Raw genomic sequence first — 53,550 nt, forward strand, 5'->3', positions numbered from 1 at the left:
GGTGAGGGGCCGGCCCCTCACGGGTCGGCACCGCCGGCCCTCCCCCACCTCCCGACCGCGACATGCTGACTTGTAAACATGCCTACAAGTCAGCACGCGCGGCCGGTGTGGGTCACAGGCACCAGTCCTCGGACCAACCGGAGGGCGGGACTACAGCGTGCGCCTCGCCGGTCCAGTGGAGGTAGTAGAGCGTGCTGCCGTAGTCGTGATCCCCCGCGGTGACGTCCATCTGGCGGTTCTCCACGTCCGGCTCCGCGCTGTTCCACCGGGTCGAGACGTCCACCGCGCGGAGTTCCCCGGAGTCGGTCACGAGCGTCTGGCAGACGGGGCACCGGAGCGCTTCGTACGTCTCGCCGTCGTCGGTCACCGTCTCGATCAGCAGCTCGGGGGCCGCTGCCCACACCTGCTGGTGCAGCTCCTCGATCGTGGCGAGCAGCGCCTCCGCGCGGCTCCCCGGCGTCTCCTGCGTGGTGGTGGCGTCGAGTTCGGTATCGACAGTCATCGGCGTGGACTGCATGATGTGGCGCTCCCTTGTCTGATCGTTTTTTTGTGCCTCTCCGGCGGGAAGAACCGTTTGAGTGGAGGCGTCGCAGTGACGCCTATTCCGGGCGAGATAAGGGAGCCTGCGACCGCGCCCGGAATAGGTTGCACGGAGACGACGGAGCGAAATAGGTTTGTACCGCGGAGAGGAACAAAAAACCTCGAAGCAGTGCCGCGCAGCGGCTCCCGGTCGCCGCAGGCGATGTGCGCGAAGCGCACCCCGCGCCTCGAGCGGAACACCGGGGAGGGTGAGGGGCCGGCCCCTCACGGGACGGCACCGCCGGCCCTCCCCCGCCGAGAGCTGAGAGCCGCTGTCGGCGCCGGATGGGACGATGGAGGCATGTGGGAGCTGGCACACCGGACGCGCGCGGAATCGGCATCAACGGTGGTGCGCAGTAGCGCGGCGACGAGCGCCGCGGCGATCGTGGAAGTGCGCGCAGCGATCCCGGAGGATCACGTCATCCTCTACGTGCTCCGCGTCAAGAACTGAGCGGGCGCTCTACTCCGCGGCGCTGCGGCGGGGTGCGCGTTGGGCGGTTGTGGTGACGACGGCGGTCGCGCGGGTGAGGTTGGGGCCGATGGCGTCGGCTTCGAGGACGCGGCCGGTGCGGCGGTTCTCTCCTTCGCCCCAGGCGACGGTGCGCTCGTAGCCGACGACGATCACGGCGTCTCCCTTGTGGAGGGAGGCGAGGACGTGCTCGCCGAGTTCGAACTTCGCTTCCACGTAGTGCGTGGTCGGGGCGTCGTGCGGGGTCCACTCCCCCGCGCGGTATTCGCCGGTGTTCTCGATGACGCGCAGCTTCACGATCTGGACGCGGCCCGCCTGCACGGCCTCGGGGTCGGCGGCGAGGTTGCCGGTGATCGTCCTGGTGCTCATCTGTCGTCTCCTGCTCGTTCGGTTCGTGGGTCGTCCCGTCGACGTCGACGGGGATGCGCTTGGGGTGTTCTGCTCTGGTGCTTCGGTCTCGATACCCCAGGACGTGAGAGCGTCGCGTCGGGTGACCTCGACGGACGGCTCGGACAGCGCCCTGCGCTGTTCGAGCTCGGCGCGCGTCACGGCGTAGGCCGGGAGACGCCGCTCGTCGCCGTAGGCGAGGCGGTAGTACCGATCGGCCTCGTTCTCCGCCCAGTCGACCTCGCCCTGCCGGTCCGCGCGCCCGGCGAGATACCCTGCCCGGTACTCGTCGCTCTCGACGTTCGGGCCGGTCACGCTGCGTGCTTCTCGATGAGGTCCGGGCGGAAGCCCGACCAGTGGTCCTCGTCGCTCGCGACGACCACCGGGGCGGCGGAGTAGCCCAGCTCCTCCGTGACGTAGGCGAGCGCTGCGGGGTTCGTCGTGACGTCGACAGTCGTGTACTCGATGCCCTTCGCGTCGAGGGCTCGGTAGGTCGCGGTGCACTGCACGCACGAGGGCTTCGAGTAGACGGTCAGAGCCATGAGGAATCTTCCAGATAGAACTCCATGTGCGCTTCGAACTCCTCGCGCTTCTCCTCGGCGCAGTGCGCGTGGATCCACCACCCGGCCGCGTCGCGGTCACCGGCCTTGTCGAGCATCTGCGCGATCACGTTGACCTTCTCGCAGGAGAGAGTGGGCGAGACGGTCATCGCCACGCGGAAATTCGCGAGGGCCGCGGTGTAGGTAGCGCCCGCGGTGAGGAACGCGGTCACCGCCTCGTCGTAGGCGGCCGCAGCCGCGAGATAGATTGTCACGGCGTCGGCCTTCGGCTGCTCGGTCATCGCTTCGCTCCTTCCGGGGTGTGCGCGTCGCCCTCGTCGTCGTCGGTCGCGTGCTCCGCGATCCACAGGTCGGCGGCCTCGTCTCGTCCGAATGCTCGCAGGAGTCCGGCCAACGCGTCGACCTCGCAGCAGCTCATCCGGACGGCCAGATCGTCGGCGGTGTCCCCGTGGGAGAACACGGACACGAACTCGGCCACCGCCTCCGGGAGGGTCGGTGTCTGCGGTTCGGTGGTGGCGGTGTCGGTCATGGTGAAGTCCTCTCGTCGTCGGGTCCCGGGCGGTGGTCCTGCCCTGCCCCTCCCCCTCGTTTTTTTGCCGTGATTCTCAATCAGATTTGTCAAGCCAGCGGGGGTGGTCTGGCCGGATCGTTCTTCCTTCTCTCCCAGCGTTTTTTTGCCTGGAAGGCACGTAGTGCCGAGCAGGGTCGGAGGTGGGAGCGCAACCCGGAGGGCGGCGGAGGAGAGGTTGTCGGCGCGATGGGAGGGAGCGCAGCGACCGCGTGCCGAGAACCTCGGAGGAGCCGGCCGCGCAGCGGCTTGCGTGGACGCCGGAGGCCCGTACGCTGCCGAAGGCTTCCAGGCAAAAATTCGCGCAGCGCACGACACCGCGCCGGCCTGAGGTCGGCGTCCGCTTGTTCGCGATCTGATGCGCGGAATTGCGGCCGCTCGAAACGGTCCCGACGCTGGACGTCCTAGCGACCGCTCTGCAAGGCAGAGTACAGTTGCTCTACACCACAGAGTGATCGGAGCATCATGTCGCTGACTCGCACGCCCTTAGAAGAACGGGTCCGAGACGCGCGGCACGTGTCATCACTTCCGCTGATCGTCTCCGGCGTCGGAGTGGTAACAGCCGGACTGCTGCCCCTGGCCGGTTCGACGCTGTTCACCGTCGGCTTCCTGATTCCTGCCTTCACGAGCATCGCTCTCTGGATCGTGCTGAGGGCTACTGCTGCTCACGCAGGTGTGGGAATGGGGCGCGAGCGCATGGGGCCGATCGCGGCCGTCATCGCCGCAATCTCGATCTTGACGTTTCTGCCCACGATGTTCGCCGGTCCGGCCTTTCTTGTTGAGTTCGTCGGTCCGGCGTTTCTTGTCGGGGTGCTCCTGTTCGCGATCGGTTGGCGACTCGAAAATCGCAGCCAGTGGCTTGCTGGCCTCGGGGTGGCAGTAGTTTCCCCCTTCCTCTTCAACAGCTTCTTGCAGGACGCTGCCCCCGAGAGCGGGTTGATCCTGGGTGCTTCCTACGGTTCCACGCCTTTGTCAATCGATGGCGTCGTTCTCACGATCGCCGGCATCACCCTCGTCGTTCTGGGTATTACTGCTTTCCGGCAGGAGACGGGACGTGCCCGTGGCACCAGGCGCTGAGGAGTCGACCGACGACGAGTTCGCGTCCTTGGACGATGCCGTCCACCAACGAACGCGTCTTGCGATTTTGACCATCCTTCACGAGGCCGGCGAAGCCGACTTCCGGTTCCTGCGCACCACCCTCGACCTCACCGACGGCAACCTTGGACGACACCTCGAAGTCCTACTCAGGGCCGGTCACATCACCACACGACGGGGCTACGACGGCCGCCGAGCCAAGAACTGGGTCGCTCTCACTCCTCAGGGCACCGCCGCCCTCAGCATCGAAGTCGAAGCACTGCGCGCGATTGTCGCGCGCGTCGATCGCGCGCAGAATCCCTGACCAGGATTACCCCGCAGCGAGGTGGTTCACCACGAGTGACGGTTGCCGATGCCCTCCCACGGATTCCCGCCAGCACCGAGACCACGAGCCGCCGACCCATCTGCGATCGTCCCTGACGCGAACGCGGCGGGCTCTGCGCCTGTGGGGTGATAGCTGGTCTGGTCGCGGAAAATTGCCCAGATGACGTTGATGCGGCGTCGGGCGAGTGCGATCAGTGCCTGCTTGTGCGACTTGCCCTCGCCACGTTTTCGCTCGTAAAACGAGCGAGAGACCGGGCAGTTCCTCGACGCGATGAACGCCGCTTGGAAGCAGGCGTTCAACAGCCGCCGGTCGTAGCGCCGTGGCCGGTGGTGGTTGCCGGAGATCTTCCCGGAGTCGCGCGGCACGGGAGCGAGGCCCGCGAAGCTGGCCAGCCGGTCGGGCGTCTCGAATGCGGCGAGGTCAGTACCGGTTGCGGCGAGGAAGTCCGCGGCGAGCCTGCGCCCGAATCCGGGGAGCGACACGAGCAGATCCGCAGAACTGCTGTCCTGTAGAACGGCGTCGATCTCGGCCTCGAGCTCGGCGAGTTCGTCGCGGATGCGGAGCAGATCGCGGGCGGACCGGCTCACCAGCCGGGCCGCGGCATCCTCCCCCGCGACGACCGAGGTCTGCTCGCGCGCGGCTTCCACCGCCGTCTTAGCGACGGCCGCGGACTTCCAACAGCCCTGCCCCTTCAACCACGACGCCAGACGGCTCTCCCCCGTCCGCCTGATCGCGGACGGCGTCGCGTACCGGGTGAGCAGCACCAGAGGTCCCCTGGTCGTCGCGTAGTTGAACGCTCCCTCGAGTGACGGGAAGTAGTGGACCAGGATGGCGCGTAGCCGATTTACGGCGCGGGTGCGGTCGTGCACCAGGTCCTCGCGCCGGGCTGAGAGCAGGCGCAGCTCCGCGGTGACGTCGTCGGCCTGCCGCATCAGCGTCACGTCTCGTCGGGTCCGGGCCTGGTCGGCGATGATGACCGCGTCCTTCGCGTCCGTCTTTGCCTCGCCTCGGTAGGCGCCCGAGGCGTGATGAACGACCCGGCCCGAGATGTAGAACAGCGGCTGCGCGTGGGAGCTGAGCAGCGTCTGCAGCAGCCCCGTTCCGCCGTGGTTGAGGTCCGTCGCCCACGCGACGTCGGTGCCACCCGGCAAGGAGGCGACGTCGCCCATCAGGGTCAGGATCGCTGACTCTCGGTTCTTGAAGCGCTGCGAGAGCAGCTTGGTTCCGTTGCCGTCGATGACGACGCAGTGGTGTTCGGTCTTGCCGGCGTCGATACCGGCCCAGAGTTGGGGCACGCAGGGTCCTTCCGTTGAGGGGTGCGGTGCGCCGTGAACGACCGTGCCGGCATGTCCTTACGGGGCGATCTGGTCGCGTTTCTCAATGAGCGGTCCTGCCGTTGCGGGGTCCCGGGCGGCCAATCACGGCATGCCATCAGGCGGCTGAAGGCGGTCAGCCATACCCAGGACCCCTGGCGCGTTCCGGAGCCTACAACTGCCCCGCATCCACGGAAATAACGGTAAGGAAGGCGGTTCTCCGCCTTAGCAACCGGAGGGCGCAGTGCAACCCGGAGGGCGGCGGTGGAGAGAGTTTCGGCGCGATGTGAGGGAGCGCAGCGACCGCGTGCCGAAAGTCTCGGAGGAGCCGGTGGCGCAGCCACTTGAACGGAGCCCGTAGGTAGCTACGACCGCAGCGAAGCGGAGGGAGCCGCCGAAGGCTTCACGGCAAAGAAACGTGAGCCCAACGGGCGAACATCAGCGGCCGGCACAGCCGGCCGAACCTCTGGGCGGCGCTCCGTCGCTGCTGCGCGAGTGCAGCTCGCGCCCCGGAACGGGATACCGGGGAGCGTGAGGGGTTATCCCTCACGGGGCGGCAACGCCGACCCTCCCCCACCGTCGACCGCGACATGCTGACTTGTAAACATGCCTACAAGTCAGCACGTGCTGTGGGGACTCGAACCTCCGTCACCAGAGTTGCCGAGCCGTGGGTTCGAACAGCGCCGCCGCCACCGCGCAGGTCCCCCGGAAGATAGCGGCGCCGACGCGCAGTAGCTCGTGGGTCATCCGATCCCGCGTCTGCCGGCTGCTCCCAATCACGGGGTCACCGCGGATGGCGAGTGACGGCCTGGGAGGGCCGGACGGCCCGGTATGCATGTAGGGAAGTTGACTTGATTACATGCTTACTTGTCATCAGCTTTGCGTCCCTCGTACTGGGCGAGGAGGAGTTGAAAGGCTTCCGCAGCGAGCACCTGTACGGGGACGCCCTGCTCGGCCGCCAGGATCTTCACCGCTCGGATCGACTCCTGGGGGAGTCGAACGGAGAACACGGCGAGCTGGGTCGGCGGCACGAAGGTGCCTTCGCCCACCTGGGCTCTCTTCGGTCGAGCTGCGCGGCCCGCGGCCGCAAAGCGGTTCTCGCTCACTTGACGATTCCCTTCAACTCCGCGAGCACGTTTCGGTACTGGCCAGGATCGGTGATCGGCAGGCCGTACGCCATCGCGAGAGCCTGCGCCTGCGGGATCTCGCTCGTCAGGACGGGGACGCCGAACGGTTCGAGCGCGTCGCGGATCTGCCCAGCGGCGACCGTGCGCTTGACCACTCGGGTGAGGAGGGTGAAGGCCGGCGCGTCCGTGAGAGCTTGAACCTGCTCGATGAGGTTGACCGTCTCCGCGTACTGGGAGAAGTCGCCGCTGGTGGGTTGGATCGGGATCAGGATCAGGTCAGCGGCTCGAGCTGCTGACGTCGTGATACCCAGATCGCCCGGGGGAGTGTCGATGAGCACGTTCTGGTGGCTGCTGCTCAACCAGGGCTGCTTGTGGATCGTGTTGCGAGGCAGCCCGGTCGCGTCCCAACCGAGGGTGTTGGCCCAGTCGAGCGCGCTGCCCTGCGGGTCGCCGTCGACAATGAGCACGCTCTCCCCGGTTTCGCGAAGCGCTGCTGCGAGATGGATGACGGTCGAGGTCTTGCCCGACCCGCCTTTCAGGTTCACTACCGCTGTAATCATGTTGACAAGACTACCAGTCTGCATGCTGACATGTAAACATGCTGACGTACTGACTTGGGGGATGTGCGGTTACTGGGGCCGTCGCTCGACGGCGGACGCCCAGACCCACAGTCGGCGGCTGGCGTCGCGGTCCTGCCACTCGACCATGACGGCTCGGGCGGTCCAGGCGATGGCGTAACCCTCGACGCGAACGGGGTTGCCGGGGTAGCGGACCCAAGCCCAGACGGGCAGGGGAGTGGCGGCCCAGGTGGGCCGCTGCCGGGTCTTGTCTAGCTCGTCGTCGGTCAGGCCGATGGGGTGGCCGCGGCCGGCCGTCTCTTCGATGCGTCGATCGATCTGGGCGCCGACATGGCGCTCGTAGCGTCGGTTCGTTCCCACGCCGCCAGTAGAACATATGTTCGAACGCGCGTGCGGTCGACGTCATGCGGCGGTCGAGGACCACCAGAGCGAGCCGGGGGCGAGCATGCCGGTGCGTCCCCAGTGCAGCGCCTCGCGGTGATCGCCGCGGCCGGCGGCGTCGCGGGGGTAGAGCGGCCAGACGCGCTCGCCAGCGGTGCTGTCCTCGAACAGGGGTCGGCTCGACACGTGTCGGCGTCGCGGTCGTTGCCTGGGGGAGGAGGACCGGTGAGCGAGCTCGGCTTGCCACCAGGCCCAGACTTCGCGCTCGACGTCGTAGCGGTGCGCTCGATCCGTCAAGACTCCGTCGACACCGATCGCGCGAGCGGCGGCGGTTCGGAGGTCGCGCTTGGCCTGGGTCCAGCCGTTGGTGTGCTTGACGATCAGGCGGTGGGTGCGCAGGCGGGAGAGGGCTGTGGCGGCGGTGCGGGTGGTCACTCCCAGCAGTGTGGCGGCGGCGTCGACGGCGAGGGTTCCTTCTCGGCGCAGCAGCGCGTACGCCTTCCCTGCCAGGTGTCCGAGGCCGGCGCGGGTGAAGAGGTCGTGCCGAGTGTCCGTGAGGTCCGCCTCGAGCGTGGTGAGCAGCATGGTTCGTTCAGTGAAAAGCGGCCCGGGGGGGCGGGGGTTATTAGTGGTTGTGACCGGACCTTGCAGTGAGCCTGTGGAAAAGTGCTCGGACAGTCGCCATTCGCTGGCGTTCGATCCGTCAGCGCGGACGACGAGCTGCACGTAGCCGTCCTCGCGCAGGCTCCGCAGGGCGCTGGCGGCCGTGGTGCGTCCCAGGCCCGCCAGGAGGGCCAGGTCGCGGATGGACGCGGCGACGGTGCGCTTGCCGGTGTGCAGGGTGAGGTAGGCCAGGGCGGTGAGGATCGTCTTCTCCGACGTCGCTCGCTCGGTCCTGCCCCACCGGCCCGGGCTCACCCGGAACCGGTCGAGGAGGCCGCTGACGGCGCCGACGATGCTGCCCAGCTCCGCCAGGTCGCTCATTTCGCGCTCGGGCGGGAGAACGGCGTGCAGCGCCGCGTACTGGCGGGCCTTCTCCCACTGCCGCGCCAGTCGCTCCGCGGCCTCGTCGCGGGCGCGGGGCCGGCGGTGGCCGCGGCCGGTGTTCTTGGTCCGGTAGTGCTCCATCCCGGGCGCGCTTCGGGCGGCGTGCTCGACGTCGGTCAGGGACCAGCCGGCGTGAGCAGCGGAGAGCAGGCACATGAACGCGGTCCACGATGGATTCGCGCCGCCGCCGGCCGTGGCCATGTGGGCGGCGCCGGCAGCGCTCAGCGTCCGGTGCGTGTGGTGTGCGGTGGCGGTGGGTACTGGGGGAGTGGCGTCGACGCGCTGCGGCGGACGGGACGCTTCCAGCGCGACCGTGACGGCATCGATGGCGGCCGCGGTGACGTTCGTGTCCAGCAGCTCCTCTGCGCGGCCGCGGAGGACCCTCGAGAAGCTGCCGTCGCGGTGCGGGGAGAGCGGCGGCCGGGCGGCGCCGGTGCGCGGGTTGCGGAGCATCCCGTGGTCGAGGGTGCGGAAGTTTGCTCGAGCGGCGATCGCCAATCGGGCCACCTGCTCGGCTGGGGCGGCTTCCGCGAGAGCGACCCACAGGTGGCGACCTCCGGTGCCGGAGGACTGGCAGACGACGTGAGCGACCTGGTGCGCGTCGAGGACGGCGGAAAGCGCGTCGCAGTCGTCCGCGGCCTGCTCCATGAGGTCGGCGTCGACGCCGCGGGAGTCCTTGCCGTCGAAGTCGAAGCACAGCAGCCGGAACGCTCCGGCGTCGTCGGTGAGGTAGATCGCCCACGGGGCGGCCGGCGCGACGGGGGAGACGGGGAACGCGGCCGGATAGGCGTTCTCGTCCAGGCGCCCGTAGGCATCCGGGCGCATCGTGCGCACCGCGGCACGGGGGCTCAGTCGGCGCGTCAGTGCCCAGGGCGCCGAGAAGGAGTCAACTTCGGCATTTTGGGCGTGCGCAGACACAGCAATGTGGCTTACGATGAGGTCACTTCTCCTCCCTCGGGGGGGATGGATGAGGCCCGGCCTGAGAAACCGGTCCTGATCAACTGCTTCACACCTGTCGCCCTGGTAAGCCTTTGGTGTGAAGCGAGAGCTTCTAGGCCCGTCGCGTGAGCGGCGGGCCTAATGCGTTAAGTGGTGGTGATCGGCGGCTCCGATCGGGACGCGGTGACCCGCGGGAGCGCGCCGTACTTCGCGAGCAGCTCGCTGTAGAGCATGTCGACGTAGAGCGAGACGGTCACGCCGCTGGCGGCGGCAGCCTCGGAGACGGCATCACGGTTGGTGGGCAGCACGCGGGCGTTGAGTTGCACCGCCGCCGCTCCATCGTTCCGTCGTCTTCTTCCCATGCGGCTCATCATGGTGTGAGTGCTAGCAGTATTCGGGGAGTGGTGCGGCGTGTCGAGTGTCATGGTCGTGGTCGCTGTCCCCTCTGCCTGCATCCAACGTGGGTGAGGCTGCCCGCTGGTCTGCGGCACTCTCGACCTCTGACTAACGTAATCGATACTTCACCGTAGCCGTTAACACCTGTCAGCCGGCCGCGGGGCGAGCGATGCTGGCGATTGCGTTGGAGACGGCCGTCATGTGGCGGGCGCCATCCGAAGCGACCGTGTTGGTTAGGTAGGCCACGACGAGCTGCGTGTCCGGGTCGGCCCAGGCGACGCAGACGTTGGACCCGTTGTGTCCGAACGTTCGCGGGCCGGCTATCGATCCGAGCGGCGGGTAGAGGTTGGGGGTGCGACCGCCGAGCTGGAATCCATGCGCCCAGAGGATCGGCGTGTGGGCGAAGCCGTCGACGTCGGCCTCGGTGGAGCTGGCGATCGTCGCCTGGGACAGGATCTCCGGTGAGACAACCTGCGTGTCATCGCGGCCCCGGCCATCGTTGAGCAGCATTTCGTAGAACCTGGCGACGTCGCGAGCGGTCGTTGAGATTCCGGCGCTCGGGATCACGGCCATGCGGACGGCACGGCTGTTCAAGGCCCCCATGGCGAGAGGTACGGAGCTGCGGATGGAGACGCATCGGGAGAGGTCGTGTTCAGCGACGCCCAGCATGGTGTTGGTGGCGCCGAGCGGAGTGAGCAGCACGTCGTTCATGACGTCGCGGAGAGGACGCCTGGTCACTCGTTGAATCACCTCGCCCAGGATGAAGCCGTAGGTGAACACCTGGTAGGAGGGAACGGTGCCCGGCACCGTCCTGAGGCGAGCGCTCTCGAGGTTACGGATCGAGCTGCGCCAGTCGGTCATCGCCAGGGCGTCCCCGATCAGTCCGCGCGAGGTCGAGAACCCCGCACGATGGTGGAGGACCTGGCGGAGAGTGATCGATCCTTTCCCGTGACGAGCGAACTCCGGCCAGTAGTAAGAGACTGCGGCGTCGATGTCGAGGAGCCCGTCTGCGGCCAACTGGTGCACGAGGATGCTCAGGTAGGGCTTGCTGACTGACCAGGACCAGAAGAGTCCATCGGGTGCGTACCCCTGGGAGTGGTCGAGAAGGACGTCACCGCCCCTGAGGACGACGAGCTGCGCGGACCCTCCTCGCTGACGAACGAGGTTGACCACGGGGGACAGCGACTGATTCACCCACACCCCCGGTTCTCGTGCCCGGAACTGGTCGGGGCCTGCTGAAACTAACAGTGCTCTCTACGAGCGGCTACCGTGGTCAGCATGGCTGCGAGAACAGGTAACGGCGCGTCCGAGTATTCGATGCGCGTTCACGCAGCGATCAAGACCTTGATGGCCAGAGCCGGTCTTTCGAACGTCGACTTCGCGACGCGCACGGGAATGACGCTGACCTACTTCTACGCGCGGATGCGCGGCGACGCGATGTTCGACACGAACGATCTGGAGCGCTTCGCGCAGGTTTTGGGAGTCAAGGTCGCCACCATCTTCACGATGGCGGAGGAGTTCGGCGAGCCCACCGCGGACGTTGACGAGGTGGTCGTGCTCACGAACGGTGTCGAGTTCGCCCGACGACTGAGCGTCCTCCTCCCGGCCGGCACGAGTGCGAGTGATGACGTCGCGGGGATCCCGGCGGCACGGCTGTCCGAGATGCTCGGCGCCACCGCGCGGTTCGGCGTGACTCGGAGCGAGCTCACTCGCCTCACCACTCACTTCCAGGTCCCTGAGGCGTTCTTGACGGAGCTGACGACCTCGGAGGACACCGCAATGATCGAAGCTGACCTCGAGCTGCGCCGAGCGCTCGCATCCAAGGGTGTCGAGCCGCTGGCGGCCCGGTCCCTCGGGGGAAACCTTTCCCCTGCTGCCATCCGCGGCATCGCCGCGTCGATCCGCGAGCTACGCGAATAGTGGCTGTATCTGGGAGGGGGAACTGTGGACGATCCGTGGCTCGTAACTGAGCAGATTCGCCAGACCGCCGAACGCGCCTTCAAGGAAATTTTCACTGAGAATTACCCCGGTGAACTGTCGACCGAAGAAGCCATCATCCGTCGCGCTCAAGAAGTGCTTGGTGCTGATATTGAGGTGTATCAGGGCGGAGACGAGTCGTGGGAGAACTATCTCGCCCTGACTCTTACCGAGACAATCGCCGCGCTGCTTCCTACCAAGTACATGATCCTCATCCGCAGCGACAAGAAAGCCTACTATCGGCTGTTCAATGTGTTCCACGAACTGGCTCACATCCTGTTGGGGCATCCTCCGAGTGAAGTCGAGCTCCCTCACGGTCTTAGCCTCGACAGCATGGGGCTGACGAGCGCAACGAACGCGGTACGTCACGCTAAGCAGTTTGTTTTCGATGGCGACGATTCCTCTCGGACGCATCGGATCCGCGAAGGCGAAGCTGAAGAATTCGCGCGTCTCATGGTGTCGCTCGTCATGTACCCGCGATACCGGTCGGGTGAGAGGAAGTTCGGCTAAGTGAGTCCGATCGAGAGCTTCTTCTTCACCGCCTCCTTCCTCGCCGTCACCGCCTACTTCTTGGGCTGGTTCATCGCCATCCTCGCCCGCCGACGTCCGCCGACGCGCCCATGGGTGGCAGCAGGCTTCGGGTCGGTGGGGCTGCTCGCACTGGGCGGCTTCCCGTGGCTGACGCTCGATGAGGCAGACAGCCTGTTCGGAGGAACGAACGTCTACTACTGCGTGATGCTCGTCGCCGCCTGCACGGCGATGTGGCTTCTCGTGGAGGCCGTGATCGACGTCGGCCGAGTGCGCCTCTGGTCGGTCGTCCTGCTCGTGGCGTGGATCGCGGCGTACGTGGCCGCGTTCATCGCGATCGACCGCCCGGCCACCTCGCCCAAGTTCTCGCATGAAGAAGTCGATCAGCTCCCGATGATTCTGTGCAGCGGGATCTACTTCCTCGGGCTGATGGTGCTGTTCGTGCGACTGATCGTGAAAGTCGCGAGGTTCCCCCGTCGCGCGTACTGGCCGTTCACTGTCGGCGGCGCGCTCATCATCGCCGGAGCCGCGGGCGAACTGGCCGGAATGCTGGTAGCGCGATACGTGCCCGACTCTGCCGCGACGACGAATGTCCTCTATCTCGCCTTCACCCCGGGATTCTTCGGTGGGATCCTGCTCTTCACCGCCGGCCTGTGCAGCTTCCCCGCTCGGCGTACGATTAGGGACGTCGCCGTCGACCTGAGCTCCCGAAAGCTCGTCACGATGCTGGCAGAGCGAGAAATCGCCGCCCCGCCCGTCTCATATGTGAGAGAAGGAACCGCGAGCGAGAAGAAGCTCGTGCGACTGATGACGCTACAGGTGCGCGTCACCGACGCGGTGATGGTCGGCGCAATGAAATTGAGCAACAACGAGAACGGTGTCGTTCGTCGCGCAGAGCGACTGATCGACGGTGAATTGCTAGCAGCAGGTATGGGATGGAACGAATGAACAAGTTGATCGTTGGAGCAGCAGCAGCAGGAGGCGTCGCCGTGGCCGGCGCTATCGGCTCGATCTTCGCCGCTCGCCAGGTCGTGCTTCCCGTCGATCCGCCTCAGATCCCGATCCTGCGCCAGGACGGGAAGACGATGACGCTGGCCGTTGACGGCAAGACCATCGCCCCCGGCATCCTCGGAATCTTCCGCACCGACCGCACGGGTCACGCGACACTCAGCCGCCCGATCCACACCGACCCGGTGACCGGTGCGACCACCCGGCGCATCGAATCGACCTGGGGCGCAAGCTTCGCCGGAGAGAAGGCCGTCATCTGCGAGGGCGACGTCTTCGCCGGACCGGAGGCGGTCGACCCTGACTTCGTGGAGGTCCTGGTCCCCGGGCCTCTAGGTGACTGCCCCGCCTGGCAGTTCGGGCCGGACGAGAACCCGGAGGGCACGTGGGCGATCCACGTGCACGGCATCCGCACCAAGCGGATCCACGCGCTGCGCAGCGTGCCGGCGATGACCGCGCTCGGCTACACGTCCCTCGTCGTCTCCTTCCGCGGCGACGGCGACGGCCCCGCGGTGCCTCACAGCGCGTCCATGCTCGGTCAGCGCGAGTGGGCCGACGTCGCCGCGGCGATCGACTACGCAGCCGCCCACGGCGCGCGGAAGATCGTCCTCATCGGCTGGTCCCTCGGTGGCGGTGTGGCGCTGCTCGCAGCGGAGCGCACGAGCCGCCGGGATCTGCTCTCCGGCCTCGTGCTCGTCGGGCCGGCGCTGAACTGGAAGACGGCGATCGAGCAAGGCGCCGTCGAGATGGGATTGCCTCGTCAGGTCGCGATCCTCGGCCTCGTGGGCCTGCGCAGCAAGCTCGCGAGCCGTCTCGTCGGTCTTCCGGAGCCGGTGGACTTCGACGCGCTGGACTGGGTGCGCGAGCCGCGAGCCGCCGCGCTGGGCTGCCCGATCCTCCTGTTCCACTCGGCCGGCGACACGACCTTGCCGATGGATGTCTCCCAGCGGTTCGCGAAGCTGAATGCGCCGGCCGTGGAAGTGGTCGAGACCGCAGCGACCGCCCACAACACGGAGTACAACGTCGACCCGGAGGTCTTCGACTCGACCATCGCTCGGTGGATTTCCGAGCACCAGTAACGAAACCGCTAGCACTGACATAGTGTTAACGCCATGGAAGCCCTTCCTGGCGTATCGCGAGCGGACCGTGCACTCACTGACGATGGCCGCACCGCTGATCGACGGTGGTCGGCCGTTGTCCACTTCTTCCACCTGGGCAACAGCCACCCCGTCGACTGCGCGTGCCAGCGGTGCGTGGCGACTCGCGAGCCGTCCATGGCCGATGAGGAGCTGGACGCGCGAACAGGGCTGGTGCGGCACTACCCGGTAGTGGAAATCGAGCAAGCCGCCGATGACGCGATCCTGCGGGCGGTGGCCTTGGAGACGTACTGGTTCGGCCGAGACGTCATCGCCGCCGGCTACGGGCTTCGCGCCGCGGAACGGTTCGAGGACGTCGCGGTGACCTCTCCTGACGGGGATCAGTTCGGCGTCGAAGGATGGCTCGCGGGGGATGCCTTCGAGCTCCAGTTCGCGACAGGGCTACGGGCGGTCGCGGACGAAAGCAAACTTCTGGCCCACAGATGCGTGGCGCTTCTTGAGCGCATCCCAGCAGGAACAGGGAACGCCGCGTGCGTCAGATAGCCCGCGGCGGCTCCGCGAGGTCGATCTGGCCCTTCTGATATGCCCGACTGACCTCGTGCAGGCGGTCGATCGCGTCCCAGTCGACCTTGTACGTCACGGTCTTGCGGTGTCGAACACCCGGCGCTGGCCTTCCAACGATCGCGCCAGCCTCCTCCAGGAGGTTGAGGTGACCGAAGAGGGTCACCTTGTTACGGGCCTCGGGAACCGCCTCAAGAATCTCCGACACCGTGGCCCCGTGAAGGCGCGCCGTCTCCTGCGACAGGAAGTGCAGCACGCGATTGCCGATTTCACTGGTCGTGGCACGCATGTGCATCACCTCCCTGGACGGCGGAGGGATCGGAGACGACATGAGTTCCATTGTGGCGCACTGGCCGTTTCCCCTTCACGCACGGGAGCCCGGTCGGCTTGAACCAAGCAAACTCATAAAGCTACCTAAGTTTACGTTACAGGAAACCAAAAAAACCTTATAGTGGTCGTAGCGCGCAACCGGGACGACCGGTTGCGGCACGAGCCGTAGGGGACACACATGAGGACGCCGAGTAAGGCAGCGCTGGTCGTCGCGTTCGCGCTCATCACCACCGGCTGCACCAGCTCGAGCACCGATGCCGCGTCACCCTCCACCGAGTCGGCAGCTCCCGAGACGCGCTCCGCTGAGGCACCGACCTCACCCGAGACGGCGCCGGCCGAGAGCACACCGCCGGCCGCCGCCGAACTCTCCGACGTGGAGCCGCAGCCGGAGCCGACTGTCGAGGGCGACACTGTGGCGATCGCGGTGGCAGCGACTACCGCCTTCTGCCGCCCCGCCCTGGACTACGACACCTGGATCGCTGAGCTGTACCCGTTCCTCAGCCAGCAGGCCGCGGTGGCCTACGAGACCGTCGACCCGGCCAACGTGCCCTGCACGACCCTCACCGGCGCAGCATCGGTCCGGGACGGGGACGGCGCCTTCACGATGCGCATCCTGGTTCCCACGGATGCGGGGGAGTACTCCGTGTACGTCCACCGCACCGTCGAGACCGGTCCATGGGCTGTCGAGCAGATCACCCCCCTGGCGTCGGAGTAGCCCGGTGGCGAAGGGGGGAATGGGGGTTCTCGCGGCGGTCCTGGCACCGCTTCTCGCGATCGCACTGCTGCTGTGGCTGCTGTTCTTCGGCGCCGCTGAGGACGCGGCCGCGGCGTGCCTGCCTGGCGGCGGGCCGGTGAACGTGTCCGCGATCCCCGCGGACGCGAAGGTCGGCGCCTACGGGCACGACCAGCTCGTGAACGCGGCACTCATCGTCAACGCGGGAGCCGCGAAGGGCCTCGGCGCCGATGGGCAGACCCTCGGCGTGCAGACGGCGATCGGGGAGTCCTCCTTGGTGAACATCAACTACGGGGACGGTGCTATCAACCCGGACGGGTCGGTCGCTGACTCGATCGGCCTGTTCCAGCAGCAGTCGAGCTGGGGCACCGTCGAGCAGCGCATGGACCCGACGACCTCGGCCGGCTTCTTCTACGACCGCCTCGTAGCCGTCGAGGGCTGGCAGTCGATGGAGCCCTCCATCGCGATCAACAAGGTCCAGCGCAACGCCGACCCGAACCACTACACGAAGTACCGCGCCGACGCCGTAGCGATCATGACCTACCTCAACAGCCTCGGCAGCAGCACGACCGCACCCACGACGTCGGCGGCGCCGGTGAGTGCCCCGTCGACGCCGATCGGCACTGCGCCCGCCTCCCCGGCGCCGGTCGGTGGATGCGTCGCCGTGTCCGGCGATGCGCAGGCTCTCGCAGCGAACCTCGTCGCGGCGATGGACGCAGGCAACCTGACCCTTCTCGAGGACCGGTACGCGCAGCAGATCCGCGACATGGCCGCGGGCACCCCGAAGGAGAACTGCGCGATCGACGTCCGCATTCTCCAGATCATCACGATCGCCCTGAACACGTTCGGGAAGATCGGCGTCTCCGACCTCAACCGCCAGTGCACGGGCTCGCTCCTGGGCGCCGGCACGGGTTCCTCGCACTGGATGAACGGCGGCGGCAACGCCGTGGACTTCTACAGCTTCGCCGGCACCGCCACGACCGGCTGCGACCCCAACGCCCTCCAGCTCCTTGACGTCCTGGACCCGCAGGTGCCGCAGGGCTCGCGTGCGGGCCAGATCCAGTGCCGGTCGAGCACCTATCAGCACATCACCCAGTTCGGTGACACCCCGAACCACCTGCACTTCGACGTCGCCTACGCCGACGGCCCCCTCACCACCGGATAACCGGACCCTTTCGACGTCGCGACCGCGGCGCCGATCACCCCGCACCACCCAACACAGAAAACGGAGCACACCATGTCTGCACTGCTCGCAGCAACGACCGACATCCTCACCACCGCGGGCGCGCTCGGCGCGGTCGTGCCGGACCCGGGCCCCGGCGGCATGCCCCCCGGATTCGAGGCCTTCACCACAGTCATGGGCTGGGCCAAGTGGGTCGGCCTCGGCGTCGCCGTCGTCGGCCTCATCATCCTCGGCGTCACCATGACCGTCTCCGCCCGCCGCGGCGAGGGCGGCGAAATCGGCGGCTGGCTCGGCCGGCTCCTCGTGGGTGTGATCGTCATCTCCGCCGCGTTCACGATCGTCGGGTTCCTGATGGGCGCGTAGCGTCCCCGGGAAACCGACACCACCAACAGAAAGGCAAGGGACGTCATGAACGACTCCGAACCGCGTAACCCGTTCACCAAGAAGGGCTTCATCGTCGGAGCCGTCATCGTCGGCGCACTCGCCCTCTCGGCCATCGTGCTCGGCGTGGCGTCCCTCGGGACCGGGGGAGGCGGCACCACGACCGCCGCCCCCGGGACCCCCACCCCGACCTCCACCGTCTCGGCCGACGCCGAAAGCGTGTGCGGACTCTCCGGCTACGAGGAGAGCGGCACCCTCACCGCACCGCCGACGACGGAGTGGACCATCGTCGGCACCATGGCCGCTCCCAGCTCCGCTGAGGCCGGCCCCGGGGAGACCGACAGTGACGGGGTACGCACCTGCTACGCGCACACCGTCGAAGGCGCTCTCTTCGCTGTCTCGAACCTGTGGGCGATGGGCTCGGATGCTCGACTCGCGCCGCTCGCAGTGGAGCAGCTCACGGCACCGGGACCCGGCCGCGATGCCGCTATCGCCGCCGACACGCAGCAGAGCAACACCGGCACCAGCGTGCAGATCGCGGGATTCAAGGTGCTGTCCTACGACGGAGAGAACGCAACGATCGACACCGCATTCGAGCTGAACACGGGCTCGCTGATCAGCTTCCCGTCCGCGGTGAAGTGGATCGACGGCGACTGGAAGCTCGTCGTCACCGACGAAGGACAGCCGCCCTTCCGCCCCACCACGCTGCAGAACCTCGGCGGCTACATCGTCTGGGCGGGTGTCCAGTGATCGCAACCGCCACAACCGGCGGTGGAGAGGCATGCCTCCCCATCGACGTTCCCTGCTGGACCGGCGTCGCTGTCGGCAACGTCGTCTCGAAGGCGTCGAACGATGCCTTGCAGCAGTTCGTCAACAACATCTTGGAGGGCTACGGCAAGGCCATCGCCTCTCTCGGTACCGTCTGGATGAACGTCCCCTCCCCGGTCACGGTCGTGGACCAGGGCGGCGGCGTCAACGGTGGCGGCACTCCGCCGCTGCCGGAGGCGTTCGAGACGATTCTCGGCTACGTGACGTGGGTCTCTGCGGGCCTGGCAGTCATGTCCCTGATCGTTGCTGGCGTGATGATGGCGAGCCGTCGCCGGCACGGCGACGGTGAAGCTCACATGGGCCGCATCGGCGTCATCCTCTTGGCCGTACTGCTCCTCTCCTCCGCGTCGGCGCTCGTGACCGGGTTCCTGCCGCTGGCGATGCACCTGAACGAGTCCTCGAGCGTCGTCGGCTGGGTGCAGGGGCAGTTGCAGTGGTACACCGGCGGACTCGCGATCCTCGCGATCCTCGTCGCCGCCGCCCGGATGGTGTGGACGCAACGCGCGATGCCGCTGCGCGAGCTCGCCGGCTCCGTGCTGACTCTGATCGCCGTGGCCGGCGCAGGGCTGGTCGTCATCCGCCTGGCGACCCAGGCGGGCGATGCGTTCTCGATCTGGATCCTCAACAACTCGACCGACTGCGACGTGTCCCAGCAGGGCGAGAGCAACTGCTTCGGCACCAACGTCTTCGCGATGATCAGCCTCACTGCGACCTCCGGCATCGGCCTGATCGGTCTCTTCCTGCTGGGCATGCTCGCCGTGTTCATGACCTACGTGCAGATCGCGCTGATGGTGTTCCGCGGCGCGATGCTCGTCGTCCTCGCCGGCATCTTCCCGCTCGCCGCGTCGTTCACGAACACCGAGATGGGTCGGCAGTGGTTCAAGAAGGCGATGGCCTGGACTATCGCCTTCATCCTCTACAAGCCCGCCGCGGCGATCGTCTACGCGATCGCCTTCCGGATGACCGGCACCGACCTGTTCAAGTCGGACGGCACCGGGCTCTTCCAGATCGTCACCGGCCTGGCCCTGATGCTCATCGCTCTCGTGGCTCTGCCTGCGCTGATGCGCTTCCTCGTCCCGGCCGTCTCCTCGGTCGGCGGCGGAGGCGCGGCAGGTCTGCTCCTGGGCGCTGCGGCAGTCTCGGCCGCTGGTGACGTCGCGACGGGTGCGATCCGCGCGAGCAGCAACGGAGGCGGCGGCGGCGGGAACGGCGGCGGTGGAGGCGGCAACAGTTCGTCCACGGACGGACCGTCCGGCAGCACGTCGACGCCGGGCTCGCCGACGTCGTCGCCGGCCGCTGACCCGTCTGGGTCGGCGTCGACGGCCGGCAGCGGCGCAGGTGCTGGTGCCGGAAGCGCGGCGACCAGCGGCGCGGGAGCCGCTGCGTCGAGCGGCGCCGGGGCCGGGGCAGCCGCGAGCGGCGCCGCGGCCGCGGCCGGATCGATCGGCGCCGGTATCGCCGTCGCAACGAAGGCCGCGGAGGGCGCGAAGCACGCCGCGCAGGCCGTGAAGGCCGGCACCGACGAGGCGACCGGCAGCAACGAGAGCGGGAGCTAACCCATGACCAGCACAGCAACCGATCCGATCAAGGCCCGCACCTACGGCAACTGGCGAAAGCCTCAGACCGCCGGCCTCGGCGGGCTGGGACAGCTCGCCACCCTCGTGATGTTCGTGGGCATCGTCGCCTCGATCATCGCGTCCATGTTCTCCGGCCTAGGTCCCGCACTCATCGTCGCCGCCATCTTCGGCGGCATCCTCCTGACCGTCTCGGTCAAGGACAAGCACGGGCAGAGCGCCCTCGGAAGGATGGTGGTCCGCGTGAACTGGTGGCGTACCAAGAGCAAGGGAGCAAACATCTACCGCTCCGGCCCGATCGGCCGCGCGAAGTGGGGCACCTTCCAGCTCCCAGGCCTGGCCGCGCCCTCGCAGCTCACCGAGCACGAGGACTCCCACGGTCGCCGGTTCGCTCTGATCAGCACCCCGATGACGAAGCACTTCACCGTCGTGCTGGCGACGGAGCCGGACGGCGCCGCGCTGGTGGATCAGGAGCAGATCAACAACCAGGTCGCGGAATACGGCATCTGGCTCGCCAACCTCGGAGACGAGCCCGGCATCGAAGCCGCGTCGGTCACCGTCGAGACGGCGCCCGACACGGGCACGCGCTTGCGCGGTGAGGTCGAGGGGTCGATGGACCCGGACGCGCCGCTGTTCGCGCGAGCGATGCTCCAGGAGGTCGTTGAGACCTACCCGGTCGGGTCGGCCACGATCCACGCCTACATCGCGCTCACGTTCACGGCGACCGCGCGGATCAACGGGAAGCGCCGCAATGCCAAGGAGGTCGCCGCGGACCTCTCCGCCCGCATCCCCGGCCTGACGTCTTCTCTCGCGGCGACGGGGGCGGGCGCGGCGCGGCCCCTGAGCGCGCAGGAGTTGTGCGAAGTCATCCGCACCGCGTACGACCCCGCCGCGGCGCTCCTGATCGATCAGGCGCGCGCAGAGGGCGAGACGGCGGACCTGTCCTGGACCGACGTCGGCCCTGCGGGTGCCGAAGCGCACTGGGACTCCTACCGTCACGACGGAGCGGTGTCGACGTCGTGGACCATGACCGCGCCCCCGCGCGGCGTCGTCCAGTCGAACATCCTCGCTCGCCTGCTCGCGCCGCACCGTGACATCGCCCGTAAGCGCGTCACCCTGCTCTACCGGCCCATCGATCCCGCCCGCGCCGCAGCGCTCGTGGAGGCGGACCTGAACGCCGCCCAGTTCAACTCCTCCGCGTCCACCAAGCCCACGGCCCGCTCGACGCTCTCGACCCGCTCGGCGCAGGCCACGGCCGCGGAGGAAGCCTCCGGCGCCGGGCTGATGAACTTCGGCCTGATCGTCACCGCGACCACGCTGCAGCGTGGTCAGGAGCCCGAAGCGCGCGCCGCGATCGACTCCCTCACCTCGGCCGCCCGCCTGCGGATGCGGCCGGCGTTCGGCTCGCAGGACTCCGCCTTCGCCGCCGCGCTCCCGCTGGGGCTGGTCCTGCCTCGGCACCTGCGCATTCCCAACGAGATGCGGGAAATCCTGTGACGCACCCCGCCACCACCAGGACGGCACTGGACACACGTCCGGTGCCGTCCCGGGTTAACCCTCAGCCCTCACCCGTCTTTGTCGCCGTTCCGACCCTTCTTGGAGGCCCCCAGTGAGCAGCACCACCAAGTTCTTCTCCCGCCACCGCGACACCGAGCCCGTCGACGTCCCCGCCGACGTCGACGGGGACGAGCTGCCGACCGGTGCCGTCGACGTCGACCAGAGCGAAGAGGCCGGCGACGTCGACGCGCTCGACTCCGCCACGCCCACGGGCGCGGTCGGAGCCCCGACGACGGCGCAGGCCGCGGCGACGTCGACGGACGCTCGCGCCCGTTCACGCCGCGTGCGGAAGGCTGAGGAGGAGGCCGCCGCAGCTCGCGCCGCCAGCTCTCCTCTCGCCCGCGAGAAGCCCTCGAAGCGGTCGCGGAAGAAGCGGGCGATCCCGCACCAGGGCGGCAGACAGAACATTGAGAAGGAGTCGGCGCCGAAGCGCCCGATGCGGCCGACGTCGACGGGATGGCTCGGCCGCGGCGGCGGACAGGCCGTCTCGATTCAGCCCGCCGATGAGTTCCGCGCAACGACCGTTCAGGTGTGCGGGCTGTACCCGTTCTCGGTCGGAACGGGCACGCCCATGATCGGCGTGCCGCTGGGGAAGAACCTCACCACCGGGGCCTCCGTGTTGTGCGACCCGATCAGCTGGTTCCAGCGGGCGCAGCTCATCTCCAACCCGTCGATGTTCGTCCTCGGCAAGCCGGGTCTGGGAAAGTCCTCGCTGACCCGCCGCATGGCGACCGGGCTCGCCGGGTACGGCACCATTCCGCTGGTCCTCGGGGATCTGAAGCCCGACTACGTGGACCTCATCCGCGCGATGGAGGGACAGGTCATCACCCTCGGCCGCGACCGCGGCTACCTCAACATCCTCGACCCCGGCGAGGCGACCAGCGCAGCGAAGCGCCTCCGCGACGACGCCGACCAGGCGCTCGAGCAAGCCGCGGAGCTCGACGCCCGCGGCGGCGACTCCAAGGAGCTGCACCTGCGTGCGGTGAAGGCGCAGCGCCTCGCTGCTCAGGTGCTCGCGGACGCTCACGGCCGCCGGCACACGATGATCGCAGCGCTCCTGACGATCCTCCGCTCTCAGCCGCCCACGGACCGGGAGGAGACGATCATCGACCGGGCGCTCAAGTACCTGGACGAGCACCACGAGGGCATCCCCGTCCTCGCGGACCTGCTCGCCGTGATCCAGGCCGCGCCGGACGAGATTCGACAGGTCGCGCTCGACCGCAACGACCTCAAGCGGTACAAGGAAATCACCGAGAACCTCGAAGCGTCGCTCATCGGCCTCACCTCCGGTGGCCGGCTGGGGGAGATCTTCTCCCGCCAGACGACCACCCCCATGCGTCGGGACCGCCCCGTCGTCTACGACGTGTCCTCCATCGATGACTCCGAAGGCGACCTTCAAGCGGCGATCCTCCTCGCGTGCTGGTCCGCGGGATTCGGGACGGTCAACGTCGCCGCCGCGCTGGCCGACGCGGGGATCGAGCCCCGCCGGCACTACTTCGTGATCCTGGACGAGCTATGGCGGGCACTGCGCGCGGGAAAGGGCATGGTCGATCGCGTCGACGCCCTCACCCGCCTCAACCGTGCCCGCGGTGTCGGCCTCGCGATGATCAGCCACACCATGTCCGACCTCCTCGCGCTCTCCAGCGAAGAGGACCGGATGAAGGCCCGCGGATTCGTGGAGCGCTCCGGCATGGTCATCTGCGGCGGCCTGCCCGGTGCTGAGATGCCCCTGCTCACGTCGGCGGTGCCGCTGTCCTCGAAGGAGCAGGAGATGCTCACGAGCTGGCAGGACCCGCCCGCCTGGGATGGCGTCTCCGGGAAGGAAGCGGACCCGCCCGGCCGTGGCCTGTTCCTGATCAAGGTGGGCGGCCGTCCCGGCATCCCCGTCCGCGTCCACCTGACCGGGGCGGAGAAGGACGTCAACGACACCAACAAGCTCTGGCACACCACGAGCCGCGCCGGACGCGCGAACGAGCCCCTGGCGACCGATCCGGTCATGGTGGAGATTCTGCCGTGAGCGTCCTCGTCGCCCTCGGCGCGACCGGCGTCGCGGCTGGCGCGGCCGGCGCCGCGATCGTCAGCGTGATCGCCGCCCGCCGTCGGGGGGCGGCGGAGCGCGATCGGTTTCTACTCACGGGCTGCTGGACCGGGGTCGCCCTCATGGCGGGCTTCGTCGCCTGGGACCAGTGGGACCGGGTGATCGCATGAGCTGCATGTCGACGGTCGTCTACGACGGCTATCTCTGGGGCTGCTCGATGACGACGACGCTCCCGCACACCGACCACATGACGGACCTGCCGGTCGAGTACGTCGACAACGGCCAGGCCGTCCTCACCTGGGGCACCAGCCGGCAGGCGACCAGCGACGACACGACGGCCCCCTACGACGGGCCGATCTATGAGCGATGCGAGCCGCGCAGGTTCCTGCCGGCATCTGTTCCGTTGCTCGAGCGGGCGATGTCGTGATCGCCGCCCGCGCCGGGGGTGCGCTGCTGCGGGGTCCGCTCGGCCAGGTCGGCGCGGTCGCCGGGCTCCTGGCTGTCGCGGTCCTCGTGGCCGCGGCCGCCACCCTCGCGTTCACCGCGCAGGTGCAGCACGCGATCCCCGCCCAGACCACTCTCACCAGCCCAGCACCGACCGAAGGAGTTGCACCATGAGCCTCACGAACAACCGCCGGAAAGAGCCCGGGAAGGCCAGTAACGGCTTCGGGGTCGCGTTCGCGGCCGGCGGTGTCCTGATCATCGCCCTGGCCATCTACATCGCGGTCCGCGTCGGGTCCCAGGTCGACGGCGTGAATCCCGACATGGACACCGACCCGTCGAACTTCTTCTCCGTCGTGGTCGACGTGTTCCGCGGCCGATTCGTCTGGCCGGGCACCGCGACGCTCATCGTCGCCGGGATCGGCGCCGTGGTCGTGTTCTTCGGCACCCTGTTCCTGATCGCGAAGAACGGCGGGAAGAAGAACCGGACCGCGATCGACTGGACCGCCCGCCACACCGCGACCTCCGCGGAGATGAGCCACATGCGCGGCAAGGAGGCGAAGGAGAAGTCGGCCCGACTGGGCGTGACCGACTCGTTCGGCGTCCCTCTGGGTGACCTCCTCAGCGACGGTCGACCTATCTACGCCTCGTTCGAGGACATGGTGCTGCTGCTCGCCGGCCCCCGCGTAGGCAAGTCGACGTCGTTCGTCATCCCCGCGATCGTCAACGCTCCCGGGTCCGTGGTCACGACCTCGAACAAGCGCGACGTGCTCGACGCGACCCGCGACCTCCGCGCAGCACGGGGGCAGGTGTGGGTGTTCGACCCGCAGCGGGTCGCGGTCGAGCCGCCGTCGTGGTGGTGGAACCCCCTCTCCTACGTCACCGACGACACCAAGGCAGCGAAGCTCGCGCAGCACTTCGCGTCCGGATCCAGCGAGGTCGGAGCGCGCTCGGATGCGCACTTCGAGCCGTCCGGTCGCGAGCTGCTGGCAGGCTTCCTGCTCGCCGCGGCTCTCGATGGCCGCCCGATCACGGACGTCTACGAGTGGACGACGAAACCGGGCGACGAGACGGCCGGAGACATCCTGGCCTCGAGCGATTTCCCGCTGATGGCCAAGAGCTTGCAGGGCGCGACGCGGTTGGAGCACCGGGAGCGCGGATCGGTGTACTCCACTGCCCGGCGCATGGCGTCCTGCTTGAAGGACTCCGGCACTCGCCAGTGGGTGAACCGCACCGGCGAGAACGACACCCGGCCGGAGTTCGATCCGGGCGCCTTCGTGCGCTCCACCGGGACGCTCTACAGCCTGTCCAAGGAGGGTGCCGGCAGCGCCGGCCCCCTCGTCCTCGCCCTCACCGCCGCAACGGTCGAGGCCGCGGAGGAGCTGGCCGCGGTGTCGCCCGGCGGCCGGATGCAGACCCCGATGCTCGGCGTTCTCGATGAGGCGGCGAACGTCTGCCGCTGGCGCGACCTGCCCGACCTCTACAGCCACTACGGCTCCCGGGGGATCCCGATCATGTCGGTATTCCAGTCCTGGTCGCAGGGCGTGAGCGTGTTCGGGAAGGAGGGCATGGACAAGCTGTGGTCGGCCGCGAACGCGAAGATCTACGCCGGCGGAATCTCGGAGACGGGGTTCCTGCGGATGGTGTCAGAGCTGATCGGCACCTACGACCGCGAGACGACCTCCGCGAGCATGAACAAGGGCGTGCGCTCGACCACCAGCGCGTTGAAGCGCGAACTGATCCTCGACGTCGCGGAGCTCGCGAACCTCCCCACTCCCAAGAAGGGGCGCAAGATCGGGCGGGCGATCCTGATGTCCTCGGGCTCGCGTGCCGCGATCCTGCGCACGGTGCCGTGGTTCGACGGCCCCAAGCCGCTCGTGGCCGCGATCAACGCCTCCATCGCGAACCACCGACCGGGCGCAGCGCCGACACCGACGCCGCCGCCGGCCCCGGAGCAGGGACACGGCTTCACGCCGGTGACGGACTCATGAGCGATGACTTCTACGGGGGCGTGGACGACGAGGCCGCGCCCGCGTCAGCGGCCGACGAGGCGACGAGCGCCCCGGAGAGCGAAGAGCCCACGACGCATTTCGGGTCGGCGGATGAGTTCGTGCGCAAGCAGCTCATCGGCACCTACCGGCGCCGAGTGATGGCGCAGGGCTCCGGTGCCGGTCTGCGGTGGAAAGCAGCCTGGTGGGAGTCCAAGGAAGCGCAGCAGCGCATCGAGGCGCTGTGGCGGGCGTGGGAGGCCGCACGCGCCGACCCGAAAGCCGGGATGAGCGCGTGGTGGATCAACCACTGCGACCCACACATGAGCGTCCTGCTCTCTGCGGACGGCCCATTCGCTGACTCGACGGACGAGAACCGGATCGGTGAACCGCTGCCTTACACGGCGCCGGCAGAAGGCACTTTCCCGTCCGATCTACAACCGCCGCTGTACACGCAGCGCCCATCCAGAGAAAACGCCTGAGAGGCGCTCTGAGGACGTAAGAAGGGGAGCACCGTCCGGTGCTCCCCTTCTTCGTTCTCGACGCTCCGGCTAGCGGCTTAGGTCCGCGCGATCGGCGCCCTGCCCCTGGCCACGACCGCGCCGCGTCTGAGGGACGGTGCTCATCGGAGCCTTCGACGTCACCGCGGCGCTGGGCGGGGTGGCGTGCGCGCTGTCGGCGCTCATCCGCGCCTCGATGACGTGCGGGGGGACTCCCTTGGCTTCCATCGCCTGAATGGTCGACTGTCGACGCTCGGCACTGTCGTAAGCGATCTCTCCGGCCTCACGCGACGCTGACGCGCGCGGATCCGTCGCGGGCGGCGCCGACTCCGTGGACGGGCCTCCGGTGCCCTGTGCGGCCTCCTGGCGCTCTGCGGGGGCGTCGTCGCGGAAGAGCTGTGCCTGAGCGCGCGCGTCGGAGGCCAGCTCGCGCAGCTCGTCAGGAGTCGCGTTGGCGGTGCCACCGGCGGCCGCGTCGCGGTCGTAGTCGCTCGCGCGCGCTTCGAGCTGCGCAGCCATCTCCGCGCGGCCGTTGTCGACGTCGGATGCACCGGGGGTTTCTCGAGCGGCCTCCTGGTTGCGGGCGTCGTTCGCGCGGTCGAGGCGGTCGGCTTCCGCGATCAGTAGTTGTGCCTCCGTAACCTCCGCTCCCGCTCGAGCACGCTCGGGAGCTACCGTGTCCTTCCACTCCTCGACCAGCGCGGCTCGTGCAGCAGCGACGGCCGCGGGGTCCGCGGTGCGGAACTCTCCGTCGTTCCAGTCGATCGACGTCTGCACGCGGTAGTCCTGGAACCCGGCCGGGTCGGTGTCGCGCTTCCACTCCTCGGCCGCGGAGAGTTCGAGGGTGCCGGCGTCGCCTGCAAGCGCCGCGCGGTAGTCGGTGATCAGAGCGCGCTCCGCGTTCACGTCCGGCTCTGCGCGGCCGCGTATGTCCATGGTGAGGCGGTCGTCGTCGTGGCGGTGGTAGTGCTCCGGCGCGGAGTTGGTGGCCCATTCCTTCGCCCGGTCCAGCTCCGACTTCGCCTGACCGGCGGCGTCGCGCAGCACGGCGGTGTCGACGCCGTAGCGCTCGAACACTTCGCGCTGAACGACGGCCGACGCGCGCTCCGCGATCGGGTCGTGGTTCTTCCACGCCTGCGCCGTCTCCGCGACCTTCGAGATGTCTTGGATGCTCGCCTTCTCCCACCAGTCGGGCCGGTCCACGACCTGCAACGTCGCGCGTGCAGCGCCGCGCTCGGCGTCGAAACGGGCCGACAGCTCGCGCGCCTGCGCGGCGGAGCGTGCCTGCGCGTCGCGAGCCAGCTCCTCGCGCAGCCGGGCGAACTTCTCGCCCATCTGCATCGCGATGGTCAACGCGATCCGGACGTTCTGACCGACCTCCTGGCCTACCTCGTCGTCGTCACTCATGACTTCCTCCCCTTGCCTTGGTGAATCGTCTATCGGCCACGGTCGCCGCGGTCCTGGTCAGGTCCCTGCCGAGACTGTCGGGCGCGGTCCGCGAGCATCGCTTCCTCGCGCTCCCGGTCAGCCTTGGTGAGCTTCGTGGGTACGGGACTGCCCGACCCGAAGTTGGTCTGGGACAGCCGGCGAACGTCTTTGAGCTCCTCCGGGAGCGCCTGCCAGGCCCGCTCGTTCTCCGCGACCTTCTCGGCCTTCACGACGACCTGGTAGCCGTCGCGAACAGCGGACAACTGACCCCGCAACGTCTGCGACAGCTCGCGCATCCGTCGCGCATCACCGGCTGCCTTATGAGCCGACGCGACCGCGTGCGTCAAGCGCGCGAACTGGTTCAGCAGCAGCAGCTCCGCGGCTGCATTCTTCTTATTCCCCGCCGCGGCCATGATCAATGCGGAGTACGCCGCCGTCGAGGGCATCATCGCGGGCCGCGGGCGCGTCTCGTGCGCCCGCAGGTGCGCCGAGCGGGCGAGCGATCGCGCAGCGTCCGCGAGCGGTCCCGGGGTGGGCTCCATGCGCCGGGACCACGCCGCGTAGGCGCCGGCCGTCTCGCGCGCAACGTGCGCCCACGTGGCCCTGTCGGAGGGGTCCACGGACCTGATGTAGTCGTGCAGCCGGTCCATGTCCGCGGCGTACGCCTCGAACAGCTCGGGGGCCGGCTCCGCCGTCTCCCGGCCAGGGTTGACCGGCGTGTACTGCCAGGGATTCTTGGCTGTCGCGCGCCATTCGGATGCCGCATCCGACGCGGACTCCGGCTGGTCCGGCCAGCCCTTCCGCAGCTCCGGCAAGGTCAGGTCGCGAGCGAGCCGGCCGCCGCCGTGCCAGATCGCCTTCTCGCCGTTCGTCGGCCGCAGCGCCACCGAATAGCCGGCGATCACATCGTCACGACCCGTCGCGAATCGAGGGCGCACCAGCACCCCGCCCTGACGCAGACGACGAACGAACTCGCTCTCATCCTGGGACGCGGACGAGGCCGCGCGTACGGCGCGCTCGAGGCGCTGCATGTCCGGCTCGACGTGCCCGCGACGTGCAGCGGACTCACGCGCTCCCGGCCGCACACCGCGCTCCGGGAACTCGCGCTCCGGCGCCTGGTAGACCTGCAACCCGTACTCGCGCTCCAGCTCACGGCTGATCGTCTGCGACCGCTCGTAGTCCTTGTGCACCGACGCTTTCGTGCCGTCCTCGCGCACCAGCGACACGGCGATGTGTACGTGGTCGTTGCCGTTCTTCGACAGCCCGTGACGCACCGCGACCCAGCGGCAATCGGCCTTGCCGATGTCCTCGCCCGCGAAGCCCATCCGCTGCACGAAGTCGGTCGAGATTCGGCCCCACTGCTCGTCTGTGAGCTGGCCCTCCTCGGCCGCCAGCGACAGCGAGCAATGCCACACATCAGCCGCCACGCGATCCTTCACGATCGCGCCGGCCGAGTCCCGAACCGCCTCGCCGTTCTCGTCGGTGCGCACCTTGTTGCGCGTCACCTCGACGCCGAACAGCTCCCGCGGTCGGTCCAGATCCGCAGCGATCGCCGCAGCCGCAGCGCCATCCAGAACCTCATGCCCGTACTCAGCCATGATCGCGGAATCCCCCGCGATCAGGTGCTGCTCCTCGTGCTCGTTCGTCTTGCCGGGACCAACGAGGTAGCCCATCAGTCCACGCATGCGCGTGCCGCGCGTGATGTTCGTTCTCACCGTCCACCGAGCCGGTCTGCCGTCGCCTCGATCAGGCGTCGCACCCGCCGGTACTCCTCCGCAGCCTCAACAGCCTCGGCCGGGAACTGGCCCGTGCTGTTCGCGAACCGCGCGAGCTGGTTCATGTTGTCCGACGTCTTCTGCAACAGCTTCGACGCCCGGAACAGCTCAGCAACCACCAACCGCCACTCCGTGTCCGTGCGCACCTGGGCGTTCATCGCGGACTCGAACAGCAGCCGCGGCACCGTCACTTCCAGCACCTCGGCACGGGCGCGCAGGTGCGCGTCCTCCTCGGGCGTGACCGACACCTCGTACCGCTTCGACCGCGCAGCGACACCCGGCACGTTCGCGCGGCGGCGCCGGCCGAACAACCGACCCTCTCGTGACGACTCCGACACGACCCTCACCGTCCTTCCGGCCCAGCGCAGCGAACCCGCCCCCAGGCGGGGACCATACGACCAGTATGCGCCGACCCGGCCGCGCAGCGGAAGGGGCGCAAGCGGTTTACCACGGGTAAACCTATAGCTTGCTCCACAAACCATCTTCGCACCGAGCGCGACTTGGGTGTAACTCGGGTCCGAAGGACACCCGAGCGTCTCGGCTGGCGAAGCCGAACCCGAGACGCTTGAGTCCGCGCCTTCCGCATGACGGCGGCGGCGGCGGCTAGCCTTTCCGCATGAGCGACCACACGAGGAACCCTGACGACGCCGCCGACGCCGCCCGCCGACTGCTCGAACAGAGCGTCGAGAAGCGCGTCGAGGCGGTCCGCACGATCGTCTCCGCAGCCAACGACACCGACACCGCACGCGCCACCCTCAGCGACGCGCAGAACCGACACAGCAAGGCGTGGGCGGACGCCCTCGCCGCCGGATGGTCGGAGAAGGAACTCCGCGCAGCAGGAGTGCCGCGACCCGAGCAGACTCGCGCTCGCGTCACCCGCGCGCGACGCACAACGTCGGCGGAGGGAATTCCCGCCGATTCGACCGAGAGCGACAGCTCCGCGTCCATCGAGAACGCTGCATGACCGACAACGACTCCGCCGCGCTCCACGGCCAGGTCCGCGCCTGGGCGGAGGGGGCCAACCCGCTCACGGCCGCCGTCGAACTGCTGATCCGATCGGGCCTCGTGTACGCCGGAGCACCGTGGGTGAAGACCGACAACGCCTGGCACACGAGCGCAATCGACTTCGACCGCCTCGGCTACGAAATCGGAGCGCTCAGCGGAGGCGAACAGCGCGTCGCGCGGATCGCGTCGTCGCTCGGTCAGGGTGTCCCTGTCGACCTCCGCGAGGACGTCGCCGGGCTCGACCTCGAACACACGCGACTGGTCCTCGCGGCGATCGCGCACGCCGCCGGACTCGGAGAGCCCGGCACGACGATCCAGACCGTCGACGGAGTGCCGACAATCGTCCCCCATGACGCTCTGGCGTCGTGGCCGAACGAGTAGGTCGATCGCGCACGACGACCGCCCTCGTCGAGTAGCAAGCCCCCGCTCGAGCAGTCACGCTCGCGGGGGCTTCTGCCTTCCCGCGACGTGCGCGCAGGCTGCGGTCCGGCCGTCCATCCGACGCTTCACTCTTGCCTGCGCCGGCCGACCGTCAAGAGCGCTGCGCGTCCCTCCGGGATACCCCTCCGGGGCACTCCTGACGGCCACCCGCCTCCGGCATCGCGCCGCTTATCGGATGGATGGCCTCAGAGAATGCTCCCCTCGGGAAGAGTTCCGATCAGCGGCCCCTGCCGGACGCTCACCGGAGCGCTACATCGCGTAGGTGATGACGACGGATGAGAGCTTCCGCGACGTTCACGTCCACCGACGACGTGTGCACGGCCCTCCTCGCCTTCGTCGGTTCGATCGCCGCCGGCGGACACTCCGAGTCGATCGCTATTCCCGCGCTGCGCGTGGATGGGCAGGTCATGGAAGTACGGATGACGGTGAACGCCAACAGCGCGTTCGTCGTCGTCCCAGTCGATGCCGACGCGCAAGACGAGCGCGCCCTTCTGGCAGCCTCAAAGTCGGTAGTCAGCGAGCTGCGCAAGCGAAGCGCGGCCAGCCGTCAGGATGCCGAGCGGCGCTGACAGGAGTTGCTCGACTCGCTCCGCTCACGCTCACCGTCTCGGCACTTCGTGTCTAAAGTGGCGGTGCGGTTGAGAAGTGGGGACCTCGACGCCGCGCGCGGCAGACCGACGAGGGGTCGTCGGTGTCGCTCTGCTCTCGGCCGCGTCACACAGCGCGGCCGAGAGCACCACTCGCCGGCTGCTGCTCAGGGCCGTCAACCCTCCTCCCGTGGGCACAGTCGGCACCTATGGTCGGGCATGTACGGAGTGCCGTTCGCTCCGGCCCCAGTGCTCCCGGCTCGGATGCGGCTCGGCCCCTGAGCCGGGAGTAGCGGCCCGGCCCCGCGTCGGGGGATGCCGGGTCGGGCCGCTTCCCAGGGGAAGAAGCCGCACCCGAGCGAAACGACACCAGGCGTAACGTGCGGTGGTTATGCTCCGCGCATGATCGACTTCAGCTCCGCCGAGATGGCGACAGTCGAGTACGTCGAGGACCAGTGGCGCCTCACGATTCTCGACGGGACCGGCACCACGTTGGCCGAGACCGGGCTTCCGCTTTTCGGCCCCGAGAACTTCTTCGTTCGCGCCAGCTCTGACCGGCCGGCGGGCCTGGATTACGTGGGGCCGTTCTTGAACAAGCGCGGCCTGTACTACACCCAGTGGACCGGTCGCGGCCGAGACGGATGGAGCACACAGCTCCACTACTGACGAGCACACGTTGCGCGGGCAGACGTCCAGGATGATGAGCACATGTCGCGCAACACTGAGCCGTTGGCCGGTCAAATGGTCTGGCTCGTCCGCTGGATCCAATCGCGTGACGGCTGGTCGCACGAGACCATCAGCGGCGCTTTTCAGGAGCGCACCGACACGTGCTGGCGCGTCTGGGTGAACGAGGAGCTGCGCGAACTTCCCTCACAGGACTGGTCCCCCTACAAGCCGTGACGCCGACGGTGGTCCACGCTCAGCTGTGGTCAGTGACGGATCGCGGAAGCGCGCCAGCCTTCGTCCTTGACCCAGCGGAACCCAATCCAGCAAGTCTGCGGCTCCGGCGCGTCTGCGGCCGCGTCCAGGGCGACCCGAAACGTGGCAGGTGTCGCGCCGTCGATGATCGTGAACTCCGAATCGCGGTCCGCGAGCGCCCCGCACGCATCGCGCAAGCCTGCACTGTCTGACTCGGTGTTCGCGGGAAGAAGCTTCGCGATCGCCGGATCATCGTTCAACACGGGCACGAGCTCGTACACCAGCTCCTGGCCACTCCCCGACGGCGGCACCGCTCCCGACGTCGAGTCATCGAGCGACCCGACCGCAAACATGAAGACAGCGACGACGCCGGCCAGCACCGACGTCAGCAGAACGAGTAGGACCACGGTGACGCCACGATGGTGCCGCGGCGGTGAAGGAAGATCCTCCGCCTCGTCGTACGCCCCCACCGCTTCCCCTCCGCCGACAGGTCCTCCCGACCCCGGCTCACCAGAGATACCAGACCTGAACGACCAACCATCACGCACTATCCCCATCGCCCTCCCCCGTTTGGCTGATGCTCGGCAGATCACTCAGGAACCGATGTGTATGATTCCGCATGGATTGAGCGGGGACCTGGACCGCCGATCTTTGGCTTGTGACGCGAGAGCGCCAAGCCCGCCGGCGGGGGTGCGCCGACCCGAACGGCGCGCCCTCAGCCGCGCCACGATGCCAAGCTCGGTTCATCAGCTCGATGGCGTGGCGTCCGATCGGCGTCAGGTCGACCACGACTCGTCTTGGCGTGGCCGTGCCGGCCTGCCAGGGTCATGGCCATGGAGATCACAGATGATGTCGAGCGGGCCGAATGGCTTGGGCTGCGCATGCAGCGAGAGCGAAGCTGGGCACGAGTCGGCTCGGTCGCCGGATACGGGTTCGAGGCGTACGCCCGTGTCCTTCACCCTCGACCTGACGGCGATGACATTTGGGAACGCCAGCGGTGGGCGGACGTTGCTGCTACTGCCGGCAAGGTCATGCACCCGCTCGTCCAGTGGGAACGGCTCCTAGGCAGGGACGAGCCGCGCGGCGGCACAAGTGACGTCGGACGACTCGATCCGCAAGTACTCGCCGCCCTCGCACCCATCCTCAGTTCGGCGACCACTACGCCCGGCGATGCGCTCGCGGCGTACTGGGTCGGTGGGACCGGCCAGAACCTCCTCGGCAGGCCGGTCAGCATTGACCGATACGACTACATACTGGCCGCCACGAGCATGGCGGAGCTTGCCGAACCCGGATGGGGTCCCGAGATTGGCCTCCGCGGCGAGGAAGCGCCGCAACTACTCTGGCCTGAAGATCACGCCTGGGTGCTCGCCACCGAGATCGACTGGGACTCCACCATCGTCGCCGGCTCGCACACGCTCGTAAGCGCGATCCTCACTGACGGCCGATTCGAGGCCTTCCCCGTCGATGAGGACTCCGACCTGTCGTGGAACGGTGACACGATCAACCGTCCCAAAGTCCAGGAACCGTCCTAGGAGAGCGCGAAGGACAGCGATCGCGACGTCAGTGAGTGATTGAGGCCGCCTGCCATCCGCTCCGAGTTCGAGTCGTCGCATCGTTCTACGGTGCAAGCGACGCCTACCGATCGGGAGGCCGAAGGTACGCGGACAGGGTGAAGGCGGGCGGCCCATGGGTCACCCGCCTTCACACTCGCGGACGCGGAGCGCCTCTTGCGGTGACCCTACGGAGCCAGGATGTAGGACATGCCCACGACGTCCTGCACAGTTCGCGTGTTGTAGACGCCAGGTCCGGCGGCACCGTTCATCTCGGTGATGTTGATGTAGAGGCCGTCAGCGCGCTGCTCGACGGAATCGACCCAGGCGACGTGACCGTAGGTGGGGTCCGCCCCCTGCACGCCGGGCTCGAAGACGACGATGCTGCGAGCCTGAGCATCCAGGACGGTAGTCCAGCCGTTCGCGGCGGCGCTGGTGTCCCAGTCGAGGGCGTTGCCGTAGATGGCGGGACGCAGCCCGGTCGCCTCGAAGAACTTTTCCTTCGCACCCCATGTGCACTGACCGGCAGCGCCGCTGTTCGCTCCCTCGGTAACGCCAGTGGCGCGGCCGGAGTCAGCGACGGCGGTGGTTGTCTGAGTTGTGGTGTCCGCGAAGGCCGGCGCGGCGCCCACGATCGGGACTGCGACGGTGAGTGATGCTGCGAGCAGGCCCGCAGCGATGCGGGACCGGCGGAAGCCGTGTCCCGGGTGGTTCTGACGGTTGGCCGAGCTGGTGTCGAATTCGTTGCTCGTGCTGGTGCGCATGATGTACTCCTTCGTCTCTTCTTGCTTCCCTTGAACACCCTCCACGCTGCCACTCATACGGCTCCCATCACCGAAATGGAGGAAGCGGCCACGTAGCGCCCACCTCCCACCCAGGCGCGAAGCAGCGCCCGCCACGCACTGCGAGCGACCGCACCGGAGGGTGACGGGGGCTCCGTCTAGCTGAGGTACACCCCAACCGGACGTCAGGCACCATGGCCGAAGCGCGTCCGAATAGGGCCGTGTCGGACCTTGTCTGACACTTGCCCCTGCGGCTCTTAGACTTCAACTGGACAAGTAGGGGTCGGAGGCGGCATGTCGGGTCAGAGGGTCGGGTACGTGCGGGTGAGCACGTTGGATCAGAGCACGGTGCGCCAGCTCGACGGCCTGACGCTGGATCGGGTGTTCGAGGACAAGGCCTCCGGCAAGGACGTGAACCGTCCGCAGCTCGAAGAGATGATCGGGTTCGTCCGCGACGGAGACACGGTGCTCGTGCACTCGATGGACCGGCTCGCAAGGAACCTAGAAGACCTCCGCCGGCTCGTGCGCCGACTGACGGACAAGAAGGTCCGGGTCGAGTTCGTCAAGGAACAGCTCACCTTCACTGGTGAGGACAGCGCGATGGCGAACCTGCTGCTGAACATGATGGGCGCGTTCGCAGAGTTCGAACGCGAACTCATTCGGGAGCGTCAACGCGAGGGCATCGCTTTGGCCAAGCAGCGCGGCGTCTACCGAGGCCGCGCCCGCTCGCTTACCCTCGCGCAGGTCGCGGAGCTGCGCGAGCGGGCTGGTGCCGGCGTGCCGAAGACGACGTTGGCAAAGAAATATGGCATCAGCCGGGAGACGGTGTACGCCTACCTTCGCGCCTCGACATCGGCGCTACAAGCGTCTGAAGAGTGACGGGGCGCTGACATGGTGAGCACTGTCGGAGTCGTTCATGGCGCGGGAGGAAGCTGATGACAACACAGATGTTCCCTGGCGAGATCGGGTCGATGCCGGAATTGGGTTCGTCCGCGATTGCGACGTTCCGGCCCGCAACAGAGCTTCCGACTCCTGTGCGGTTTGTCGACGGCTTCGATCTCTTCGTTCAGTTCCTGCAACGCCATGGCGTGGACCCAGAGAGCCTTGCTGGTGACGTGTCGGGAGTGTGGCTCTTCCTGGCCAAGCATCCGACCGCCTTGACGACGCCAGAGATTGCCGACGCCGCAGCCCGGTTCGTCGGGAACGTGATCGCGGTGGTGCATCCCGCGGCGACCTGGCGAGTCACCAACGAGCCGGAAATCGGGACGAACGTCCGCTCCATTCCGGTCGCCGCCCTCGTGCGAACCATGGTGCAGCGTCCCGAGCAGCGGGAACCGTTCCTCGAGATGCTGTCCACCTGGGATCAAGAAGACCTCGACGACCGCGAAATCACCGCGCTCGCTCACGATGTCACTCCACCGCCGTTCACGGTTCCACCGGTTCCGTTCCAACGCGCCGCCTTCCCTCCCATCGAGTTCCGCGACGACAACGGCCACGTCATCGAATACGGGCAGCGCTGGCCCGACCACCACCCACCTGACGACGCGTACTCCCGCGTCTCCCACCCAGAACGCTTCGCACCCCTACGCCATGACGTCGACGCCCTGGCCGACTACCTCCACCGCTGGTACTCCGTCGACGTCCGCCACCTCGACCACGACGGGACACAGCAGATCCGGTTGCAGCCTCGCGCCGGAACCCCGATCACCGTCACTGCAACCGACGAATCAGTCCAAGTGGAAGCAGGCGTCTTCTTCCGCGCCACCCTGCCGAACTGCTCCTGCGATGCCTGCGACGAATCAGCAGAAACCGCCGCCGACCGCCTCGAAGAAGCCGTCCTTTCCATCGCCGCGGGCGGCTTCCGCGAGACGTACCCCCTCGGAAGTCGCCGGTGGCTGCACACCCAGCTCCACGCCGTTGACGGCAGCGGCTACACCGGCAGCAGTGGCGCCCCCGACAGAGACCTCACCACCGACGACCTCGAACACGCCACCACGACCCTGCGCCAACTCGACAACGGCTGGTGGCCCGCCTGGCCCCTCCGCACCCCCAACTCGCCAGACCGAACAGGCGACGACGAAACGACGAACGACCGAACCTGACGAGCGGCTCCAACTGCTTCGTTAGACGCCCCGCCACCTGGCTCCCCACCGGACGGGTCGCCACCACCCGTCCTCTGAACCCACGTTCGCGTACGAATCGCATGGCTAGCCTGGCTGAGTGGACTTCATCGGGTTGGCGCCCCAGCACTTTGACACCGCGCTCGGCACGGTACTGACCACAGCCGTGCAGGCGCAGGGCTGGAGCGCACAGAAGGTAGCCGTGTTCGCACGGCTCCGACCGCGCACCGTCCGACGCATCCTGACCGGCAAAACCTCGGCCGGCACCGTACAACTGCACCGCCTCCTGCAAGTCCTGCAACTCGACCATGACGCCACGATGCGCACCGTCTACATCGAAGCGCGAGTCGCGCAGCTGGCCGCGGACACCGAAGCAGCCGAGGACCGCGACCGCCCCCGGGACATGCTCGGATGATGACCGGCAACGACCTCGCCGTTCTTCTCAACCCCTTCGTCATCACCGGGGTCGTCGTCCTCGTCGCGATGATCCTCGGTGGGCCGTGGCTGCGCGAGCGGTACATCTTCCGCGAGCTCAACCGCGACACCGGCGTCACCCGACACCAGCCCACCGCCCTTTTCACCCCAGGCCGGGCCGGCAATCCGCCGCTGGTGTATTTCCTGGAACTGCACTACGCCGAACGCCTCGACACAGTGCTGATGCTGCACCGCGTCGGCGCCATCGCGAGCCTCCACGACGGCTCCATGACCATGCACGACCGCGCCGGACGCCTCCTCACCCACCTCAGCGCGCTCGACGTCGCCTACTATCGCCGCCTCAACGACACAGCCCCGCAACCACCCAACCCGGGATAGACAAGCCGGCCTGGCGCTCGGCCTTCCCTGCCCCGTTTCACGCCCCCTCAGCGGAATCACCACCGGACAGGTCTAACGAGACGGCCCCGCCCGCGCCACGCCGCGGCGGCGCACGCAACTCGCGTGCGACCGGTTGACGACCCCCTACCGGACGCTGGATAGCAGTGGGTAGTTTTACCGTCCGGACGACGATCCCCATATGGGACGCCGTTCTACCTTGCGTTGCGCAACCGCAGACGATCGACGGTGACGCCGACCGCGACGGTGACTGCGGCGGCGACCAAGCCCCATCCGAGCCCGAGCGTGTATGTTCCCCTGCTCGGGTCAGCCCAGTTCTCGATCTCCGGGCGTCTGGCGAAAGCAGCAGCGTTGAGCTGGGTTGCCACGAAGGCGACAACAAGAGTCACCAGCGCAAACACCACCAGCGAAGCCAGAACCCACATCAGGAGCTGCCGACGTCGACTCCGCGCGTTCCCCGGAACAGTCATGTGCTGAGCGTACGAACTGGACCGCCGTGGCGCACTAGCCGCGGTGCAAAACGTCAACGATCAACCGGTCATCCTCCGTCTCTCGACGAAGGAGCAGGGCGTCCGGTGGTCGATCCCGATACGGGACGCGCGCCAGCACTGTGATACCTCGCGCCACGGTGACCGAACGACGTCGGAACCGACGAGGATCCGAGGCGTGAAGAACAGCAGTGACGGTGAGCACTACCTCCTCCTCAGGACAGCCCTCTGGGCAGACGCCACCGACGTCGTTGGAATCTATGGCAGCGAGCAGCGCGCTCGGGAAGCAGCAGGTTCCTCTACGGGACCCGATCAGTGGACGCTCGAGGAGTGGAGAGGAGACGTGCGCCGCAGCAGTCTCCAGCTCCAGGCCGCTACGCGCTCACGCTGACGCAATGGAGTTGCACGGCTACAGTCACGAAGGAGGGTCGCGATGCGGCGACCGCTGGGGAGGTCGCTGTGGGCGAATCGAATGATGGCCGCTTCAAGAAGCTGCCCGATCGGATCGAGCCGGCTCAGCAGACCGTGAGCGTCCCGGCCAGCGAAGACGACTCCACGACGCCACCGCAACCGCCGGCCGGCGTTCCTGACCTCGTGATCGCGACTCGCGTGGCGGACGCCGCCACGATGACCGGCCTTCTCCGCCGTACGGCGGGGCGCGTTGCACTGACGGTCGTCGTCGTCGCGGCCGGCCTCGTCACCGTCCTCGCCGCGCTCAACCTGCGCCTGTAACCAGACCGATCAGCCGTGAGCGAGGACGGCGCGTCCGACAGCGGCGCCTCTCGACTCGCCCACCGAACATTCCGGGGATCCCATGCTCAGAGCACTTTCGTCCACTTCCATGTTCTGGATCGGTGTCGCCGGGATTCTCCTGGGCATCGTCTTCGGCACGATCGTGCCGTTCTGGATCGCCCCCTACCAAGCCAACGGATCACCCACCGTCGAACAGATCATCAGCACCATCCCGGTCCTCACACGAATCGCGGAGGGCATCGGCTACTCGTTCGTCGCAGGAGCCTTCGTCGTTCGCCACTTCGAGAAGCGCGAACTCGTCGACGCTCGACGGTCCGTGCACTTCGTCGGCCGAGCAGCCCGGAAAGACGAGCAGTAGCCCCTCCGAGCAGTCCGCTGAAAGCGTCCCGCGGATCGATCCCCTTACAGGACACTCTCGGTCGCGAGTCGGTAGCTCCTCGTGGTGAGAGCCGCGTCACGCCTACTTTTCTCCCGTGGGAGAACTCAAGGTAACGAGCTCGGCGGCGGTCGAGGCCGCTTCACGTCGCGCCGAGGGGTGGATACGCCGTGGTTGAACGCCTGGACAGTTGGGACCCGAGCAGACTCTCGCCGGACCGGCAGACACCACCCCGCCAACGACGGTTGGTGAGACTGTCGATCGCGCTGGGAGCTCTAGCCGTCGTGGCGGCCGCGGTTCTGTGGGTGGGTGATCTGCTGTTCGGAGTGCATGGCCCTTCCCACTACGTCAGCATCACCAACGACACCGGAGCCTCACTCACCTGGTCCTGCTCCTGGTCCGATCTTCACCTCGCCGCCGGGGAGACAGGTCAGCTGCGAATCCTCGACCAGCCCGACCAGGACTACGGCTGCGTCCCACAAGCAGCGACCCCCTTCGTAGCGGCGGCGCACAACAACGACATCTGCCCGTCACTGACCTCTATGACCGAGGGAAGGCAGTTCACGGCAACCGACTTCGCGAAGACCTACCGCTGCCCGTAGCTGGATACGCGACCGGTGAACGATCCCCTAACGGGACGACCCAAGTCCGATCGAAGGTCAGTAGGCGACGTCAGCGGGCGCTGGCTTCCCGACTCGGCTGTGATCGGGCCGACGGGCTCGGTAGGAAGATCCGGCCAGGAGGACACCTGCAGTCACAGCAGCTAGCGACGTGGCGACGCCGGTAAAGGGCAAGGTGTCCGCGACATCCCACGGGAGAAAGAACGCTCCAGGGTCGGTGAGGGGGTTGATGACCATGAGGAGCCCAACACCAATCAGCGTGACGGGTCGTCCTGGCGAGAGTACGAAGGCGCCGAATATCACGAGCGGGAAGGCGACGGCCCAGACGATCGTTGTGGCGATCCACGTGAAGTCTGACTGTGTGGCGCTGTAGCAACCCTCGTTCAGGCCACCGAGGCACGAGCTCCAGTGCACCAGGAACGCGGCGGCACCAGCAGCCCCGAGCAAGGCGATTGTCCATCCAACCAACTGGCCTGACGTCGCGAGTCGCTTCATGGGCTCAACATAGAACTCGAAGGTGAACCTGAGCTAGATCCACACGGTCGAAGCGAAGGCCACCGCCCCCTCGCCCCGATGAACGATCTCCATACGGAACAAGCGGTCGTTCGACCGTGCCGTGGGCTGCTCAACCGATGATCATGGCGGTACGCAGAGCGAGAACCCAGCTGGTGACGGCGCCGACCACGCCCAAGGCGAGCAACAGCCACCTCCATCGAGCGTGAGAGCGCCTGCTGGCGCGCATCGCTACGACCAGGAGAACAAGGGTCGCGAGGGCGACAGAGCACAGAGCCGGCCACGCGACGTCAAACCCCGTGCACTGAGGCGGAAGGGACTCGTTGCACGCGAACGAGAATCCGTCGAGGAAGACGCCCGCGACGAGGGCGAGGAGAGTGATTGCGCCCGCGATCGCTGCGGAAGCCTTGAGCGACAGCGTCTGCACAACATCACTATCGGACCAACGGGTGAACGGCAGGAGCGCGCTGGACCACTCGGGTCAGATCCGCATCGGTGAACGATCCTCTTACGGGACGGCCATTGCGCTGACCGGGAGACTCTCCGGCTAACGTGGCTACATGCGGCAAATCGTCCATCTTCATCGGAGGGCCGCTCTCTGTGCTGTACCCGTCGGCGTGGTGCTGGGTGCGCTGCTCGGTCTGGGATTGGTCCTTACGGGTAACTCCGACTTCCGCGAACAGGGCGGGTGGGGCGCCTTCGCCTACTTGATTATGGTGGGCGCCATTATCGGTGGGGTCAGTGCCCTGGCTGCCGTCGCCGGAGGATTCGTGGCGATTCTGATCACTCTGCGGTCGGGACGAGCCACCGAGTCGTCCCCGCTGATCAGCCCTATTGGGCCGGCCGTAGGGTCGAGCGTTCCGTGGGTTGTTGCGGCCGGCGTAGCTGCCGTCGTGGGTGATCCGATGACGGCGGGGATCGCTGTCGGTCTCGGTGTCGTGGCGGCTGTAGTCGGCGGGGTGAGTGCTGCACTACTTCTTCGAGGGGTGAAGTACTCGAGCATCACTACTGCGGCTGACGATTCCGGCGCGCTCACGTCGGTTGTGCAGACGAACTCGAAGACCTGAACGTTCACGGTCATCTGCACGAGGTTTGGGACGCAGCGACGAGCTGTGCAGGCGACCGTGAGGAACGACAGGCGCTCGGTGTCGCGTCTGCGTGCACCGATGAACGATCGTCCACCGGGACGGTCGGCGGACTAGCATTTTCAGCATGGGGCGACGCCAGCACACTAAGGCTCTAGTCCGGTTGGCGTGCGCGGGTACGCTCATGGGCATCTCACTGTGGGTGACCTGGACGACGTCGTCCTACTGGCAGCCATGCACAGGCGCTAGATGGAATGAAATGAACCCGTCCTGCGCTGAGGCCATGTCGTCATACGACCTCATGCCCCTTCTGTATCTCTGGGGCGCCCTCGCTCTCGTCGTTGTAGCTCTGGTGGTCGCACGCCTCGTTCCCTAGGTTCCCGCAGGGGTAGCGACGGTTGCAGCAGTTGTTCTCGCCTGCCCTGTGGCAGACCCAGGATTCTTCTGGGTCGAATGGGGCAGCGCCGACAGCACTCCCGGACACGGCCTCTGGACAGCGTGCTGGATTGCAGCAGCCGGTCTAGCCCTCGTCTACCCGTCACGCACCCGGAACCCGAGTATTCGCACAAACACGCCGGATGGAGCAGCTACTACACCGTCCGTCGCTATCTGATCGTTCGGCCCGGTGCACTCCGGGCTGAACACTGCGACGCGATTCGCTTGCGGTGACGCGCTTGCCAGTGGGTCAGGGCAGGCAGCGGAAGGGACGGCGACGGCGCGCGAGAACGAGCAGTGGCCCAAAACGTCGGACCGTCGAACGATTCCCGCACGAGACGTCTCCCGTAGCGATGCCGGTGAGAGCGGCACACCTAGACTCCTGCGCATGACCGCTTCGTCATCCGTGGACGTGCCGCGGCGCCGACGCCGTTCGGCTCGTCGCCGCCTGTCCTTCTTCGGTGTCCTCGGCGAGCTGCTGATGACCGCAGGGGTCCTCGTTCTGCTGTTCCTCGCCTGGCAGCTGTGGTGGAACGACGCCGTAATCGCAGGCCGGCAGGAAGATCAAGCGGCCGAGCTGCGCCAGAGCTGGGGTGATGACGCCCCGTCCGCTGAGGCGCCGTCCGAGCCGAGTGCTGAGCCGGCCGCCCCCGGCGACCCAGTGATCGCGCCAGTCGCAGCTCTAGACACCACGTTCGGCAACCTCTATATCCCCCGGTACGGCGAGGGGTGGGTGCGCACGATCGCTGAGGGCGTCGACGCGGAGAACGTGCTCGACGTGGGCAGTATCGGCCACTACCCGGGAACGCAGATGCCCGGCGAAGTGGGGAACTTCGCGATCGCCGCGCACCGCTCCGCCGCCGGCGGAGGAATGCACCTCATCGATGAGCTGCAACTGGGTGATGCGATCTACATCGAGACCGCCGACGGCTGGTACACCTACCGGTTCCGGAACCTCGAATACGTGCAGCCCTCCGAAGTGCAGGTCATCGATCCGGTCCCCTGGACGAGCGACGTCGCTCCGACCGACCGCCTCATCACGATGACGAGCTGCAATCCGCTGCTGTCGACCGCGGAGCGGATCATCGCCTACGGCGTCTTCGAGTCGTGGCAGCCCCGCTCCGCCGGAGCGCCCGCCGAGCTCGCCGCGTCCCTCGCGACCTGACGTCCGGCGTGGTCGCCGGCGCCCTGACGAGGGCGGCGAGCCGATTTCGTGCTGCGGCAGACGTTTGCGGGTCGGGTGGACATGTACAGGATGAACCCGCTTTCGAAGGAGCCCGTCATGACTGCCGCCCCTGACCGAGACCCCCTGGACGTCCTGCTGAATGAGTCCAGCCCCCGCACATCGACAGTGACGGACGACGTCGCCGCCGAGCTGGCCGAGCTGCAACAGCTCGCGGCGGCAGAGGCCCGCGTCAGCCGCCACCGCTGGGCCCGTCCTGCGGTCGCCGGAGTCGCTTCGCTGGTACTACTCGGTGGCATGGCGACAGCGGCCGCCGCGGCGACGGGCGCGTGGTCGCCGTGGGCGGAGACGCCGGACGCCTCGATCACCTATTCGCTGCCCAGCGGTGTCCAATGCGAGGAGCGCATGGGAGACGTTCAAGGGACCGATCCGGCGGCCGTCGCCGTAGTCGAGAACTTCTACCAGACGACCGACATCGACGCTCTCCTCAGCGACGGTGCGCTCGAGGAGACCGTCGCGCAACTGCGCACCGAGGACCAATCCTTCATCAACGCTGACGGATCCCGCACGTCGGCCGGCTACGGCACCGAGTTCTACAACGCCGACCGGGAGTACTCGACCGCGGTTGGACGCATCATCAGCAACGCCCTCGACGCCGAACTCACTGCGCAGAACGTCGACGTCGACGCCGCGAACATCAGCATCGCCGGCGAAGCCCACTGCCCCGGAGCGACCTGGTGACCCGCAGGAAGATCGATGAGGCGGAGCAACTCACCGAGGCCCTGCGCGTCGCCTCGCCCGACCTGCTCAAGTACCTACAACGCCGCCTCCCTCTCGAGGACGCCGCCGACGCGCTCGCGGACGTCATGCTCACCGCATGGCGCCGTGTCAGCGCCCTCCCCCGCACCGCGGAGGAGTCGAGGATGTGGCTGTTCGGCATCGCCCGGAACGTCCTCTCGAACAGCACTCGCACCGAGAGCAGACGAGCTGACCTCTCCGGCCGGCTCCGCGGCGTCCTCGCGACCGCTCCCACGGAGGGACGCCCAGCCGACGAAGGAGTCGACGTGCGCGACGCGATCGACAGGCTCGCGCCAGAACAGGCCGAACTCGTCCACCTCATCCACTGGGACGGCTTCTCCATCACCGAAGCAGGACACCTCCTCGGCGTCCCCGCGTCCACCGCACGTACCCGCTACCAACGAGCACGAGAAGACCTGCGGTCGACCCTGGCGACATCACCAGCACGCGATGACGACGCCAAGCCCCTCCGAGCGGTCCGCTGAAAGCGTCCCGCAGATCGATCCCCTTACGGGACGCGCGCCATCGAAGTGGCACTTTGTGCCGGACCCATCGCGGGGCTCTGCGGCCAGCGAGGATCCGTGGTGTGAGCATCAGCATCGACGGGGAGCACTACCTACTTCTGCGAAGCGCCTTTTGGGCCGAGACGCCGGATGTCATCGGGATCTACGGCTGCGCCGAGCGGGCCCGGGAAGCGGCCGGGGAAGCAGTGGGCGCGTCGCCCGGTCCCGATCGATGGGTTCTTGAGACGTGGAGCGGAGGTGAGCTGCGCAGCAGCGTTCGGCTCGGATGACGTTCGGGCAGCACGCTGGTGGCTCTACTGTGGCGGTGCGGTCGAGAAGTGGGGACTTCGCCGTGAGCAGCACCCGCAGGCTCAGCGGTGCTGCACCCAGATGTTCGGCTCCACATAGATCCCCTCGTCCGCGTCGCGGTCGACGCGCAGCGTCGAGAGGCCGCCGGGGATGACGTACTCCCCTGACGCCGGCAGGGCGATTCCGGTCCACTCCTCCCACTGGGCGACCGTGCCGGTCATCACCTGCGATCGCGGGGCGACGTCGAGGATGGTCGCTCCCATTCGCACGTGTGTGCGCAGCCACGGGTCCAGCGGCAGCCCGTCCTCTCGGGTCCAGGCCGCGTAGACGTCGATCGGGGTCAGCGGGTAGCGCGGCTTCATCGTCGGGCGCAGCGGCACGATCACGTGGTCGTAGCCGACGGTGATGCTGAGGTCGCGGAACGCGCCGAGCAGCGTCCCGGCGAGGCCGGCGCCGGTGCGGTCCGGGTGCACCTGCGCGGCGCAGACGACGAGGGTCGTCGCCTCGCCCTCCTCCTCGAGTGACCGGCGGAGGGAGTCGCCGTACCCGGCAGGCAGACCCTCCCGGGTGACGTCCCACCGGATCGGCACCGCCCAGCCCGCAGCGACCGGCACGTCTTCATCGAGGACCACGAGCTCGAACCGGGTGAACTGTTCGCGCACCTGCGGCAGGTGCTCCTCCGCGAGGCGGTCGGCAGAGATGAACGCCAGCCACCCCGAGCTGAACAGCGCCTCTACCTGCGCGTCGTCGCGCGCTCGCGCGCTCAACACCTCTGTCGACGTCATGGGCTCAGTCTGCGCGCAGGACGGCCGGCAGAAGATTCCCAAGCGGACGCGACGCGATCACGTCCTACATTCAGCACCCGAAGGCTGCAGAGGGTGAGAGCGAGCCCACCTAGAGTGATCAACGTGCCCTCGCTGACAGACCATGACGCCGAATACCGAGAGGTGCTCATGTCTCCCTTGCGCACCAGTTCCGGCTACCTCCCCAAGATGGGTGGAGGGGTTGAGGTTGACCTTGACGGATTCACGAGCCTCTACGGGTCCGACCCGCTGTACCACTGGATGGGTTTTGACTCGCCACTCATGTTCGCCGCACACAAGGCCGCTGGCGGGATGACCTCGCTCTACCGGCAACTCGGCATTGGAAGCGAGCGATTGGTCCGCCACGTACTCCGCGACCAGCTCGCCCTGTCCGAGGAACAAGTTCGATGGAGCTACGAGTTTCCATACGGGGGTGCAGTACGACTGATCACATTGGATGGCCGTATCGAAATTGACGCCGTGAAGGACACAGCGGCAGCCGAGCGTCTTAGAAATTGGATTACTGAACAGCAAAAGGCCCTCAAGATTTCGGTACCTCTCCGTGGTGCCGTATTAGAAGTCCGTCAAGGCTACAAGAGCGCCGACAGTAAGCGTCAAAATGGAGATTTGGCTTCCTCCGTACAGGCCGTAGCTCACGGATATCTCCCGGTACTTGCCATCATGAGCACGCAAATCAATCAGACTGTTCGAAATCGATATACGTTGGGTCGATGGGCTGTCCTCGCTGGCACGACCGGCACCGCCGACACAATGACATCGACTTTTGCCTTTTTCAAGAATGTTGTGGGTTATGACCTCGCGGCATTTTTTGAGCGCAACGCCTCGGTACTACGCACAGAAACGCACGTGGTCCTCAAACACCTTTTGGAAGCAAAATGACTATTCTTGAACGAGTTGCGCGAGATAGTGTTGCGCGTAACGAGTACATGACTTTTCGCGCCAACGCCGGGGTGGGTCGACATGGTTGGCTGCGTCTTACCCCCGCCTACGGTGTCAAGGTAGTGCGCGAACGGCTCGAGCTACTCGAACCAGGGTCCGTTGTAACAGACCCGTTTAGTGGCACTGGAACCACTCCCCTTGCAGCAGCGGAGTACGGCCACCTGGGGCAATCAGTCGATGTGAATCCATTTCTTGTATGGCTTGGAAATGCGAAAACTCGCGACTATCAAGAGGATATTGAGGCGACTCTTCTTGGGGCAGTTTCAGACGTAGTTGATACCGCTCAGTCTTTTCCTGCACGAGACCGCCTTTGGCAGCCTGATATCTTTCGAATCGAGCGCTGGTGGAGCCCTGGATCCCTCCACGGTCTGCGCACGCTTCGGGCGAGCATCGACACCTACAATGGCGACATTCGCGACCTACTAGAGATATTGCTGTGCCGCACACTCATCGCAAGCAGCTCAGCCGCATTCAATCATCAAAGCATGAGCTTCAAGGATATAGCGCCTGGGACCCGCTTCAAGGCAACTGATGACGATGCAACAATTGCGCTTTTCCTCGCCGGTGCCGCTGACCTAGCTTCATCGGCCTCTTCCACCCTTGCCGGAAGTGCCGCAGTGCGACTTGGAGATTCCCGCACAGGCCTAGCCGACCTTGAACCAGCCGACCTTGTGCTCACGTCACCACCGTATTGCAATCGCATGTCGTATATTCGAGAGCTCAGACCTTATATGTATTGGACGCGCTATCTCGACGCACCCAGTGACGCGGGTGACTTGGACTGGCGCGCCATCGGTGGCACCTGGGGAACGGCGACGAGCAAGCTCGCTTCCTGGGCTGCTGAGCATCCGACGCCGATCGACTCGCAGCTTCTCGCGGTTTGCGAGAACATCTCCCGCGATGGTGGCAAAAGCGGACCCGTCCTCGCGGCGTATGTCCATAAGTACCACTACGACATGTGGCTTCACTTCCAAGCCGCCGCCGGCCACGTCAAGCCTGGTGGAAGCGTCTCCTATATCGTAGGAAACAGCACTTTTTCCGGTCACGAGGTACCTGTGCAGAAATGGTACGCGGACATGCTCTCTGCGCTAGGTTATGTCGATGTAACAGTGCAGACGATTCGAAAGCGCAACAGCAACAAAGCCCTTTACGAATACGACGTTTCTGGACGTCGGCCAAGCTTCAGCTAATGAGCCGTGAAGGCGCGTACAGCGTCATTGGGATCACAGCAGGACAGCAGAACGGCTTGATGGCACCAATCACGAAGTTAATGGAGGTCCTGGCTTGACTTGGCACAGCAGCAATTCCGATGCGCTAGAAAAACAATTGGGCATGCTGATCGACGCGACGCGACGCGAGCGAGATTTGACCTCCGCCCGATCTTCGGCAACTCAGACGCGCGCGGGAGTTTTAGTCGGCGCTGCCGGTTTAGTTGGAACTGCAAGCACCCTATCAACAGATCTTATGTGGATTCCATTGCTCGGTTTTGGAGTTGCGGTTGCCCTAGGGATTTGGGCCTTAGTACCGGACAAAGGCCACGCCGTCCCCACTCAAAATTACCTAGACAATGCTACCTCTTACACTCCTGTTGATCTATTGGAAACTATTCTGCGTAAGGAAATTGAGGCAAACGAAGCTAGTGCGAAAGTTGTTTCAGAACGCTCCTGGCTAACGATCGTTGGCTTTATTGTCTTGGTTTTGGCCTTCGGAATAGCAATCTTGTTTAATATCAACGATGCGTTAACCGAACCTAGTCCGCTAAAAGTTATGATTGTTGAGGAATGATGCCAAAGTCCACCGAGCCTTGCCCGCCTGGCTTTTACAGAACAATCTCTGGGAACTGTGTGCCAAATCCCCCCTTGGTGACCAGACTTGGAGAAAGTAAAAAACCCTCAGACTCGAAGTGATGCGGGCGTAACGGTCTACGCACCTGGGCAATCGCTACGATTCACACAGAACACTGTCGACAAAGCTTCGGGTGACCCACCAGTCGTGGTTTCAGTGTGCGGAGTCCGATGAGCATCAAGGTCAACAGTGAGGGCCAGGTGTTCCTTACTCCGCGTGCCTCGATGCGCTGACTGGCCTCGCACCGTCGACCCCAGTACGGGCGGCGCCGTCCGTAAGCTAGGCGCATGTGCGGTCGTTTCGTCGTTAAGGACAACACCGAGGGCTTGCTCCCGGACCTCTTCACGGGCGGCTTCGCCGGAATGCGGCCGAACTTCAACGTGGCGCCGACGTCGCCAGTGACCGTCGTGCGTGAGCGCGACGGGGAGCGGTCGGCGCCGACCGTGCACTGGGGGTTCGTGCCGGTTTGGGCGAAGGACTTCAAGAAGCAGCGGCCGCAGCCGATCAACGCGCGGATCGAGACGGTCGCGAGCTCGCCCATGTTCCGGAAGGCGTTCGCGACGTCGCGGGTGCTGATCCCGGCGGCCGGCTACTACGAGTGGACGGTCACGGAGACGGGGAAGCAGCCGCACTTCATCTACGAGCCCGACGCGGCCCTCGCGATGGCGGGCATCGTGTCGGCGTGGCCGGATCCGTCGAAGGCGGAGGACGATCCGGAGAAGTGGCGCCTGTCGACGGCGATCATCACCCGCGACTCGCATGTAGCGCCGGGTGAGGTCCACGACCGGATGCCGGCATGCATCACGCCGGACGGGTACGACGACTGGCTCGGCGGACACCTCGACGTCGACGCTCTGATGCAGCTGCTCGACCGGGAGTCGTACGCGGTCGCGCACGACCTCGAGCACTACGAGGTGTCCCGCGACGTGAACAGCGTCCGTAACAACGGACCGCATCTGCTCGATCCGCTCCCTCCCGTAGCGGGAGGCTAGGCGGATGACTCTCGACCCGTCGACGGATGCGCCGGCCGCGGCTGACGGTCACCCGCAGCTCGGGTCCATGCACAAGAACGGTGATCGCCGGTTCGGGATCGCAGGGGCGCGCTCCCAGACTCTTGCGGACCGCGGGACCCCGATGCTGTCGAGCCTGTACCACTCGACGGTCACTGAGCATGTGGGGGCGGTGCGGGTCGGAGACGAGCTGCGGGTGGAGTGGAACGGCACTCAATGGTGGGCGTCGTCACCGGCCGGCGTCGTCGGCCGGCTCTCCTGGTCGAAGAGCCTCCGGATCGACGCGACCCACGTCCTCGAAGGGCGAAGTCCGTACGACGACTCCGGCACTCTGCTGGTGCAGAGCGTCACGGTCGACCGGGAGGGCGCCGTGGTCGACTGTGGCGGCTACGTCGTCCCGGACGGTCACGATCCGGCCGAGTGGTCGACGTCGACGCCGGATGAGTCGGCGCGGGAGCTGCGCATCACGCTGACCCCGAGCGCGCCCGATGCGGTGGCGGCGCAGCCGCCGGCGCCGCGATCCTTTCTCCGTAGGCTCCTCGGGCGCGATCACTGGCGGGCTGCCAGCGGTCGCGGCGGGCGCCGCTGTTGGCGTCGAGCTGGCGTTCGACGTCGGCCAGGATCGCGCGGGCCGCGCTGCACCGGTGCTGGTTAGAGTGCGTCCGTGGTGTTGGTGCTGATGGACGCAGTTGTGATGACCGACTACGGGCAGTTCACGGTGACGCAGACAGGCATGTGGGACGGGGACGCGGACCGGTTCTTCGCCGGTCAGGTCAACGGCTGGGTCGCTGCGGCCGTTCCGGGCGTTGTGCATGTCGTGATGGCGCGACGGTCGGGTGGTTCTGGGGTGCGGGTCGAGCTGTGGGAGCGGGAGCCGGCGCCGAGTGATTGGGACGATGTTGTCGAGGTGTCGGCCGCGTTCCAGGACGGTGATGCCGTCCGGTGGGAAGGGTGGGGCGGCATGTCGGGCGGAGACCTCGCTCTGCCGGCGGGCAGCTATCGCGTGCGGGTGAGCGCTCAGGGCCGTGACGCCGGGAATGCTGACGAGTTCGCGGAGGGGGTGGTCGATCGGTACCTTCTTCAATTCTGGCCAGCTTCGGCAGCGCCCGATGAGGTACTCCGCACACTCAGCGAAAACGCCGAGTACTGGAACGGCGCGTGGGGGCAACGGCAATAGGGAATGCGTGACTGCTAGACATGAGGCGACTACCTTTACCTGCTTGGAGAAACCCTGATGGCGCAGAAGCTCACTCTTATCGATGACCTGGACGGCTCTCCGATCGAGGGTGACGGTGGAACCGTCACGTTCTCGATTGACGGCGCGAACTACGAAATCGATCTGTCGGCAGAGAACACCGCCGAGCTGCGCCGCGTGTTCGAGAAGTACGTCGATGCCGGCCGCCGCGTGCGGCGTGACGGCAACGCCGGCTCCTCGGCTCCTTCGCGCGGGAAGAGTGACCCGGAGCGGTTGAAGGCGATCCGGGAGTGGGCGGCGAAGAACGGCCGCAACGTCTCCGAGCGTGGCCGCATCTCTGCTGAGGTCCAGAAGGCGTACGACGACGCCCACTAGGGCGGCGTTACCGTTGACGCTCGGATGAGCGTCGGACGGGAGGAGTGCCGGTGAGTGTCGTGCGGGAGATGTCGGCCCTGTATCGCGGACCGTGGGGACGCCTGGGCGGCCTGATCACAGCGAACGCGGACGGCAGCGATCGCCAGCGCGTGCGCTCGGCGGTCGCTCGGTCGGTGTTCTCGCGCGGCGGGAAGATGATCCACTACTCTCCCGCCGCCTCGATCTTCGGGGACGGCGACGAGCGCGTCGAGCCGTCGCACGAGCTGCTGGCGTTCGCCGCGCATCAGTACGCGGTGCCAGAGGGGTATCTCACCGGCGCCGATGACAACGAGCTGCGCGACGTCGCCTTGCATCGCGCTCTGAACGCGAAGCACTTGCACGGGACGCCCGTCCCGGATTCGTTCACGGTGACGACGCGCTGCCCGACGCTCGGAGGCGAGTTGGGCGAGGCCGGCCACGCGGCGACGGCGCTGCGCACAGCGGAGCGCCGATCGCTACTTACCGCGATTCCTTACGCGCTGGTCGGTGTCGCGTTCCCTGGCCTGCTGACCTGGGCCATCTTCGCGAACGGCAACGACGGGCAGCACTGGTTCCTCGGACTCTTCTTCCTCGCGTTGACGGTGGCGAGCGTGTCGGCGGTGGCGCGGCGTGTGATCGCCGCTGTGAGGTTCTTCCGCCTGCCGCCGGCTACGGCGGAGCTGTGGTCGGACCTGCTGCTGAAAGAAGCGATCGCGACCTACTTCCACGACCTCTACTCGGAGGGGTACCTCCCGCGGGCGTGGTTTCACGACACCTTCTGCCGAAACCGGCCGATCACTCGACGGGCCTATGAGCGGCTGGGGACAGAGACTCTGACCCGCTCGATCATCACGTTCGAGGCGCTGAACGGCTTCCCGAAGCTGCGTCGAGCTCGACGGCGCCGGGACGGCGACGGGCAGCCGGCGAACTGACTTGTCTACTTGTCATCAAGTAAGCAAGTCGCCCTGGTCCCGCTGCTCGGCGGCACTCCATCGGGGTCAGTCCCAGCCTCAACTGCGAGGGTGAGGGCATGGCGAATCCCCGCACTCCCCTGGCTCGTGCCGCGCTGGTCAGCAACGGCATGGTCTGGTTCGGCCTGTCGCTGATGTTCGCCAGCATCGCGGGCGAGCAGACGTTCGCGGCGTTCGCCGGCCAGTGGTTCAACGTCCTCGGCTGGGTGCTCCTCGTCGCAGTCGCGATCGGGCTGGCCGTCGTCGGTGTGATCGAGAACCGGAACATCCGGGCGGGGAAGACGCACAAGGCGCGTCCCCGCCGCTGACCACCGCTCGAGCGCGGGTGGCCGTTCCACGCGCGTGACGGGGGGTCGAGGGGGCTCTCCCCCTCGTGCGGGCCGGCCCGTTCCGGGTCGGCCCGCACGCACGCTCAGAGCATGTAGAGGTGGTATCCGACCGCCACGCCCTCGCTGAGGGGTCCGAAGGTGTCGGCGTAGTCCTGTGTCTCGTGGCTGTTGGTGATGAGGTCGAGCGCGACGCGCTCCTCGTCGCTCTCGTCGCTCATCTCGTCGGGCTCGTCCTCCCACTCCCGCAGCACGCGGTGTCCGGAGTCGGTGACACGCCAGAGCGCCCAGAATCCGGCGAACGTGCCGACCGTCTCGCGCTTGAAGACGAGGGCCGTGGCGGTGGGCCAGGCGTGGTGAGCGGCGGCGGTGAGCAGGACGCGCACGGCGACGTGAAGGGCGCGGGTGTCGCCAGACTCGGCGGCGACGTTGACGAACACTTGCGCGGCGCGCAGCGCGGGGGTGTGTCCCCACTCATCGACGTCGGGGGCGGGGGTCGTGGTGGTAGTCATGGTGGGCCTTTCTGCAGAGTCGAGGGAGGAGGGCGGGGACCGGCGGCTGCCGGTCCCCGCGGAGCGGGCTAGTTCAGGGCCGCGGCGTCGGCGGCGGTGGTGTCGCCGGTGACGACCTGCTCGACCGGGGAGAGCGCGTAACCCCAGGCCGCGAGCTGGCGGAAGTGAGCGGCGGCGCGGGCGTCGCCGCGGCGCCAGGACTCTTTGCTCGTGTTCGCCTCCTGCCCTGCGAGGACGACGGCCAGCGCGACCAGGCGGGCCTTCGCGGGGTTCGCCTCGACCAGCGGGGCCAGCGCGTCGGCGTGGTAGCCGGAGGGCTGGGTGACGCCGAGGAGGGTGTGAGCGAGCGCGTTGCCGTTGCCCATCCCGCCCGACACCGACGAGCGGTGCGCGGTCAGTCCCAGGGCGATGACGCGCTCGGCGTCCTTCGGGAGGGTCTTCCGGGACAGGAGCGTCGCGATCCAGTCGCGGCGCACCGTCTCGGCGGCGATCCAGGCGCGGTTGTTCGCGAGGAGGATGCGGCGCTCGGCGGACTTCGCGGCCTTCTCTT

At 67.2% G+C, this 53,550-nt stretch carries 71 protein-coding genes (1 of these 71 only partly in view); 47 read left to right on the top strand and 24 right to left on the bottom strand.

All coding sequences use genetic code 11. The annotated features are described in order from the left end of the window. Positions 1-112: 112 nt before the first annotated feature. Positions 113-502, bottom strand: a complete 390-nt coding sequence (locus tag C5C54_RS14095) for a hypothetical protein (RefSeq protein ID WP_146078845.1) — start codon at positions 500-502, stop codon at positions 113-115. Positions 503-880: 378 nt separating this feature from the next. Here C5C54_RS14095 and C5C54_RS18035 point away from each other — a divergent pair, with 378 nt between their 5' ends. Beyond that, positions 881-1,030, top strand: a complete 150-nt coding sequence (locus tag C5C54_RS18035) for a hypothetical protein (protein WP_181072908.1) — start codon at positions 881-883, stop codon at positions 1,028-1,030. 9 nt (positions 1,031-1,039) lie between these two features. Here the strand turns inward: C5C54_RS18035 and C5C54_RS14100 are convergent, their stop codons facing one another. From C5C54_RS14100 to C5C54_RS14115, 4 genes are read right to left on the bottom strand one after another with little or no spacing between them, the layout of a single operon-like run. Then, positions 1,040-1,750, bottom strand: a complete 711-nt coding sequence (locus C5C54_RS14100) for a single-stranded DNA-binding protein (RefSeq protein ID WP_104288624.1) — start codon at positions 1,748-1,750, stop codon at positions 1,040-1,042. Beyond that, entirely contained in the window at positions 1,747-1,977 is a 231-nt protein-coding gene (gene nrdH, locus C5C54_RS14105) for a glutaredoxin-like protein NrdH (protein ID WP_104224209.1), read from the bottom strand. Before nrdH ends, C5C54_RS14100 begins: the two co-directional genes overlap by 4 nt. Then, a complete protein-coding gene (locus C5C54_RS14110; RefSeq protein WP_104224210.1) occupies positions 1,968-2,276 on the bottom strand; it encodes a hypothetical protein in 309 nt (102 codons plus the stop codon). Before C5C54_RS14110 ends, nrdH begins: the two co-directional genes overlap by 10 nt. Next, complete coding sequence (locus tag C5C54_RS14115; RefSeq protein WP_104224211.1) at positions 2,273-2,524, bottom strand: hypothetical protein; 252 nt, start codon at positions 2,522-2,524, stop codon at positions 2,273-2,275. The genes C5C54_RS14110 and C5C54_RS14115 overlap by 4 nt, the downstream gene beginning before the upstream one ends. A gap of 504 nt (positions 2,525-3,028) precedes the next feature. Between C5C54_RS14115 and C5C54_RS17675 the strand changes: the two genes are divergently transcribed. Next, positions 3,029-3,640, top strand: coding sequence for a hypothetical protein (locus C5C54_RS17675; RefSeq protein WP_146078846.1), 612 nt, complete (start codon positions 3,029-3,031; stop codon positions 3,638-3,640). A 28-nt stretch (positions 3,641-3,668) separates the two neighbouring features. Further along, entirely contained in the window at positions 3,669-3,962 is a 294-nt protein-coding gene (locus C5C54_RS14120; RefSeq protein ID WP_258062327.1) for a transcriptional regulator, read from the top strand. A 26-nt stretch (positions 3,963-3,988) separates the two neighbouring features. Here C5C54_RS14120 and C5C54_RS14125 read toward each other — a convergent pair whose 3' ends face one another. The 7 genes from C5C54_RS14125 to C5C54_RS14155 all read right to left on the bottom strand — a co-directional run bounded on the left by C5C54_RS14125 (position 3,989) and on the right by C5C54_RS14155 (position 10,958). Continuing rightward, a complete protein-coding gene (locus C5C54_RS14125; RefSeq protein ID WP_258059506.1) occupies positions 3,989-5,278 on the bottom strand; it encodes an IS110 family transposase in 1,290 nt (429 codons plus the stop codon). An 881-nt stretch (positions 5,279-6,159) separates the two neighbouring features. Beyond that, complete coding sequence (locus tag C5C54_RS14130) at positions 6,160-6,402, bottom strand: ribbon-helix-helix domain-containing protein (protein WP_146078847.1); 243 nt, start codon at positions 6,400-6,402, stop codon at positions 6,160-6,162. Continuing rightward, positions 6,399-6,983, bottom strand: a complete 585-nt coding sequence (locus C5C54_RS14135; RefSeq protein WP_181072910.1) for an AAA family ATPase — start codon at positions 6,981-6,983, stop codon at positions 6,399-6,401. The genes C5C54_RS14130 and C5C54_RS14135 overlap by 4 nt, the downstream gene beginning before the upstream one ends. Before the next feature lie 69 nt (positions 6,984-7,052). Further along, entirely contained in the window at positions 7,053-7,361 is a 309-nt protein-coding gene (locus tag C5C54_RS14140; RefSeq protein WP_104227116.1) for a hypothetical protein, read from the bottom strand. 42 nt (positions 7,362-7,403) lie between these two features. After that, positions 7,404-9,254, bottom strand: a complete 1,851-nt coding sequence (locus tag C5C54_RS14145) for a hypothetical protein (protein ID WP_181134912.1) — start codon at positions 9,252-9,254, stop codon at positions 7,404-7,406. A 260-nt stretch (positions 9,255-9,514) separates the two neighbouring features. Then, positions 9,515-9,694, bottom strand: coding sequence for a hypothetical protein (locus C5C54_RS14150; RefSeq protein ID WP_104224217.1), 180 nt, complete (start codon positions 9,692-9,694; stop codon positions 9,515-9,517). 217 nt (positions 9,695-9,911) lie between these two features. Next, entirely contained in the window at positions 9,912-10,958 is a 1,047-nt protein-coding gene (locus C5C54_RS14155; protein WP_181072912.1) for a serine hydrolase, read from the bottom strand. A gap of 84 nt (positions 10,959-11,042) precedes the next feature. On the opposite strand from C5C54_RS14155, the gene C5C54_RS14160 reads away from it, so the two are divergent. From C5C54_RS14160 to C5C54_RS14180, 5 genes are all read left to right on the top strand, one after another. Further along, on the top strand, positions 11,043-11,684 hold the full coding sequence (locus C5C54_RS14160; RefSeq protein WP_146078848.1) for a helix-turn-helix domain-containing protein: 642 nt from the start codon (positions 11,043-11,045) through the stop codon (positions 11,682-11,684). 24 nt (positions 11,685-11,708) lie between these two features. Continuing rightward, positions 11,709-12,251 carry an ImmA/IrrE family metallo-endopeptidase gene (locus C5C54_RS14165; protein WP_104224220.1) on the top strand — a complete coding sequence of 181 codons (543 nt, stop codon included), beginning with the start codon at positions 11,709-11,711 and terminating at the stop codon, positions 12,249-12,251. Further along, the gene (locus C5C54_RS14170) at positions 12,252-13,217 is read left to right on the top strand and encodes a hypothetical protein (RefSeq protein WP_104227113.1); all 966 of its coding nucleotides are present in this window, start codon (positions 12,252-12,254) and stop codon (positions 13,215-13,217) included. Beyond that, positions 13,214-14,353, top strand: coding sequence for a S9 family peptidase (locus C5C54_RS14175; RefSeq protein ID WP_181072913.1), 1,140 nt, complete (start codon positions 13,214-13,216; stop codon positions 14,351-14,353). The genes C5C54_RS14170 and C5C54_RS14175 overlap by 4 nt, the downstream gene beginning before the upstream one ends. Before the next feature lie 195 nt (positions 14,354-14,548). Next, positions 14,549-14,914, top strand: coding sequence for a hypothetical protein (locus tag C5C54_RS14180; RefSeq protein WP_104227112.1), 366 nt, complete (start codon positions 14,549-14,551; stop codon positions 14,912-14,914). Here the strand turns inward: C5C54_RS14180 and C5C54_RS14185 are convergent. Continuing rightward, positions 14,907-15,221: a hypothetical protein gene (locus C5C54_RS14185; RefSeq protein ID WP_146078849.1), complete on the bottom strand. Its 315-nt coding sequence runs from the start codon at positions 15,219-15,221 to the stop codon at positions 14,907-14,909. The two genes, C5C54_RS14180 and C5C54_RS14185, sit on opposite strands and share 8 nt — an antisense overlap. Before the next feature lie 219 nt (positions 15,222-15,440). Between C5C54_RS14185 and C5C54_RS14190 the strand changes: the two genes are divergently transcribed. The 12 genes from C5C54_RS14190 (at position 15,441) to C5C54_RS14250 (ending at position 26,467) form a co-directional block, all read left to right on the top strand. Then, positions 15,441-15,977 carry a hypothetical protein gene (locus tag C5C54_RS14190; RefSeq protein ID WP_104227110.1) on the top strand — a complete coding sequence of 179 codons (537 nt, stop codon included), beginning with the start codon at positions 15,441-15,443 and terminating at the stop codon, positions 15,975-15,977. A gap of 19 nt (positions 15,978-15,996) precedes the next feature. Further along, a complete protein-coding gene (locus tag C5C54_RS14195) occupies positions 15,997-17,160 on the top strand; it encodes a hypothetical protein (protein ID WP_104227109.1) in 1,164 nt (387 codons plus the stop codon). Between the two features lie 72 nt (positions 17,161-17,232). Continuing rightward, on the top strand, positions 17,233-17,541 hold the full coding sequence (locus C5C54_RS14200; RefSeq protein ID WP_104224227.1) for a hypothetical protein: 309 nt from the start codon (positions 17,233-17,235) through the stop codon (positions 17,539-17,541). Between the two features lie 45 nt (positions 17,542-17,586). Next, a complete protein-coding gene (locus C5C54_RS14205) occupies positions 17,587-18,309 on the top strand; it encodes a hypothetical protein (protein ID WP_104288625.1) in 723 nt (240 codons plus the stop codon). Between the two features lie 107 nt (positions 18,310-18,416). Then, positions 18,417-19,943: a hypothetical protein gene (locus C5C54_RS14210; protein ID WP_104227107.1), complete on the top strand. Its 1,527-nt coding sequence runs from the start codon at positions 18,417-18,419 to the stop codon at positions 19,941-19,943. A 3-nt stretch (positions 19,944-19,946) separates the two neighbouring features. Continuing rightward, a complete protein-coding gene (locus tag C5C54_RS14215) occupies positions 19,947-21,458 on the top strand; it encodes an SCO6880 family protein (protein WP_181072914.1) in 1,512 nt (503 codons plus the stop codon). A 496-nt stretch (positions 21,459-21,954) separates the two neighbouring features. Continuing rightward, complete coding sequence (locus tag C5C54_RS14225) at positions 21,955-23,535, top strand: ATP/GTP-binding protein (RefSeq protein ID WP_258063340.1); 1,581 nt, start codon at positions 21,955-21,957, stop codon at positions 23,533-23,535. Continuing rightward, the gene (locus C5C54_RS14230) at positions 23,532-23,726 is read left to right on the top strand and encodes a hypothetical protein (RefSeq protein WP_104288626.1); all 195 of its coding nucleotides are present in this window, start codon (positions 23,532-23,534) and stop codon (positions 23,724-23,726) included. The genes C5C54_RS14225 and C5C54_RS14230 overlap by 4 nt, the downstream gene beginning before the upstream one ends. Positions 23,727-23,731: 5 nt before the next feature. Continuing rightward, a complete protein-coding gene (locus C5C54_RS14235; protein ID WP_104288627.1) occupies positions 23,732-23,983 on the top strand; it encodes a hypothetical protein in 252 nt (83 codons plus the stop codon). Continuing rightward, positions 23,980-24,174: a hypothetical protein gene (locus tag C5C54_RS14240; protein ID WP_104288628.1), complete on the top strand. Its 195-nt coding sequence runs from the start codon at positions 23,980-23,982 to the stop codon at positions 24,172-24,174. The genes C5C54_RS14235 and C5C54_RS14240 overlap by 4 nt, the downstream gene beginning before the upstream one ends. Next, positions 24,171-25,988 carry a type IV secretory system conjugative DNA transfer family protein gene (locus tag C5C54_RS14245; protein WP_104288629.1) on the top strand — a complete coding sequence of 606 codons (1,818 nt, stop codon included), beginning with the start codon at positions 24,171-24,173 and terminating at the stop codon, positions 25,986-25,988. Before C5C54_RS14240 ends, C5C54_RS14245 begins: the two co-directional genes overlap by 4 nt. Continuing rightward, entirely contained in the window at positions 25,985-26,467 is a 483-nt protein-coding gene (locus C5C54_RS14250; RefSeq protein WP_104288630.1) for a DUF4913 domain-containing protein, read from the top strand. The genes C5C54_RS14245 and C5C54_RS14250 overlap by 4 nt, the downstream gene beginning before the upstream one ends. Positions 26,468-26,536: 69 nt before the next feature. On the opposite strand, the gene C5C54_RS14255 is transcribed toward C5C54_RS14250, so the two are convergent. From C5C54_RS14255 to C5C54_RS14265, 3 genes are read right to left on the bottom strand one after another with little or no spacing between them, the layout of a single operon-like run. Next, positions 26,537-27,892: a hypothetical protein gene (locus tag C5C54_RS14255; protein ID WP_104263454.1), complete on the bottom strand. Its 1,356-nt coding sequence runs from the start codon at positions 27,890-27,892 to the stop codon at positions 26,537-26,539. Positions 27,893-27,921: 29 nt separating this feature from the next. Then, positions 27,922-29,628, bottom strand: coding sequence for a relaxase/mobilization nuclease domain-containing protein (locus tag C5C54_RS14260; RefSeq protein WP_104263455.1), 1,707 nt, complete (start codon positions 29,626-29,628; stop codon positions 27,922-27,924). Then, on the bottom strand, positions 29,625-29,936 hold the full coding sequence (locus C5C54_RS14265; protein WP_236553717.1) for a plasmid mobilization relaxosome protein MobC: 312 nt from the start codon (positions 29,934-29,936) through the stop codon (positions 29,625-29,627). Before C5C54_RS14265 ends, C5C54_RS14260 begins: the two co-directional genes overlap by 4 nt. 368 nt (positions 29,937-30,304) lie before the next feature. Between C5C54_RS14265 and C5C54_RS14270 the strand changes: the two genes are divergently transcribed. From C5C54_RS14270 to C5C54_RS14290, 5 genes are all read left to right on the top strand, one after another. Further along, the gene (locus C5C54_RS14270) at positions 30,305-30,652 is read left to right on the top strand and encodes a hypothetical protein (protein WP_104263456.1); all 348 of its coding nucleotides are present in this window, start codon (positions 30,305-30,307) and stop codon (positions 30,650-30,652) included. After that, complete coding sequence (locus C5C54_RS14275; RefSeq protein WP_104263457.1) at positions 30,649-31,074, top strand: hypothetical protein; 426 nt, start codon at positions 30,649-30,651, stop codon at positions 31,072-31,074. The genes C5C54_RS14270 and C5C54_RS14275 overlap by 4 nt, the downstream gene beginning before the upstream one ends. Before the next feature lie 335 nt (positions 31,075-31,409). Then, complete coding sequence (locus C5C54_RS14280) at positions 31,410-31,703, top strand: hypothetical protein (protein ID WP_104227097.1); 294 nt, start codon at positions 31,410-31,412, stop codon at positions 31,701-31,703. Positions 31,704-32,123: 420 nt separating this feature from the next. Further along, positions 32,124-32,387, top strand: coding sequence for a hypothetical protein (locus tag C5C54_RS14285; RefSeq protein ID WP_104227096.1), 264 nt, complete (start codon positions 32,124-32,126; stop codon positions 32,385-32,387). Positions 32,388-32,429: 42 nt separating this feature from the next. After that, complete coding sequence (locus tag C5C54_RS14290) at positions 32,430-32,621, top strand: hypothetical protein (RefSeq protein WP_104227095.1); 192 nt, start codon at positions 32,430-32,432, stop codon at positions 32,619-32,621. A gap of 29 nt (positions 32,622-32,650) precedes the next feature. On the opposite strand, the gene C5C54_RS14295 is transcribed toward C5C54_RS14290, so the two are convergent. Next, entirely contained in the window at positions 32,651-33,109 is a 459-nt protein-coding gene (locus C5C54_RS14295; protein ID WP_104227094.1) for a hypothetical protein, read from the bottom strand. A gap of 363 nt (positions 33,110-33,472) precedes the next feature. On the opposite strand from C5C54_RS14295, the gene C5C54_RS14300 reads away from it, so the two are divergent. Further along, positions 33,473-34,171, top strand: a complete 699-nt coding sequence (locus tag C5C54_RS14300; protein WP_146078502.1) for a hypothetical protein — start codon at positions 33,473-33,475, stop codon at positions 34,169-34,171. A gap of 206 nt (positions 34,172-34,377) precedes the next feature. Here C5C54_RS14300 and C5C54_RS14305 read toward each other — a convergent pair whose 3' ends face one another. After that, on the bottom strand, positions 34,378-34,953 hold the full coding sequence (locus C5C54_RS14305) for a CHAP domain-containing protein (protein ID WP_219812207.1): 576 nt from the start codon (positions 34,951-34,953) through the stop codon (positions 34,378-34,380). Between the two features lie 312 nt (positions 34,954-35,265). Between C5C54_RS14305 and C5C54_RS14310 the strand changes: the two genes are divergently transcribed. The 4 genes from C5C54_RS14310 to C5C54_RS14325 all read left to right on the top strand — a co-directional run bounded on the left by C5C54_RS14310 (position 35,266) and on the right by C5C54_RS14325 (position 37,904). Next, on the top strand, positions 35,266-35,850 hold the full coding sequence (locus C5C54_RS14310; protein ID WP_104227091.1) for a recombinase family protein: 585 nt from the start codon (positions 35,266-35,268) through the stop codon (positions 35,848-35,850). A 56-nt stretch (positions 35,851-35,906) separates the two neighbouring features. After that, positions 35,907-37,073, top strand: a complete 1,167-nt coding sequence (locus C5C54_RS14315) for a DUF6226 family protein (RefSeq protein ID WP_104227090.1) — start codon at positions 35,907-35,909, stop codon at positions 37,071-37,073. A 118-nt stretch (positions 37,074-37,191) separates the two neighbouring features. After that, the gene (locus C5C54_RS14320) at positions 37,192-37,506 is read left to right on the top strand and encodes a helix-turn-helix domain-containing protein (RefSeq protein WP_104227089.1); all 315 of its coding nucleotides are present in this window, start codon (positions 37,192-37,194) and stop codon (positions 37,504-37,506) included. Next, positions 37,506-37,904, top strand: a complete 399-nt coding sequence (locus tag C5C54_RS14325) for a hypothetical protein (RefSeq protein ID WP_104227088.1) — start codon at positions 37,506-37,508, stop codon at positions 37,902-37,904. The genes C5C54_RS14320 and C5C54_RS14325 overlap by 1 nt, the downstream gene beginning before the upstream one ends. A gap of 212 nt (positions 37,905-38,116) precedes the next feature. Here C5C54_RS14325 and C5C54_RS14330 read toward each other — a convergent pair whose 3' ends face one another. Continuing rightward, positions 38,117-38,392 carry a hypothetical protein gene (locus C5C54_RS14330; RefSeq protein WP_146078850.1) on the bottom strand — a complete coding sequence of 92 codons (276 nt, stop codon included), beginning with the start codon at positions 38,390-38,392 and terminating at the stop codon, positions 38,117-38,119. A gap of 477 nt (positions 38,393-38,869) precedes the next feature. On the opposite strand from C5C54_RS14330, the gene C5C54_RS14335 reads away from it, so the two are divergent. The 3 genes from C5C54_RS14335 (at position 38,870) to C5C54_RS14345 (ending at position 40,141) form a co-directional block, all read left to right on the top strand. Next, positions 38,870-39,142: a hypothetical protein gene (locus C5C54_RS14335; RefSeq protein WP_104227086.1), complete on the top strand. Its 273-nt coding sequence runs from the start codon at positions 38,870-38,872 to the stop codon at positions 39,140-39,142. A 109-nt stretch (positions 39,143-39,251) separates the two neighbouring features. Further along, entirely contained in the window at positions 39,252-39,521 is a 270-nt protein-coding gene (locus tag C5C54_RS14340) for a hypothetical protein (protein WP_104224259.1), read from the top strand. A 266-nt stretch (positions 39,522-39,787) separates the two neighbouring features. Beyond that, positions 39,788-40,141 (top strand): hypothetical protein, encoded by a 354-nt coding sequence (locus C5C54_RS14345; protein WP_104227085.1) that lies wholly within the window; start codon positions 39,788-39,790, stop codon positions 40,139-40,141. Positions 40,142-40,198: 57 nt separating this feature from the next. On the opposite strand, the gene C5C54_RS14350 is transcribed toward C5C54_RS14345, so the two are convergent. After that, positions 40,199-40,654 (bottom strand): hypothetical protein, encoded by a 456-nt coding sequence (locus tag C5C54_RS14350; protein WP_104224249.1) that lies wholly within the window; start codon positions 40,652-40,654, stop codon positions 40,199-40,201. A 130-nt stretch (positions 40,655-40,784) separates the two neighbouring features. Next, complete coding sequence (locus C5C54_RS14355; RefSeq protein ID WP_104260277.1) at positions 40,785-41,099, bottom strand: hypothetical protein; 315 nt, start codon at positions 41,097-41,099, stop codon at positions 40,785-40,787. A 133-nt stretch (positions 41,100-41,232) separates the two neighbouring features. Between C5C54_RS14355 and C5C54_RS14360 the strand changes: the two genes are divergently transcribed. From C5C54_RS14360 to C5C54_RS14380, 5 genes are all read left to right on the top strand, one after another. After that, positions 41,233-41,739 (top strand): hypothetical protein, encoded by a 507-nt coding sequence (locus tag C5C54_RS14360; protein ID WP_146076974.1) that lies wholly within the window; start codon positions 41,233-41,235, stop codon positions 41,737-41,739. Positions 41,740-42,580: 841 nt separating this feature from the next. After that, positions 42,581-43,357 carry a class E sortase gene (locus C5C54_RS14365; protein ID WP_104288632.1) on the top strand — a complete coding sequence of 259 codons (777 nt, stop codon included), beginning with the start codon at positions 42,581-42,583 and terminating at the stop codon, positions 43,355-43,357. 117 nt (positions 43,358-43,474) lie between these two features. Further along, positions 43,475-44,116: a hypothetical protein gene (locus C5C54_RS14370; RefSeq protein ID WP_146078851.1), complete on the top strand. Its 642-nt coding sequence runs from the start codon at positions 43,475-43,477 to the stop codon at positions 44,114-44,116. After that, positions 44,113-44,658, top strand: a complete 546-nt coding sequence (locus tag C5C54_RS14375; protein ID WP_104260280.1) for an RNA polymerase sigma factor — start codon at positions 44,113-44,115, stop codon at positions 44,656-44,658. The genes C5C54_RS14370 and C5C54_RS14375 overlap by 4 nt, the downstream gene beginning before the upstream one ends. A 101-nt stretch (positions 44,659-44,759) precedes the next feature. Further along, positions 44,760-44,966 (top strand): hypothetical protein, encoded by a 207-nt coding sequence (locus tag C5C54_RS14380; RefSeq protein ID WP_104227079.1) that lies wholly within the window; start codon positions 44,760-44,762, stop codon positions 44,964-44,966. Positions 44,967-45,047: 81 nt separating this feature from the next. Here C5C54_RS14380 and C5C54_RS14385 read toward each other — a convergent pair whose 3' ends face one another. Then, positions 45,048-45,770 (bottom strand): hypothetical protein, encoded by a 723-nt coding sequence (locus C5C54_RS14385; protein ID WP_104227078.1) that lies wholly within the window; start codon positions 45,768-45,770, stop codon positions 45,048-45,050. 123 nt (positions 45,771-45,893) lie between these two features. Here C5C54_RS14385 and C5C54_RS17680 point away from each other — a divergent pair, with 123 nt between their 5' ends. The 9 genes from C5C54_RS17680 (at position 45,894) to C5C54_RS14420 (ending at position 52,470) form a co-directional block, all read left to right on the top strand. Next, positions 45,894-46,688 (top strand): hypothetical protein, encoded by a 795-nt coding sequence (locus C5C54_RS17680; RefSeq protein ID WP_146078852.1) that lies wholly within the window; start codon positions 45,894-45,896, stop codon positions 46,686-46,688. Then, positions 46,685-47,938, top strand: coding sequence for a DNA methyltransferase (locus C5C54_RS14390; protein ID WP_104227077.1), 1,254 nt, complete (start codon positions 46,685-46,687; stop codon positions 47,936-47,938). The genes C5C54_RS17680 and C5C54_RS14390 overlap by 4 nt, the downstream gene beginning before the upstream one ends. Positions 47,939-48,080: 142 nt before the next feature. Beyond that, the gene (locus tag C5C54_RS17685) at positions 48,081-48,533 is read left to right on the top strand and encodes a hypothetical protein (RefSeq protein ID WP_146078853.1); all 453 of its coding nucleotides are present in this window, start codon (positions 48,081-48,083) and stop codon (positions 48,531-48,533) included. A 347-nt stretch (positions 48,534-48,880) separates the two neighbouring features. Continuing rightward, positions 48,881-49,585, top strand: a complete 705-nt coding sequence (locus C5C54_RS14395) for an SOS response-associated peptidase (RefSeq protein ID WP_104227076.1) — start codon at positions 48,881-48,883, stop codon at positions 49,583-49,585. 4 nt (positions 49,586-49,589) lie between these two features. Further along, positions 49,590-50,258: a hypothetical protein gene (locus tag C5C54_RS14400; protein ID WP_104227075.1), complete on the top strand. Its 669-nt coding sequence runs from the start codon at positions 49,590-49,592 to the stop codon at positions 50,256-50,258. 9 nt (positions 50,259-50,267) lie between these two features. After that, positions 50,268-50,780: a hypothetical protein gene (locus C5C54_RS14405; protein ID WP_104227074.1), complete on the top strand. Its 513-nt coding sequence runs from the start codon at positions 50,268-50,270 to the stop codon at positions 50,778-50,780. A gap of 57 nt (positions 50,781-50,837) precedes the next feature. After that, positions 50,838-51,173 carry an Lsr2 family protein gene (locus C5C54_RS14410; RefSeq protein ID WP_104227073.1) on the top strand — a complete coding sequence of 112 codons (336 nt, stop codon included), beginning with the start codon at positions 50,838-50,840 and terminating at the stop codon, positions 51,171-51,173. 50 nt (positions 51,174-51,223) lie between these two features. Further along, positions 51,224-52,123 carry a hypothetical protein gene (locus C5C54_RS18040; protein ID WP_104227072.1) on the top strand — a complete coding sequence of 300 codons (900 nt, stop codon included), beginning with the start codon at positions 51,224-51,226 and terminating at the stop codon, positions 52,121-52,123. Positions 52,124-52,221: 98 nt separating this feature from the next. Next, on the top strand, positions 52,222-52,470 hold the full coding sequence (locus tag C5C54_RS14420) for a hypothetical protein (RefSeq protein ID WP_104227071.1): 249 nt from the start codon (positions 52,222-52,224) through the stop codon (positions 52,468-52,470). A 104-nt stretch (positions 52,471-52,574) separates the two neighbouring features. Here C5C54_RS14420 and C5C54_RS14425 read toward each other — a convergent pair whose 3' ends face one another. Both C5C54_RS14425 and C5C54_RS14435 read right to left on the bottom strand, forming a co-directional pair. Then, a complete protein-coding gene (locus C5C54_RS14425) occupies positions 52,575-53,000 on the bottom strand; it encodes a hypothetical protein (RefSeq protein ID WP_146078855.1) in 426 nt (141 codons plus the stop codon). A gap of 68 nt (positions 53,001-53,068) precedes the next feature. After that, positions 53,069-53,550, bottom strand: partial view of a ParB/RepB/Spo0J family partition protein gene (locus C5C54_RS14435; protein ID WP_181072906.1) — the 3' end only. The gene runs 895 nt beyond the window's last position; 482 of the gene's 1,377 nt are visible here — the last part of the coding sequence; its start codon lies off the right edge, out of view; the stop codon is at positions 53,069-53,071.

The organism is Rathayibacter sp. AY1F2 (assembly GCF_002930885.1).
In the GTDB taxonomy this organism is placed as follows: Bacteria; Actinomycetota; Actinomycetes; order Actinomycetales; family Microbacteriaceae; genus Rathayibacter.

Coding starts and splice junctions, on each gene's coding strand:
- C5C54_RS14255 (WP_104263454.1), bottom strand. CDS start 27,892: ATGAGTGACGACGACGAGGTAGGCCAGGAGGTCGGTCAGAACGTCCGG.
- C5C54_RS14195 (WP_104227109.1), top strand. CDS start 15,997: ATGGGGGTTCTCGCGGCGGTCCTGGCACCGCTTCTCGCGATCGCACTG.
- C5C54_RS14340 (WP_104224259.1), top strand. CDS start 39,252: ATGTTCTGGATCGGTGTCGCCGGGATTCTCCTGGGCATCGTCTTCGGC.
- C5C54_RS14115 (WP_104224211.1), bottom strand. CDS start 2,524: ATGACCGACACCGCCACCACCGAACCGCAGACACCGACCCTCCCGGAG.
- C5C54_RS14360 (WP_146076974.1), top strand. CDS start 41,233: ATGCGGCAAATCGTCCATCTTCATCGGAGGGCCGCTCTCTGTGCTGTA.
- C5C54_RS14290 (WP_104227095.1), top strand. CDS start 32,430: ATGTCGCGCAACACTGAGCCGTTGGCCGGTCAAATGGTCTGGCTCGTC.
- C5C54_RS14270 (WP_104263456.1), top strand. CDS start 30,305: ATGAGCGACCACACGAGGAACCCTGACGACGCCGCCGACGCCGCCCGC.
- C5C54_RS14250 (WP_104288630.1), top strand. CDS start 25,985: ATGAGCGATGACTTCTACGGGGGCGTGGACGACGAGGCCGCGCCCGCG.
- C5C54_RS14425 (WP_146078855.1), bottom strand. CDS start 53,000: ATGACTACCACCACGACCCCCGCCCCCGACGTCGATGAGTGGGGACAC.
- C5C54_RS14305 (WP_219812207.1), bottom strand. CDS start 34,953: ATGCGCACCAGCACGAGCAACGAATTCGACACCAGCTCGGCCAACCGT.
- C5C54_RS14135 (WP_181072910.1), bottom strand. CDS start 6,983: ATGATTACAGCGGTAGTGAACCTGAAAGGCGGGTCGGGCAAGACCTCG.
- C5C54_RS17685 (WP_146078853.1), top strand. CDS start 48,081: ATGCTGATCGACGCGACGCGACGCGAGCGAGATTTGACCTCCGCCCGA.
- C5C54_RS14215 (WP_181072914.1), top strand. CDS start 19,947: ATGACCAGCACAGCAACCGATCCGATCAAGGCCCGCACCTACGGCAAC.
- C5C54_RS14110 (WP_104224210.1), bottom strand. CDS start 2,276: ATGACCGAGCAGCCGAAGGCCGACGCCGTGACAATCTATCTCGCGGCT.
- C5C54_RS14395 (WP_104227076.1), top strand. CDS start 48,881: ATGTGCGGTCGTTTCGTCGTTAAGGACAACACCGAGGGCTTGCTCCCG.
- C5C54_RS14200 (WP_104224227.1), top strand. CDS start 17,233: ATGTCTGCACTGCTCGCAGCAACGACCGACATCCTCACCACCGCGGGC.
- C5C54_RS14285 (WP_104227096.1), top strand. CDS start 32,124: ATGATCGACTTCAGCTCCGCCGAGATGGCGACAGTCGAGTACGTCGAG.
- C5C54_RS14275 (WP_104263457.1), top strand. CDS start 30,649: ATGACCGACAACGACTCCGCCGCGCTCCACGGCCAGGTCCGCGCCTGG.
- C5C54_RS14145 (WP_181134912.1), bottom strand. CDS start 9,254: ATGCGCCCGGATGCCTACGGGCGCCTGGACGAGAACGCCTATCCGGCC.
- C5C54_RS14190 (WP_104227110.1), top strand. CDS start 15,441: ATGAGGACGCCGAGTAAGGCAGCGCTGGTCGTCGCGTTCGCGCTCATC.
- C5C54_RS14180 (WP_104227112.1), top strand. CDS start 14,549: ATGGCCGATGAGGAGCTGGACGCGCGAACAGGGCTGGTGCGGCACTAC.
- C5C54_RS14205 (WP_104288625.1), top strand. CDS start 17,587: ATGAACGACTCCGAACCGCGTAACCCGTTCACCAAGAAGGGCTTCATC.
- C5C54_RS14400 (WP_104227075.1), top strand. CDS start 49,590: ATGACTCTCGACCCGTCGACGGATGCGCCGGCCGCGGCTGACGGTCAC.
- C5C54_RS14365 (WP_104288632.1), top strand. CDS start 42,581: ATGACCGCTTCGTCATCCGTGGACGTGCCGCGGCGCCGACGCCGTTCG.
- C5C54_RS18035 (WP_181072908.1), top strand. CDS start 881: ATGTGGGAGCTGGCACACCGGACGCGCGCGGAATCGGCATCAACGGTG.
- C5C54_RS14160 (WP_146078848.1), top strand. CDS start 11,043: ATGGCTGCGAGAACAGGTAACGGCGCGTCCGAGTATTCGATGCGCGTT.
- C5C54_RS14330 (WP_146078850.1), bottom strand. CDS start 38,392: ATGACTGTTCCGGGGAACGCGCGGAGTCGACGTCGGCAGCTCCTGATG.
- C5C54_RS14370 (WP_146078851.1), top strand. CDS start 43,475: ATGACTGCCGCCCCTGACCGAGACCCCCTGGACGTCCTGCTGAATGAG.
- nrdH (WP_104224209.1), bottom strand. CDS start 1,977: ATGGCTCTGACCGTCTACTCGAAGCCCTCGTGCGTGCAGTGCACCGCG.
- C5C54_RS14280 (WP_104227097.1), top strand. CDS start 31,410: ATGAGAGCTTCCGCGACGTTCACGTCCACCGACGACGTGTGCACGGCC.
- C5C54_RS14235 (WP_104288627.1), top strand. CDS start 23,732: ATGTCGACGGTCGTCTACGACGGCTATCTCTGGGGCTGCTCGATGACG.
- C5C54_RS14325 (WP_104227088.1), top strand. CDS start 37,506: ATGACCGGCAACGACCTCGCCGTTCTTCTCAACCCCTTCGTCATCACC.
- C5C54_RS14410 (WP_104227073.1), top strand. CDS start 50,838: ATGGCGCAGAAGCTCACTCTTATCGATGACCTGGACGGCTCTCCGATC.
- C5C54_RS14300 (WP_146078502.1), top strand. CDS start 33,473: ATGGAGATCACAGATGATGTCGAGCGGGCCGAATGGCTTGGGCTGCGC.
- C5C54_RS17675 (WP_146078846.1), top strand. CDS start 3,029: ATGTCGCTGACTCGCACGCCCTTAGAAGAACGGGTCCGAGACGCGCGG.
- C5C54_RS14245 (WP_104288629.1), top strand. CDS start 24,171: ATGAGCCTCACGAACAACCGCCGGAAAGAGCCCGGGAAGGCCAGTAAC.
- C5C54_RS14185 (WP_146078849.1), bottom strand. CDS start 15,221: ATGCGTGCCACGACCAGTGAAATCGGCAATCGCGTGCTGCACTTCCTG.
- C5C54_RS14095 (WP_146078845.1), bottom strand. CDS start 502: ATGACTGTCGATACCGAACTCGACGCCACCACCACGCAGGAGACGCCG.
- C5C54_RS14385 (WP_104227078.1), bottom strand. CDS start 45,770: ATGACGTCGACAGAGGTGTTGAGCGCGCGAGCGCGCGACGACGCGCAG.
- C5C54_RS14225 (WP_258063340.1), top strand. CDS start 21,955: ATGCGGCCGACGTCGACGGGATGGCTCGGCCGCGGCGGCGGACAGGCC.
- C5C54_RS14350 (WP_104224249.1), bottom strand. CDS start 40,654: ATGAAGCGACTCGCGACGTCAGGCCAGTTGGTTGGATGGACAATCGCC.
- C5C54_RS14175 (WP_181072913.1), top strand. CDS start 13,214: ATGAACAAGTTGATCGTTGGAGCAGCAGCAGCAGGAGGCGTCGCCGTG.
- C5C54_RS14420 (WP_104227071.1), top strand. CDS start 52,222: ATGGCGAATCCCCGCACTCCCCTGGCTCGTGCCGCGCTGGTCAGCAAC.
- C5C54_RS14315 (WP_104227090.1), top strand. CDS start 35,907: ATGACAACACAGATGTTCCCTGGCGAGATCGGGTCGATGCCGGAATTG.
- C5C54_RS14310 (WP_104227091.1), top strand. CDS start 35,266: ATGTCGGGTCAGAGGGTCGGGTACGTGCGGGTGAGCACGTTGGATCAG.
- C5C54_RS14390 (WP_104227077.1), top strand. CDS start 46,685: ATGACTATTCTTGAACGAGTTGCGCGAGATAGTGTTGCGCGTAACGAG.